This window comes from Actinopolyspora sp. BKK2 (genome assembly GCF_011291845.1).
Classification (GTDB): domain Bacteria; phylum Actinomycetota; class Actinomycetes; order Mycobacteriales; family Pseudonocardiaceae; genus Actinopolyspora; species Actinopolyspora saharensis.
Map to the genome: position 1 here is coordinate 115,343 of NZ_JAANTE010000003.1, position 57,671 is coordinate 173,013.

General features: G+C 69.1%; 46 protein-coding genes and 1 tRNA gene (1 of these 47 cut by a window edge). 13 read left to right on the plus strand and 34 right to left on the minus strand.

The genetic code is table 11. The annotated features are described in order from the left end of the window. The 8 genes from G9Q41_RS07475 to G9Q41_RS07510 all read right to left on the minus strand — a co-directional run. Window positions 1–1,102, minus strand: partial view of an alkaline phosphatase PhoX gene (locus G9Q41_RS07475; RefSeq protein WP_207630724.1) — the 5' portion only. The gene continues 245 nt to the left of window position 1, outside the view; 1,102 of the gene's 1,347 nt are visible here — the first part of the coding sequence; the start codon lies at window positions 1,100–1,102; the stop codon falls past the left edge of the window. A 192-nt stretch (window positions 1,103–1,294) separates the two neighbouring features. After that, window positions 1,295–2,188 (minus strand): methylenetetrahydrofolate reductase, encoded by an 894-nt coding sequence (locus G9Q41_RS07480; protein ID WP_092521906.1) that lies wholly within the window; start codon window positions 2,186–2,188, stop codon window positions 1,295–1,297. Window positions 2,189–2,290: 102 nt separating this feature from the next. Next, window positions 2,291–3,754 carry an adenosylhomocysteinase gene (gene ahcY / locus G9Q41_RS07485; RefSeq protein ID WP_092521907.1) on the minus strand — a complete coding sequence of 488 codons (1,464 nt, stop codon included), beginning with the start codon at window positions 3,752–3,754 and terminating at the stop codon, window positions 2,291–2,293. A 59-nt stretch (window positions 3,755–3,813) separates the two neighbouring features. After that, a complete protein-coding gene (gene metH / locus G9Q41_RS07490; protein WP_165632200.1) occupies window positions 3,814–7,419 on the minus strand; it encodes a methionine synthase in 3,606 nt (1,201 codons plus the stop codon). Between the two features lie 20 nt (window positions 7,420–7,439). Further along, window positions 7,440–8,414: a carbohydrate kinase family protein gene (locus G9Q41_RS07495; protein ID WP_092521909.1), complete on the minus strand. Its 975-nt coding sequence runs from the start codon at window positions 8,412–8,414 to the stop codon at window positions 7,440–7,442. A 148-nt stretch (window positions 8,415–8,562) separates the two neighbouring features. Next, window positions 8,563–9,756 carry a methionine adenosyltransferase gene (metK, locus tag G9Q41_RS07500; RefSeq protein WP_092521910.1) on the minus strand — a complete coding sequence of 398 codons (1,194 nt, stop codon included), beginning with the start codon at window positions 9,754–9,756 and terminating at the stop codon, window positions 8,563–8,565. A gap of 66 nt (window positions 9,757–9,822) precedes the next feature. After that, window positions 9,823–11,520: a class I SAM-dependent methyltransferase gene (locus G9Q41_RS07505; protein WP_092521911.1), complete on the minus strand. Its 1,698-nt coding sequence runs from the start codon at window positions 11,518–11,520 to the stop codon at window positions 9,823–9,825. A gap of 836 nt (window positions 11,521–12,356) precedes the next feature. Further along, a complete protein-coding gene (locus G9Q41_RS07510; RefSeq protein ID WP_207630791.1) occupies window positions 12,357–14,108 on the minus strand; it encodes an AMP-binding protein in 1,752 nt (583 codons plus the stop codon). A 260-nt stretch (window positions 14,109–14,368) separates the two neighbouring features. Here G9Q41_RS07510 and G9Q41_RS07515 point away from each other — a divergent pair, with 260 nt between their 5' ends. After that, window positions 14,369–15,205 carry an alpha/beta hydrolase gene (locus tag G9Q41_RS07515; protein WP_165632201.1) on the plus strand — a complete coding sequence of 279 codons (837 nt, stop codon included), beginning with the start codon at window positions 14,369–14,371 and terminating at the stop codon, window positions 15,203–15,205. A gap of 28 nt (window positions 15,206–15,233) precedes the next feature. Here G9Q41_RS07515 and G9Q41_RS07520 read toward each other — a convergent pair whose 3' ends face one another. The 15 genes from G9Q41_RS07520 to G9Q41_RS07590 all read right to left on the minus strand — a co-directional run bounded on the left by G9Q41_RS07520 (window position 15,234) and on the right by G9Q41_RS07590 (window position 33,937). Further along, window positions 15,234–15,875 carry a response regulator transcription factor gene (locus tag G9Q41_RS07520; RefSeq protein WP_092521913.1) on the minus strand — a complete coding sequence of 214 codons (642 nt, stop codon included), beginning with the start codon at window positions 15,873–15,875 and terminating at the stop codon, window positions 15,234–15,236. Between the two features lie 244 nt (window positions 15,876–16,119). Beyond that, window positions 16,120–17,334: a glycosyltransferase family 4 protein gene (locus tag G9Q41_RS07525; protein ID WP_165632202.1), complete on the minus strand. Its 1,215-nt coding sequence runs from the start codon at window positions 17,332–17,334 to the stop codon at window positions 16,120–16,122. Then, window positions 17,331–18,026 (minus strand): response regulator transcription factor, encoded by a 696-nt coding sequence (locus G9Q41_RS07530; RefSeq protein ID WP_165632203.1) that lies wholly within the window; start codon window positions 18,024–18,026, stop codon window positions 17,331–17,333. The genes G9Q41_RS07525 and G9Q41_RS07530 overlap by 4 nt, the downstream gene beginning before the upstream one ends. Window positions 18,027–18,271: 245 nt before the next feature. Continuing rightward, the gene (locus G9Q41_RS07535) at window positions 18,272–19,672 is read right to left on the minus strand and encodes a glycosyltransferase family 2 protein (protein ID WP_165632204.1); all 1,401 of its coding nucleotides are present in this window, start codon (window positions 19,670–19,672) and stop codon (window positions 18,272–18,274) included. Between the two features lie 164 nt (window positions 19,673–19,836). Further along, window positions 19,837–20,982 (minus strand): glycosyl hydrolase family 18 protein, encoded by a 1,146-nt coding sequence (locus G9Q41_RS07540; protein WP_092521916.1) that lies wholly within the window; start codon window positions 20,980–20,982, stop codon window positions 19,837–19,839. Between the two features lie 21 nt (window positions 20,983–21,003). Further along, on the minus strand, window positions 21,004–22,008 hold the full coding sequence (locus tag G9Q41_RS07545) for an NAD-dependent epimerase/dehydratase family protein (protein ID WP_092521917.1): 1,005 nt from the start codon (window positions 22,006–22,008) through the stop codon (window positions 21,004–21,006). Beyond that, window positions 22,005–23,177 carry a glycosyltransferase gene (locus G9Q41_RS07550; protein WP_347567484.1) on the minus strand — a complete coding sequence of 391 codons (1,173 nt, stop codon included), beginning with the start codon at window positions 23,175–23,177 and terminating at the stop codon, window positions 22,005–22,007. The genes G9Q41_RS07545 and G9Q41_RS07550 overlap by 4 nt, the downstream gene beginning before the upstream one ends. Next, window positions 23,059–24,510 (minus strand): exopolysaccharide biosynthesis polyprenyl glycosylphosphotransferase, encoded by a 1,452-nt coding sequence (locus G9Q41_RS07555; RefSeq protein WP_242687233.1) that lies wholly within the window; start codon window positions 24,508–24,510, stop codon window positions 23,059–23,061. The genes G9Q41_RS07550 and G9Q41_RS07555 overlap by 119 nt, the downstream gene beginning before the upstream one ends. Before the next feature lie 131 nt (window positions 24,511–24,641). Beyond that, window positions 24,642–25,871 carry an FAD-dependent oxidoreductase gene (locus tag G9Q41_RS07560; RefSeq protein ID WP_092521920.1) on the minus strand — a complete coding sequence of 410 codons (1,230 nt, stop codon included), beginning with the start codon at window positions 25,869–25,871 and terminating at the stop codon, window positions 24,642–24,644. Next, window positions 25,868–27,244: a carboxylate--amine ligase gene (locus G9Q41_RS07565; protein ID WP_165632206.1), complete on the minus strand. Its 1,377-nt coding sequence runs from the start codon at window positions 27,242–27,244 to the stop codon at window positions 25,868–25,870. Before G9Q41_RS07565 ends, G9Q41_RS07560 begins: the two co-directional genes overlap by 4 nt. A gap of 10 nt (window positions 27,245–27,254) precedes the next feature. After that, window positions 27,255–28,622 (minus strand): nucleotide sugar dehydrogenase, encoded by a 1,368-nt coding sequence (locus tag G9Q41_RS07570; protein WP_165632207.1) that lies wholly within the window; start codon window positions 28,620–28,622, stop codon window positions 27,255–27,257. Between the two features lie 72 nt (window positions 28,623–28,694). Beyond that, entirely contained in the window at window positions 28,695–29,468 is a 774-nt protein-coding gene (locus G9Q41_RS07575) for a polysaccharide deacetylase family protein (RefSeq protein ID WP_165632208.1), read from the minus strand. Between the two features lie 86 nt (window positions 29,469–29,554). Continuing rightward, window positions 29,555–30,613 (minus strand): 2-oxoacid:ferredoxin oxidoreductase subunit beta, encoded by a 1,059-nt coding sequence (locus tag G9Q41_RS07580; RefSeq protein WP_092521924.1) that lies wholly within the window; start codon window positions 30,611–30,613, stop codon window positions 29,555–29,557. Further along, window positions 30,610–32,436 carry a 2-oxoacid:acceptor oxidoreductase subunit alpha gene (locus G9Q41_RS07585; RefSeq protein WP_347567510.1) on the minus strand — a complete coding sequence of 609 codons (1,827 nt, stop codon included), beginning with the start codon at window positions 32,434–32,436 and terminating at the stop codon, window positions 30,610–30,612. The genes G9Q41_RS07580 and G9Q41_RS07585 overlap by 4 nt, the downstream gene beginning before the upstream one ends. A gap of 868 nt (window positions 32,437–33,304) precedes the next feature. Then, complete coding sequence (locus tag G9Q41_RS07590; protein ID WP_165632210.1) at window positions 33,305–33,937, minus strand: TetR/AcrR family transcriptional regulator; 633 nt, start codon at window positions 33,935–33,937, stop codon at window positions 33,305–33,307. Window positions 33,938–34,318: 381 nt separating this feature from the next. On the opposite strand from G9Q41_RS07590, the gene G9Q41_RS07595 reads away from it, so the two are divergent. Next, window positions 34,319–35,857 carry a glycosyltransferase family 39 protein gene (locus tag G9Q41_RS07595; RefSeq protein WP_347567485.1) on the plus strand — a complete coding sequence of 513 codons (1,539 nt, stop codon included), beginning with the start codon at window positions 34,319–34,321 and terminating at the stop codon, window positions 35,855–35,857. Window positions 35,858–36,006: 149 nt separating this feature from the next. Here G9Q41_RS07595 and G9Q41_RS07600 read toward each other — a convergent pair whose 3' ends face one another. The 3 genes from G9Q41_RS07600 to G9Q41_RS07610 all read right to left on the minus strand — a co-directional run bounded on the left by G9Q41_RS07600 (window position 36,007) and on the right by G9Q41_RS07610 (window position 38,741). Beyond that, window positions 36,007–36,627, minus strand: coding sequence for a methyltransferase domain-containing protein (locus tag G9Q41_RS07600; RefSeq protein ID WP_347567511.1), 621 nt, complete (start codon window positions 36,625–36,627; stop codon window positions 36,007–36,009). 243 nt (window positions 36,628–36,870) lie between these two features. Continuing rightward, on the minus strand, window positions 36,871–38,196 hold the full coding sequence (locus tag G9Q41_RS07605; protein WP_165632211.1) for an aspartate aminotransferase family protein: 1,326 nt from the start codon (window positions 38,194–38,196) through the stop codon (window positions 36,871–36,873). Window positions 38,197–38,354: 158 nt separating this feature from the next. Continuing rightward, a complete protein-coding gene (locus G9Q41_RS07610; protein ID WP_165632212.1) occupies window positions 38,355–38,741 on the minus strand; it encodes a DUF5313 family protein in 387 nt (128 codons plus the stop codon). A gap of 126 nt (window positions 38,742–38,867) precedes the next feature. Between G9Q41_RS07610 and G9Q41_RS07615 the strand changes: the two genes are divergently transcribed. After that, window positions 38,868–38,944, plus strand: a tRNA-Pro gene (locus G9Q41_RS07615). Between the two features lie 139 nt (window positions 38,945–39,083). After that, the gene (locus tag G9Q41_RS07620) at window positions 39,084–40,322 is read left to right on the plus strand and encodes an MFS transporter (RefSeq protein WP_165632213.1); all 1,239 of its coding nucleotides are present in this window, start codon (window positions 39,084–39,086) and stop codon (window positions 40,320–40,322) included. A gap of 187 nt (window positions 40,323–40,509) precedes the next feature. Here G9Q41_RS07620 and G9Q41_RS07625 read toward each other — a convergent pair whose 3' ends face one another. After that, complete coding sequence (locus tag G9Q41_RS07625) at window positions 40,510–40,815, minus strand: hypothetical protein (RefSeq protein ID WP_165632214.1); 306 nt, start codon at window positions 40,813–40,815, stop codon at window positions 40,510–40,512. Between the two features lie 241 nt (window positions 40,816–41,056). Between G9Q41_RS07625 and G9Q41_RS07630 the strand changes: the two genes are divergently transcribed. From G9Q41_RS07630 to G9Q41_RS07650, 5 genes are all read left to right on the plus strand, one after another. Then, a complete protein-coding gene (locus G9Q41_RS07630; RefSeq protein ID WP_347567512.1) occupies window positions 41,057–41,899 on the plus strand; it encodes a helix-turn-helix transcriptional regulator in 843 nt (280 codons plus the stop codon). Next, complete coding sequence (locus tag G9Q41_RS07635) at window positions 41,896–42,174, plus strand: DUF397 domain-containing protein (protein WP_165632216.1); 279 nt, start codon at window positions 41,896–41,898, stop codon at window positions 42,172–42,174. Before G9Q41_RS07630 ends, G9Q41_RS07635 begins: the two co-directional genes overlap by 4 nt. 31 nt (window positions 42,175–42,205) lie before the next feature. Next, window positions 42,206–42,781, plus strand: coding sequence for a YdeI/OmpD-associated family protein (locus G9Q41_RS07640; RefSeq protein WP_165632217.1), 576 nt, complete (start codon window positions 42,206–42,208; stop codon window positions 42,779–42,781). Window positions 42,782–43,135: 354 nt separating this feature from the next. Then, window positions 43,136–43,687 (plus strand): GNAT family N-acetyltransferase, encoded by a 552-nt coding sequence (locus tag G9Q41_RS07645; RefSeq protein ID WP_092521935.1) that lies wholly within the window; start codon window positions 43,136–43,138, stop codon window positions 43,685–43,687. A gap of 279 nt (window positions 43,688–43,966) precedes the next feature. Beyond that, a complete protein-coding gene (locus tag G9Q41_RS07650) occupies window positions 43,967–44,560 on the plus strand; it encodes a class I SAM-dependent methyltransferase (RefSeq protein ID WP_342751268.1) in 594 nt (197 codons plus the stop codon). On the opposite strand, the gene G9Q41_RS07655 is transcribed toward G9Q41_RS07650, so the two are convergent. The 4 genes from G9Q41_RS07655 to G9Q41_RS07670 form a co-directional block, all read right to left on the minus strand. Beyond that, the gene (locus G9Q41_RS07655; RefSeq protein WP_165632218.1) at window positions 44,513–45,613 is read right to left on the minus strand and encodes a prenyltransferase; all 1,101 of its coding nucleotides are present in this window, start codon (window positions 45,611–45,613) and stop codon (window positions 44,513–44,515) included. The genes G9Q41_RS07650 and G9Q41_RS07655 overlap by 48 nt on opposite strands. Continuing rightward, window positions 45,606–46,334 carry a class I SAM-dependent methyltransferase gene (locus G9Q41_RS07660; protein WP_165632219.1) on the minus strand — a complete coding sequence of 243 codons (729 nt, stop codon included), beginning with the start codon at window positions 46,332–46,334 and terminating at the stop codon, window positions 45,606–45,608. The genes G9Q41_RS07655 and G9Q41_RS07660 overlap by 8 nt, the downstream gene beginning before the upstream one ends. Before the next feature lie 4 nt (window positions 46,335–46,338). Further along, on the minus strand, window positions 46,339–47,577 hold the full coding sequence (locus G9Q41_RS07665) for a glycosyltransferase family 4 protein (RefSeq protein ID WP_092521941.1): 1,239 nt from the start codon (window positions 47,575–47,577) through the stop codon (window positions 46,339–46,341). A gap of 245 nt (window positions 47,578–47,822) precedes the next feature. After that, entirely contained in the window at window positions 47,823–49,268 is a 1,446-nt protein-coding gene (locus G9Q41_RS07670; RefSeq protein WP_165632220.1) for a GH25 family lysozyme, read from the minus strand. Between the two features lie 297 nt (window positions 49,269–49,565). Here G9Q41_RS07670 and G9Q41_RS07675 point away from each other — a divergent pair, with 297 nt between their 5' ends. Next, complete coding sequence (locus G9Q41_RS07675; RefSeq protein ID WP_165632221.1) at window positions 49,566–49,958, plus strand: DUF2237 domain-containing protein; 393 nt, start codon at window positions 49,566–49,568, stop codon at window positions 49,956–49,958. Between the two features lie 254 nt (window positions 49,959–50,212). Then, window positions 50,213–50,713, plus strand: a complete 501-nt coding sequence (locus tag G9Q41_RS07680; protein WP_165632222.1) for a histidine phosphatase family protein — start codon at window positions 50,213–50,215, stop codon at window positions 50,711–50,713. A 31-nt stretch (window positions 50,714–50,744) separates the two neighbouring features. Here the strand turns inward: G9Q41_RS07680 and G9Q41_RS07685 are convergent, their stop codons facing one another. The 3 genes from G9Q41_RS07685 to G9Q41_RS07695 form a co-directional block, all read right to left on the minus strand. Continuing rightward, window positions 50,745–51,710: a phosphotriesterase-related protein gene (locus G9Q41_RS07685; RefSeq protein ID WP_347567486.1), complete on the minus strand. Its 966-nt coding sequence runs from the start codon at window positions 51,708–51,710 to the stop codon at window positions 50,745–50,747. 309 nt (window positions 51,711–52,019) lie between these two features. Next, the gene (locus tag G9Q41_RS07690) at window positions 52,020–53,018 is read right to left on the minus strand and encodes a cellulose-binding protein (RefSeq protein WP_092521956.1); all 999 of its coding nucleotides are present in this window, start codon (window positions 53,016–53,018) and stop codon (window positions 52,020–52,022) included. Between the two features lie 266 nt (window positions 53,019–53,284). After that, window positions 53,285–53,896, minus strand: a complete 612-nt coding sequence (locus tag G9Q41_RS07695; protein WP_092521958.1) for a TetR family transcriptional regulator — start codon at window positions 53,894–53,896, stop codon at window positions 53,285–53,287. Window positions 53,897–54,374: 478 nt separating this feature from the next. Between G9Q41_RS07695 and G9Q41_RS07700 the strand changes: the two genes are divergently transcribed. Continuing rightward, window positions 54,375–55,907 carry an aldehyde dehydrogenase family protein gene (locus G9Q41_RS07700; RefSeq protein WP_165632224.1) on the plus strand — a complete coding sequence of 511 codons (1,533 nt, stop codon included), beginning with the start codon at window positions 54,375–54,377 and terminating at the stop codon, window positions 55,905–55,907. Between the two features lie 156 nt (window positions 55,908–56,063). Next, the gene (locus G9Q41_RS07705; RefSeq protein ID WP_165632225.1) at window positions 56,064–57,632 is read left to right on the plus strand and encodes a GMC family oxidoreductase N-terminal domain-containing protein; all 1,569 of its coding nucleotides are present in this window, start codon (window positions 56,064–56,066) and stop codon (window positions 57,630–57,632) included. Window positions 57,633–57,671 lie beyond the last annotated feature (39 nt).

Sequence of the window (57,671 nt, forward strand, 5' to 3'; positions counted from 1 at the left end):
CCGGGCTTTCCAGCAGCTCGGGGTCGGTGGACTCGTAGACCAGGATCAGCTGGCCTCCGGAGGACCCGGTCGGCCGGTACTGCCACACCTGGCCGAGGCCGGCATCGCCTCCGCTGGTGGAGTTGATGAACACCGAGCCCTCGCCGAACCAGGCGCCTTCCAGCCGGGCGAAGACCGCACCGCCCCTTTCCCTGCCCTGGTAGAAGACCGCGAGCGAATCGTCGCTGTCCGGGTCGGGATCGGAGATGTCGACCCACTCGACCGGCAGCGGCTGTCCGGGACGCTGACCGTTGCGCGTGTCGTAGCGGGGTTGGTCGACGATCGCGAGCATCTGCAGGCTGCCGCCCGCGGACAGGTCGGCCGGATCGTTCGGGACGAACCGGTAGAAGCCCGCGCTGCCCCGGTCCTCGGTCTCGTAGACAATACCGGTCTCCGGGTCCACTGCCACGGCCTCGTGGGTGAAACGTCCCATCGCCGGAATCGGGGTGGGCTCGACGGGCCCCTCGGAGTCGACGGGAACCTCGAACACGTAACCGTGCGGGTGCTGCACTCCCAGCCCCGTGAAGGTCTCCTCGCAGGACAGCCAGGACCCGCTCGGAGTGCGACCACCGGCGCAGTTGCGCACCGTGCCCGCCAGCGTCGGGAACGACTCGACCAGACGCATGCGGTCCGGGTCGAACACCAGGGTGGTCGTCCCGCCCGCGCCGGCGGGATCGTAGCTCGGTTGCGCGAACGCGGATCCCTCGGTCTGCTCGTGGTTGCGGACCAGCCGGATCCCGTCGTCGTCCGCGGCGAAGGCGGCCATCCCGTCGTGCCGGGAGGGGGTCGGGGTTCCGTCCCGCATGATGCTGCCGGTCTCGCCGAACGCGACGTAGGAGAACCCCGCGGGCAGCAGGAGCTCACCGTTCGGGGAGGCCGGTTCCAGCGGTCCGTACCCGCCGTTGTCCGCGGCGCGGACACCGCGGTTGTTGCCACGACCGGGCCCTGCGGCCGCGGCGGTGTTGGTCATCAGCGCCTGCAGTGCTCCGGTGGCACCGACCAGGCCGGTGGCGGCGAGGAAGCCGCGGCGGTCGAGGTGGTGGGGACTGGGCTCGTTGCTCAACGAATCCTCCAGTGCAGGTCCTCGTCGGGAACGAACCCACCGAATCGCACGGAGGTGACGAGCACGTGATCGCGAGACCGCCCGCGGTTGACTTCTCGGTCTCGGTCCGAGGGACAGGGTCTCGGCCGCGAGAAGCGCCGCCGCCCCACCGATGCAGGCGGGGCGGCGGCGCTCGCGGGCTCAGCGCGGGCTTCAGGCGGGCTGGAGCACTCCCTCGGCCAGTCCGAGGTTGTCCACCACCTCGCGGGTGGCCTTCGCCCGGTTGAGGCTGTAGAAGTGCAGGCCGGGCACGCCTTCCGCGATCAACCGCTCGCACAGCTTGGTCGTCAGGTCTATCCCCGCTGCGCGGAAGGCCTGCGGATCGTCCTGCAGGGGGTCGAGCACCGCGGAGACCTCCGGAGGCACGGGAACCCCTGCCAGGTGCTGGAACTTGTTCAACACCTTGGGAGTCGTAATCGGCATGACTCCGGGAAGCAGGGGAACGTGGCAGTCGCGGGCGGCCAACCGGTCCCGCAGCCTCAGGAAGTACTCGGGCTGCAGGAAGAGCTGCGCGACCGCGAACTCCGATCCAGCCCGGATCTTGCCGACGAGGTGGTCCGTCTCCGTCTCGAGGTCGGTGGAACGCGGATGCATGTGCGGAAACGCGGCCACCCCCACCGAGAAGTCCCCGCAGGAGCGAATCAGGCTCACCAGCTCGTCCGCGTAGAGGATCCCCTCCGGATGCGGGATCCACTCCCCCATCGGGTCCCCCGGTGGATCCCCGCGGATCGCCAGGATGTTTCGGATGCCCTCGTTGGCCAGCGAGCCGACGACGTGGCGCAGTTCGCTCTTGGAGTGGTCCACCCCGGTCAGGTGGGCCATCGGCGGCATGGTGGTTTCCCGGGCGATGCGCCCGACCGTGCGAATCGTGCGGTCCCTGCTGGATCCGCCCGCGCCGTAGGTCACCGAGACGTAGGCGGGATCCAGCGGTTCCAGCTCGCGCACGGCCTTCCAGAGGATCCGCTCTTCGTCATCGTTGCGCGGCGGGAAGAACTCCACGGAGAACACGGTCCTGCCCGGCTGTAGCCGGTCCACGACCCGAGTCACGTTCAGGCCTCCTCGACTGTGTCGTTGGGGTCCGGTACACGTGGGTGGCCACCACGATCAGCGGTGGCCACCCACGTCACGCTCTTTCGCGCGGGAACCGGATCAGTAGCGGTAGTGCTCCGGCTTGTACGGCCCCTCGACGTCCACACCGATGTACTCGGCCTGAGCCTTGGTCATCTTGGTGAGGTTGACGCCGAGCGCGTCGAGATGCAGCCGGGCGACCTTCTCGTCGAGGTGCTTGGGCAGCATGTAGACGTCGCGGTCGTACTCGTCGGTCTTGTTGAACAGCTCGATCTGGGCGATCGTCTGGTTGGTGAACGAGTTCGACATCACGAAGCTGGGGTGGCCGGTGGCGTTGCCCAGGTTGAGCAGCCTGCCCTCGGACAGCACGATGATCGCGTGCCCGTCGGTGAAGGTGAACTCGTGCACCTGCGGCTTGATCTCGGTCTTCTTGATGCCGGGAGTCTTCTCCAGGCCGGCCATGTCGATCTCGTTGTCGAAGTGGCCGATGTTGCCCACGATGGCGTTGTGCTTCATCCGCTTCATGTGGTCAGCGGTGATCACGTCGAAGTTGCCCGTGGTCGTGATGAAGATGTCGGCGGTCTCGACGACCTCGTCCATCGTCTTGACCTCGTAGCCCTCCATCGCGGCCTGGAGCGCGCAGATCGGGTCGATCTCGGTGACGATGACCCGGGCGCCCTGCCCGCGCAGCGACTCGGCCGAGCCCTTGCCGACGTCACCGAAGCCGCACACGACCGCGACCTTGCCGCCGATGAGCACATCGGTGGCGCGGTTGATGCCGTCGACCAGCGAGTGGCGGCAACCGTACTTGTTGTCGAACTTCGACTTGGTCACCGAGTCGTTGACGTTGATCGCCGGGAACAGCAGGTCACCGGACTTGACCAGCTCGTAGAGCTTGTGCACGCCGGTGGTGGTCTCCTCGGTGACGCCCTTGATCTCCTTGGCCGCCTTGGTGAAGCGCTGCTTGTCGCCCGCGAGGCTCTCGCGCAGCACCGACAGCACGACCTTGAACTCGTCCGGGTCGTCCTCGGTGGGCTGCGGGACGGCACCGGCCGTCTCGAACTCGACGCCCTTCTGGACCAGCATGGTGGCGTCGCCGCCGTCGTCCAGGATCATGTTCGGGCCCTGGTTGTTGGAGAAGCCCTGGAACAGCTGGTTGGTGCACCACCAGTACTCCTCCAGCGTCTCGCCCTTCCAGGCGAACACCGGGACACCGGTGGGGTTCTCCGGGGTGCCGTTCGGACCGACCACCACCGCGGCGGCGGCCTCGTCCTGGGTGGAGAAGATGTTGCAGGAAACCCAGCGCACCTCGGCGCCGAGCTCAACGAGAGTCTCGATCAGCACCGCGGTCTGCACGGTCATGTGCAGCGAGCCCGCGATACGCGCGCCCTTCAGCGGCTTGCTGTCCGCGTACTCCCGGCGAGTCGCCATCAGGCCCGGCATCTCGTGCTCGGCCAGACGGATCTGGTGACGGCCGGACTCGGCCAGCTTGGGATCCGCGATGGCGAACTCGATGCCGCCTGCCTTCTGCAACTTCGGGCTCATGATTTCCCTTCCTAGTTTCCTCTATCGGGCAGCTTTTCGGCCAGTATCGCCTGCGCCGCTCAGGTGTTGAAGTACTTGGCCTCGGGATGGTGGGCCACGATCGCGTCCGTGGACTGCTCCGGATGCAGCTGGAACTCCTCCGAGAGCTCGACCCCGATGTTCTCCGCACCGAGGAGGTCGACGATCTTGGAGCGGTCCTCCAGGTCCGGGCAGGCACCGTAGCCGAGCGAGAAGCGGGCGCCCCGGTAACCGAGCTTGAAGAACTCCTCGACGTTGTCCGGGTCCTCGGAGGCGACCGACTCGCCGGAGGACCACTGCAGCTCGCTGCGGATGCGGCGGTGCCAGTACTCGGCCATCGCCTCGGTGAGCTGCACACCGAGCCCGTGGATCTCCAGGTAGTCCCGGTAGGCGTTGGAGGTGAACAGCTCGTTGGCGTAGTCGGCGATGGGTTGCCCCATCGTGACCAGCTGCAGCGGGAGCACGTCGACCTGCCCGGTTGCTTCCGCCTTCTCCCGCGAGCGGTAGAAGTCGGCCAGGCACAGCCTGCGGTCGCGCTTCTGCCGCGGGAAGTTGAAGCGGTGGCGCTCCGGGGCGTCCGGGGCGTCCTTGTCCAGCACGATCAGATCGTTGCCCTCGGACACGCAGGGGAAGTAGCCGTAGACCAGGGCGGCGTGCTGCAGGATGCCCTTGGTGGCCAGTTCGTCCATCCACGCACGCAGCCGCGGACGTCCGTCGCTTTCCACGAGCTCCTCGTAGCTCGGCCCCTGGCCCTTCTTGGCGCCACGCAGCCCCCACTGTCCGAAGAACGTGGCCCGCTCGTCGAGCAGCGCGAGGTACTCGTTGCTGGACAGCCCCTTGACTACCTTGGGGCCCCAGAACGGTGGGGTCGGAACCGGCACGTCCGGGTCGACGTCGGAACGAACGCTGTCGTCCCGCTCGTCGGGCTCCGGCCCCTGCTCGGCCTTGCGCTTCTCGGCGATCCGGTTGGAACGCTCGCGCCTGGCCTTGCGCTCGGCCTTCTTCGCCTTCTCGGCCTCGTCCTCCTCCGGGGCCTCGCCGCGCTTGGACTGCATGACGCGGTCCATGAGCTTGAGTCCCTCGAAGGCGTCCTTGGCGTAACGCACGTCGCCCTCGTACATCTCGTCGAGGTCGTTCTCGACGAAGGACCTGGTGAGGGCGGCGCCACCGAGCAGCACCGGGTACTTCTCGGCCAGTCCCCTGGAGTTCATCTCCCCCAGGTTCTCCTTCATGATCACCGTGGACTTGACCAGCAGCCCGGACATGCCGATCGCGTCGACGTCGTTCTTCTCGGCCTCTTCGAGAATGGTGTTGATCGGCTGCTTGATGCCGATGTTGACCACGTCGTAGCCGTTGTTGGACACGATGATGTCGACCAGGTTCTTGCCGATGTCGTGCACATCGCCCTTGACCGTGGCCAACAGCAACTTGCCCTTGCCGCCGGAGTCGTCCTTGTCCATGTGCGGCTCGAGGTAGGCCACAGCGGTCTTCATGGCCTCGGCCGCCTGCAGCACGAACGGCAGCTGCATCTGGCCGGCACCGAAGAGATCACCGACGACCTTCATCCCCGCCAGCAGGGTGTCGTTGACGATCTCGAGCGGCTTCTTCTCCTGCATCGCCTCGTCGAGATCGGCGTTGAGACCGTTCATCTCGCCGTCGATGATGCGCTGCTGCAGCCGCTCGAACAGCGGCATCGCGGCGAGCTCCTCGGCCTTGGAGGCACCGCTGGACTCCGCCGACTTGCCCTCGAACAGCGACATGAGCTTCTGCAGCGGATCGTAGGCCGGCTCGGTCTCGGTCGCCTCGGTGCGCCGGTCGTAGACGAGGTCCAGGGCGACCTGGCGGGCCTCCTCGTCGATCCTGTTCATCGGCAGGATCTTGGAGGCGTGCAGGATCGCGCTGTCCAGCCCGGCCTCGCGGCACTCGTTGAGGAAGACCGAGTTGAGCACCTGCCGGGCCGCTGCGTTGAGCCCGAAGGAGACGTTCGACAGCCCCAGCGTGGTCTGCACCTCGGGGTGCCGCCGCTTGAGCTCCCGGATCGCGTTGATCGTCTCGATGGCGTCCTTGCGGACCTCCTCCTGGCCCGTGGTGATCGGGAAGACCAGGGTGTCGATGATGATCGCGGACTTGTCGAGACCCCAGTTGTTGGTGAGGTCGTCGACGAGCCGCTCGGCCACCCGCAGCTTCCACTCGGCGTTGCGGGCCTGGCCGTCCTCGTCGATGCAGGTGCAGACCACGGTGGCGCCGTGCTCGACGGCCATCTTCATGACCTGGTCGTAGCGCCCGCCCTCTTCGGTGCCGTCCTCGTAGTTGATCGAGTTGATCGCGCACCGACCACCGAGGTGCTCCAGGCCGACCTCGATCACCGCGGGCTCGGTGGAGTCGACCATGACCGGCAGTGTGGAGGAGGTGGCCAGTCGCGAGGCCAGCTCCCGCATGTCGTGGGTGCCGTCCCGACCCACGTAGTCCACGCACAGGTCGAGCATGTGCGCGCCCTCGCGGGTCTGCCCCTTGGCGATCTCGATGCAGTCGTCGTAGCGCTGCTCGACCATCGCCTCGCGGAACGCCTTGGAACCGTTGGCGTTGGTGCGCTCGCCGACGTTGAAGATCGAGGCTTCCTGCTCGAAGGGGATCGCCTGGTACATCGACGAGACCGAGGGCACCACCTCCGGCTCGCGCGGAGTCGGGGTGATCCCGCTGACCGCCTCGGCGACCTGGCGCACGTGCTCGCCGGTCACACCGCAGCAACCGCCGACGAGGCGGGCACCGTAGTTGTTGACGAAGTCGACCAGCGCCTCGGACAGCTCGTGGGGCTGCAGCGGGTAGACGGCGCCGTTCGGCCCCAGCTCGGGCAGGCCCGCGTTCGGCATCACCGAGATCGGAACGGTCGCGTGGTCGGCCAGCACCCGCAGGTGCTCGGTCATCTCGGCCGGGCCGGTCGCACAGTTCATCCCGATCATGTCGATGCCGAGCGGCTCCAGCGCCGTCAACGCCGCACCGATCTCGGAGCCGACCAGCATCGTGCCGGTCTGCTCGACCGTGACGTGGGCGATGATCGGGACCCACTTCTGCTGCTGCTCCATCGCCCGCTTGGCGGCGATGATCGAGGCCTTGGTCTGCAGCAGGTCCTGCGAGGTCTCCACCAGGATCACGTCGACGCCGCCGTCGAGCATGCCCAGCACCTGCTCGTGGTAGGCGTCCCGCAGATCGGCGTACGGCGCGTGTCCGAGGGTGGGGAGCTTGGTCCCCGGTCCCATCGACCCCAGTATGAAGCGTGGCTTCTCCGGGGTGGAGTACTCGTCGCAGCACTCCCGCGCCAGCGCCACGCCCTTCTCGGCGAGGTCCCGGATGCGGTCCTCGATCCCGTACTCGCCGAGGTTCGGCAGGTTGCAGCCGAACGTGTTCGACTCGATGGCGTCCGAACCGTTCTCCAGGAAGCCCCGGTAGACAGACCGAACGATGTCGGGGCGCGTTTCGTTGAGGATCTCGTTGCAACCCTCGAGGTTGTTGAAGTCCTCCAGGGTCAGATCGTGCTCCTGCAACGCCGTACCCATGCCGCCGTCCCCGACGAGCACGCGTTCGGCGATGGCCGTGAGGAACCCACTCGGGTCGTTGTCCCGACGGCCCGATTCTTCCTGTGTCGTCATCACGCTGCCTTCCGAACGCTTCAGCGAAGCACGGACTCGATTTCACCCGCGGCCTGGTTGCCGTAAGCCTCGGCGAACCTGGACACGAACGAGCCCTTCTCCACTTCGTATTCCTGGGGACCGTCGGTCTCCAGGGACGTGGTCGCGAGGGTGCAGCCGAGCTGGATGGAGCGCTCCAGCCCCAGCCCGTTCGACAGCCCGGCGAGGAAGCCCGCGCGCAGCGCGTCGCCGACACCCGTCGGGTCACCGACCTGCTTCGGCTTCACCGGGGCGATCTCGATCGTCTTCGCCGAGGCGGACTCGATGCGCACACCGTTCTCGCCCAGCGAAGTGACCCACATGCCGACCTGCTGCAGCACCTCGGCGTGCGAGAGCCCGGTGGTCTGCAGCAGCAGGCTGTGCTCGTACTCGTTGGTGAACAGGTACTTGGCACCCTCCACCAGCTTACGGATCTGCGGGCCGTCCATGCGGGCGAGCTGCTGGCCCGGATCAGCCAGGAACTCGTAGCCGCGGTCGCGGCACTCCTGACTGTGCCGCAGCATCGCCTCGGGGTCGTTCGCCGAGACGACCACGAGATCCAGGCCGCCCACGCGGTCGGAGATCGGCTTGAGCTCGATCTCGCGCGCCTCGGACATGGCGCCCGGGTAGAACGAGGCGATCTGGTTCTGCGTCTCGTCCGTGGTGCACGTGAAGCGGGCCGTGTGGGCCGTCTTCGAGGTGTGCACCGTGCTGGTGTCCACGCCGTGGCGCTCCAACCAGGTGCGGTACTCGGCGAAGTCCTCGCCGACAGCGCCGACCAACAGCGACTTCACGCCGAGTTGGCCGAGACCGAACGTGATGTTGCCCGCGACACCACCACGACGGACTTCCAGCTCGTCCACGAGGAACGACAGCGAGACCTGGTCGAGCCGGTCCGCGATGAGCTGGTCGGCGATCTTGCCGGGAAAGGACATCAAATGGTCGGTGGCGATCGAGCCGGTCACCGCAATTTGCACTGCGAAACTCCTTCACCAAGGCCGATGTCGGTGGCCCGCCACCGGCCGGCGGTCATCTGGGGTGAGCGAACCTGGTACTGCTCGCCACGCCGCGGGGCGCGGGAGGCCCGCGCCCCGCGGCGTCGACGATACGTCGCGTGGTCGGCCGTCAGAGGCCCGCGGCGTTCTTCAGCGCCTCGACGCGGTTGGTGCGTTCCCAGGGCAGGTCCACATCCGTACGCCCGAAGTGCCCGTAGGCCGCCGTCGGCGTGTAAATCGGCCGCAGCAGATCCAGATCACGGATCAACGCCGCCGGACGCAGATCGAACACCTCGTTGATCGCCGCCTGAATCTTGACCGGATCCACGTTCTCCGTACCGAAGGTCTCCACGAACAGACCCACCGGAGCCGCCTTGCCGATCGCGTACGCCGTCTGCACCTCGATCCGGCTCGCCAAGCCCGCGGCCACCGCGTTCTTGGCCACCCACCGAGTCGCGTACGCCGCCGAGCGGTCCACCTTCGACGGGTCCTTGCCCGAGAACGCGCCACCACCGTGCCGCGCCATACCACCGTAAGTGTCCACGATGATCTTGCGACCCGTCAGACCGCAGTCACCCATCGGACCACCCGTGACGAACCGACCCGTCGGATTCACCAGCAGACGCAGGTCCGTGGTGTCCAGGCCGACCCGCTCGATCTCCGGGTTGATGACGTGCTCGCGGACGTCGGGGGCCAACATCGCGTCCAGGTCGATGTCGTTGGCGTGCTGCGTGGAGAGCACGGCGGTGTCCAGCCGGACCGGCTGGTCGCCCGCGTACTCGACCGTCACCTGGGTCTTGCCGTCGGCACGCAGGTAGGGCAGCACGCCCTCGGTGCGCACCCTGGTCAGCCTGCGCGACATGCGGTGCGCCAGGGCGATCGGCAGCGGCATGAGCTCGTCGGTCTCGTTGGTGGCGTAACCGAACATCAGACCCTGGTCACCGGCACCCTGGCTGGCGATCTCGTCGATAGCACCCTCGACGCGGGACTCGTGCGCCGAGTCCACGCCCTGGCCGATGTCCGGCGACTGCGCGTCGATGGAGACGTTGATGCCGCAGGAGTCTCCGTCGAAGCCCTTGGCCGAGTTGTCGTAGCCGATCTCGAGGACCTTCTGCCGCACGATCGCGGGCAGGTCGACGTCGGCCTCGGTGGTGACCTCGCCGGCCAGGTGCACCTGCCCGGTGGTGATCATGGTCTCCATGGCCACGCGGGAGCGGGGGTCCTGAGCCAGCATCGCGTCCAGGATCGCGTCGCTGATCGAGTCGGCCATCTTGTCCGGGTGGCCCTCGGTCACGGACTCACTGGTGAACAACCTGCGGTTCATCTCAGTCACGGCTGATCTTCACCTCACTGCTTACTGCTTCGGATCGTTCTTCGTACGCGACGGCTGTCATGCCCTGGCGTGGATGATGCCCCAGGCCAGGCTCCCGCCATTGCCGGCCTGCACCCAGTTGCGCAGCCCGGTCTTCATATGAGTCCGGTACTCCTCGCCGATGAAGTCGGCGAGCTCGTTCTCCCGGCTCTCCAACACTTCCAGAACCCGGCCGTAGTGGACGGGCAGGTACTCGCTGAGGTCGTCGAACTCGATGTTCTGCAACCCGAGACGAGTCAGCTCCTTCCGGTAGAAACCGGGCGAGCCGAGCGAGTCCAGGTGCAGCCTGTCCAGGATGGGACCGAGCTCGTTCTTCTTCGCCGAGTCGGACGCCATCGGATCGGTGAACAGCACCGAACCCTTCGGTTTGAGGACCCGGGTCACCTCTTCCATGACCCTGCCGCGGTCACCGCTGTGGAGGAAGGAGTCCTGCGACCAGACCACGTCGAACGCGTTGTCCTGGTAGGGGAGATCCTCGAAGGAACCGTCGGTCACCTCGATGAGGTGCTCGAGTCCCTCCGCACGAGTGATCTCGCGGTTGCGCTGGTTCTCCACCTCGCTGAGGTTGAGGCAGGTGACGTGGCACCCGTAGGTCCTGGCCAGGTACCGCGCGGCTCCGCCGTAGCCGGCACCGAGGTCCAGCACCCTCGTTTCGGGGGTGATGTCCACCTTGCCCGCCATCCGCTGAACAGTGCGCTCGCTGGCGGTGGCGATGTCCTCCTGCGGTGTCTGGTACAGCCCGACGTGGATGTCGTTGCCGCCCCAGACGTGGTAGTAGAAGTTGTCCGCGTCCTCGGAGTTGTAGTAGTCCCGCGCGGTGTGCACCGCATTCGAGTACATGTCGACGAACTCGTCCTCGGTGCGGTAGCTCTTCTCCGCGACGTGGATGTAGAAGTCGGGCTCGTCTTCTCCGTAAGTTTCCTGGAAATCACCGTAGGTGTCAATCCTCTGGAAACCGACCTCACGCATGAGCCGCCGCATGTAGTCTTTCCGCAGCGGATACATGTTCAGGAAGAATTCGGACTTGTCCGGGAAGGTGTACTTGAACCTGGCCAGTCCGTCATCGATGTGGTCGGGCTCCGCGGAAACGTCCTCACCGGCGTAGTAATACGTGTGCTTGCTGGAGAAGCCGTTGTCAAGAATGGAGTCGTAGTTCCGCTGGTCGATGATCAGGACACCGTCGTGCTTGAGCATCGCGTAGAACTCCGCCAGCGCCTTGCGACGGTCCCGCTCCGAGAACAGGTGGGTGAAGGAGTTGCCCAGGCAGATGATCGCGTCGTATTCGCCGTGCACGTCACGGTTGAGCCAGCGCCAGTCCGCGTTGACCACACGCAGAATGTGACCGTTGTAGGCCAGTCCGTTACTGAAGGCCTTGGCCAGCATCTGCGGGCTGCCGTCCGCGCTGACGGTCTCAAACCCCTCCTCGAGCAACCGGACCGAGTGAAAGCCGGTCCCGGCCGCCGCGTCCAGCACGGTCTCGACACCGCGTGCGCGCAATTGGTCGATGAAGAAGCTGCCCTCGCTCTCGTAGCGCTTCTTCCAATCGATCAGATCGTCCCACTTGTCGACAAAACCACCGACGTACTCATGCGTGTAGTGATCAGTGTCGCGTACTTCCAACGGATTGTCGCCGAACGTCTGCTGCTCGCGGTGCACCGGGTCCTGGTCGTCCCCTGCCTGGTCACCACGGGCAATGTCGTCCACGCTCTTGGTCATACTCAGCTCCCACTCGCGTTGGTCAAGCGCCACTGCATCGCTCGGAACCGCGGCGAATTCGCCGCCCCGAGCTTTCACGGGCGCGCCGGGTCACCTCACACAAGGGGCACGCCGGACCGATGCGGGCAGCCGACTGAGGGGCCGCGCGCTGGCATCGATCAGCACACTCGGTCGGCACCTTTGCCGTCCGATCCCGACGCAGATTCCGTACGCCGAGAACCCAACTTAGGCGCATTCACGAAAAATGCAACAGCAAATAGCTGTGACCCTAATCATAAAAATGGGACCATCACCTGATTCGAGTAGCTACCCAGGGTGAAAAAATCCGCTCTCACCTGGAATGATTCACTCATTCACTTCCCCGGGTTACGATCCGGCAAAGGCAATCTCCTGATGGTTGTCGTACAATGCGCGTGCGCAGCGCATACCACAGGCGACACGCCGGGTGCAAGCGTACGATTCGATGAATCACGCCCCCGGAGCGGGAGTTCGCGCCCTATTCTTTATTCGCCGCTGTCCGTTCCATCGTCGGCGGGAGCTCGGATGTTACACTCGAACCCCGATGACGGTGAGACACCCCACCCTCGATCGCGAGGTCCGACTTCCGCGCAGGTCACGGCACATCCAATACGGCCGCGGAGCACGACTCCGCCCGCGCGACCCCTGAGGAATTTTTCGGACGCCCCACGGCTTCCCCATTTCTACCTTTTAATTGTCGACAATCCGCACAATTGATTGTGCTGGATTCGTTCGTGAATACTCGCGGGCCACGCGGGAGGCGCCCCGGCACCGTTCCCCGCGTCGCGGCGAGCCGGAGCGGGGAACGGTGGCCGGCCTCACCTCTTCAACTCGGGGAAGTCCTCTTCTCCGAACTCGACCCCCGGAGTGCGTTCCCCCTCCTCGAGACGGTCCAGCTCCCGCGAGCGCAGCTCCACGCGCCGAATCTTGCCCGAGATCGTCTTCGGCAGCTCGTCGAACTGCAGCCTGCGGATCCGCTTGTAGGCGGCCAGCTGCTCACGTGCGTAGCGCAACACGCTCAGGGCCGTGTCCCTGTCGCCCACGCAGCCCGCCGCCAGCACGACGTAGGCCTTCGGAACGGCCAGGCGTATCGGGTCGGGAGCGGGCACCACGGCGGCCTCGGCCACGGCCGGGTGCTGCAGGAGCACGCTTTCCAGCTCGAAGGGCGAGATCCGGTAGTCCGAAGACTTGAACACGTCGTCGGTGCGTCCGACGTAGGTGATGTAGCCGTCCTCGTCCACGCTCCCCACGTCACCCGTGTGGTAGTAGCCGTCGCGCATCACCTCGGCCGTTTGCTCCGCGTCGGAGTAGCCGCTCATCAACCCCACGGGAGGCGGGGCCAGCGCCAGGCAGATCTCCCCCTCCGTGGTGCGCTCCCCGGTCTCCGGATCCACCAGGGCCACGTCGAAACCGGGAAGGGGCCTGCCCATGGACCCCTCCTTCACCGGCATTCCGGGAGTGTTCGCGACCTGCACGCTGCTCTCGGTCTGCCCGAAGCCGTCCCGGATCGTCACCGACCACTTCCGGGCGACCTGCTCGATCACCTCGGGGTTGAGGGGTTCGCCCGCGCTGACGACGCTTCGCGGAGGCCGGCTCAGCCGTCCGAGGTCGGACTGGACCAGCATCCTCCAGACGGTCGGCGGGGCGCAGAAGCTCGTCACTCCGCAGCGGGACATCTCGTCGAGCAACCGCTCGGGGGCGAAGCGCTCGTAACCGTGCACGAACACGGTCGCCTCGGCGTTGAACGGGGCGAACACGCAACTCCAGGCGTGCTTCGCCCACCCCGGGGAGGAGATGTTGAGATGCACGTCCCCCGGCTGCAGCCCCAGCCAGTACATCGTGCTGAGATGCCCGACCGGGTAGGACACGTGGGTGTGCTCGACCAGCTTGGGCAACGCGGTGGTCCCCGAGGTGAAGTACAGCAGCAGCGGGTCGTCCGCGCGGGTGATCCCTTCCGGGGCGAACCGCTCGTCGGCCCCCGCGCTGTCGGCGTAGTTCACCCACCCGCTCGTCTCCTCGCCGACGGCTATCCGCGTGTAGTCGCCCTCGACCTCGGCGAACTTGGCGACGTGCTCGGCACCGGTCACCACGTGGTTCGCCCGACCGCGCTCCACCCGGTCCCGCAGCTCGGCAGGCCCAAGCAGCGGTGTGGCGGGGATGGTCACCACGCCGAGCTTCATGGCGGCCAGCAGGGTCTCCCAGAGCTCCGCCCTGTTGTCGAGCATGAGTATCAACCGGTCCCCGCGCACGGCTCCCAGCTCGCGCAACCAGTTCGCCACCCGGTTGGAACGCTTCGTCAGCTCGGCGTAGGACACCTTCTCCTCCCCGCCGTCCGGGCGTGTGATCCACAGCGCCGGACGATCGGTACGCCGCCCTATGGTGTCGAACCAGTCCAGGGCCCAGTTGAACCGCTCGAACCCGGGCCAGCGGAAGCCGGCGTGCGCCGCCTCGTGATCCGTCCTGTTCCGCAGCAGGAAGTCCCGCGCCCGGCGGAACTGCTCGGTGGCCGTGTCGTCGTGGTTCTCCTCTCCCCCGACGCCTGCGGCCCCGAAAGCGGTGGCCTCGACCATTCCCAAACCACTCTCCACAGTCGAAAACTTTTCCGCACCGGACCGTGCGGCGGACCTCACAAGTTAACCGCGTCGTCCGTCCGGAGCCACACCGCTCCACCCGCGGGGAGCCCCGCGCGAACAGCGCTCCAAGAACCTGCTCCCCGCGGTTCCCGAGCAGGGAATCGTCCGCCCGCGAGCCCCTGCAACGACAACACGATCCGGCTGCCCGTCGAGCGCACTGCTGGATCCGCGGCGGCTCGTCCGCGTAAGGTGAGTGTGTGTCCGATCATGTCACGATCCCCACCGCCGCGGGAAAGTTCGACGCTCTCGAGGCAGGACCCCCGAGCGAACACGGCGTGTTGCTGCTGCACGGCTTCCCCGAGTCGGGGCTGCAGTGGCAGCGGCAGCTCGGTGCCCTGGCGCAAGCCGGCTATCACGCGATCGCTCCGGACCAGCGGGGCTACTCGCCCGGGGTGCGTCCGGAAGCCGTCACCGAGTACCGGATGGAGAAGCTCATCGGTGACGTCCTGGCCGTCGCGGACCAAGTGGGCTGGGACCGCTTCGACCTGGTCGGCCACGACTGGGGATCCGCGGTGGCCTGGTCGGTGGCGGGGGCGGTTCCGGAGCGGGTGAGCACGCTGTCCGCCCTGTCGATCCCCCATCCGGAGGCTTTCGGGCAGGCGCTCGCGCACGATCCGGACCAGCAGCGCAGATCGGCCTACATGCGTCTCTTCCGCTCCGAGGACGCCGAGCGCACGCTGCTGGACGAGGACGCGGCCCGGATCCGCGAGCTGTTCGAGGACAGGGTCCCCGCCGAGCACGTGACGGCGTACCTGGAGAGAATGCGCGCACCCGGTGCGCTCACGGCGGCGCTGAACTGGTACCGGGCCGTGCGGCACAGCGGCGCGGTGGGCAGGATCACCGTGCCCACCCTCTACGTGTGGAGCACCGAGGACAGCGCCGTGGGCGCGCGGGCGGCGGAAGCGACCGCCGACTACGTCGCGGGCGAGTACAGGTTCGAGGTCCTGGACGGTGTCTCGCACTGGATGGCGGAGGAGGCTCCCGAACGGGTCAACGAACTGCTGCTTTCCCACATCGGGGGTCACCGGAGGTGATTCCGAGATCCCATCGATCGCCGAGCTGTCAGGTCCCGTCCACCAGGCTGTGGCGCACGGCGAGGCTGACCGCCTCCAGCCGCGAGTGCACCCCCATCTTGGTCAGCAATCCCTGCACGTGAGTCCGCACCGTCGCGTCGGAGACCCCCAGGTCCCTGGCCATGGTCTTCGTGTGCGCGCCGTTGACCAACAACCGCAGGCACTCCCGTTCCCGAGGCGTGAGCTCCTCGAGCAGTGCCTCGTCACCGAAGGCCACCCCGTCCGCGTTGCGCTCCATCGCCAGCGCGGGCAACCGGGTCACCGGTTCGCCGGCCGAGACCTTGCGAACCGCCTCCACCAGGGCGGTCAGCCCGCACATCTTGTTGACGTAGCCCGCTGCCCCCGTGCGCATCGCGCGGCGGATCGCCGCGGTCTCGCGGTCAGCCGTGAGCAGCACCAAGCGCATCCGCGGGCCGCCCGCCCTCATGACCTCGTCCAACGAGTCCAGCACGTCTCCGTCGACGAAGAACCTGTCCAACAGGCACACATCGGGGCGGTTCCCCCGCACCATCTCCACCGTTCCCTCGATGGTGTCCGCCGTGCCCACCACTTCGATACCGCGCTGCGGCAGCACGGTCGTCAACGCGTCCACGAAAACCGTGTGGTCGTCCCCGAGAACCAGTCGAGCCATCGCTTACCCCCTCAGCGCCGTGGACCACGTTCCACGGGGCGGCCAGACACCGCGCACGGTGGAGCGGATCCTCGCCGAATCCACCAGCGGGCCGCACCGGGTGTGTTCCGGCACGACAGGCGGACCTCCGTCCCCGGAGCGCCGAGCCGATCATCCGCGCGTCGGTGGGTCCGCACCGGCCTCGTTGAATTCGATGCCCCAGTTGTACCTGTTCACGAAGCGCCATGCACTTTACGTTACTTTTTCACTTCGCATCGTGTTCGGCTCTGTCGTCCACATAGGCCTCCTCCAGGGCCCGGACGAGCGTGTCGATGTCGAAGCGCTCGTCGATCCGCTTCCTGCCCGCTGCCCCCATCGTCGCGCGCTCGGCGGGGGAGTCCAACAGCCTCGCCAACGCCGCGGCCAGCAGGTCCGGGCGTTCGGGCGGGACGAGCAACCCCGTGGTCCCCGCCGTCACCAGATCGGGGACGGCGTTCACGTCCGTGGCCACCACGGGGAGACCGCATCGCATCGCTTCGGCCAGGGCCAGCGGGAGCCCTTCGTACCTGCTCGGCAGCACGAACACGTCGAAGGCGGGCAGCAGGTCCGGAACATTCGGACAGTCCCCCAGCAGAGTGAAGTTCCCGGCGAGTTCGCTCTCGACCAGCCTGGACACCGGCGCACGTCGGTCCCCGTCTCCCACCCAGACGCCGCTGACGTCCTCGCGTCCCAGCAGGGCCAGCGCCGTGATCAAGTCCTCAGGGGACTTCTGGTACGTCAGCCTGCCCACCGCCCCGACCAGCAGGCGGTCCTCGGAGACCCCCAGAGCGCGGCGGGCGCCCCGTCTGGACACCGGATCGGCGGGTGCGACGGCCCGGGAAACGGGAACACCGGTGGTGCGCACCCTGTCCCGTCCGACCAGGTCACGTCGGAGGGCCTCCGCGGTCACTCCGGAACCGACGCACAGGGCCACATCGGTGATCCCCCCGAGAGCGCGTTCGATGAGCACGTAACTCCCCCGGCGAAACGCGCTCTGGAAGGAGTGGAACGGGAAACCGTGGTAGGTGTGCACCACGCGCCGCGTGCCCGACCACCACGCGGCCACCCGTCCCACGGCCCCCGCCTTGGCCGTGTGGGTGTGCACGACGTCGAACCCGCACCGCGCGAACAGCGCGCGGAGACGCCACAGCGCCACCAGGTCGTGCCGGGGACGGACTGGCTTGCACAGTGCCGGTTCGATCACCACCGGTACACCCGCCTCGCGCGCCTGTTCCACCAGTTCCCCGCCACCACCGGTGACTATGGTGACCGGACAGCGCCGCTCGACGAGGGCCACCGCCGAGCGCAGCGCCACGATCCCGGCACCGCCCTCCAGGCGGGTGATCACCGCGGCGACGCCGTTCTCCGGTGCGGCGCTCCGCCGTCGAGCGCGTTTCGACCTCCGCCCGGGGGCTCCCCGAACGAGACGTCCACCGCTCATACCGGATCCCCGCCGGCGATCCCCTGAACGGGCTTCGGCTTCGCGGCGGTGTCGGCCACGGAGCGGGCCAACGTCACTGCCTCCAGCTGACTGTGCACGTTCAACTTGCCCAGGATGCTGCGCGTGTGCGTGCGCACGGTCTGCACCGAGATGAACAGCTCCTCCGCGATCCGCCACGCGCGCTTTCCCGCGACCATGCCTGCCAGCACGTCGCGCTCCCTGGAGCTGAGCACGTCCAGCGGCCCGTCGCCGGCGGCCGCGCTGCGGACGTCCTCGCGCAGCGAACGCAGCACCATCCCCAGCACCTCGGGGGGATACCACCCCTCCCCGCGGGACGCGCCGCGGATCACCGTCACCAGCTCGGCGATCCCCCGTTCCTTGGGCACCCAGGCGATCACGCCCGCGCGCGCCGCCTCCACGGCCAGCGCGGGCCGCGACTGCGAAGCCAGTACCACCAGGGAGCTCGCGGGAGAGGTCTCGCTCAGGAAGCGCAGCACCTCGGATGCTCGGGCGCCGAACGGAGCGACGTCGATCATTATCACGTCCGGGCGTGTCGCGGCCGCCTTGTCCGGAAGGTCGACTTGGGCCGGATCGGCGCTACCGGCCACCCACAGGTCCGGCACGGTGGACAGACACTGCCCGAGTGCCTCGACGAACATCCGTTGTTCGTCCAACAGCAACAGGCGCAGCATTCTCTCGCCCCCAGGAAGGCTCAACACCCGCGTTCACGGCGGTCACGCAGTGGATTCTGCCCCAGCTGGTCCACGATCGCAGAACGTCACTGCCGGCAGCGGCCGCACCGCTCGGTCTCCGCCCCGCACTGCCGCGCCGGGCGAGCAGCCACGCTCCGCCACGAACCCGCGCGCCGAGTCCTTCCGGAAACCGCCTCCCGCTTCCGAGTGGGCGGACCGGGCGAGTCGAGGTGCTCCGGCCGTGCTCAACCACCCACCGCGGAGTCCGGTCCGCACGCGGCCGCGCCCCTGCGCACCGGAGCCCGTCGCCCCGGGCTGCGCCAGCGCCCCGTCGACCTGGTCATCCAGGCCACGGGCAGGGTGTACAGCGACAGCGAGCAGTCCAGCACGCGCAGCACCAGGAAGAACACCCCGAAGAGCAGGAAGCGCGGCTTCCGCAGCACCAAGGCCACCAGCAGGCTCAGCGACAGGTCGACCGCGACCACTCCGAGCACCAACCCCAGCGGGGTGACGTGCTCGGTCATCGTCTCGTGGAGCGGGCCGAGCACGGGCACCCCGGCCGTGGCGGGAAACAGCCGCGGCAGGAACAGCACCAGCAGCACAGCGGGGAAAAGCACCATCACCAGGCTGCTGGTGAACAGTTCCACCAGCAGCAGACACACCATGCAGCTGAACAGGTTGAGCCGCGGCCGGTGGCGACGGACCGTCTGCCACAGCCCCAGCGCCCACCTCCTCGTCTGACGCACGTAGTCCCCGAGGTTGTCCGGGTCCTGGGTGATCGCCACCGCCCTCGGTGTGAATCCCACCTTGCCGAGTCCCTTCTGGTAGACCTCGAAGGTCATGTTGAAGTCCTCGATCACCAGCCCCGGGGGGTCCATGTCGATGTACGGCAGGACCGCCGTGCGGTACATGCTGGCGAAGCCGGGCACGATGTGCGTGGCGTTGCACCGCAGCCAGGTCTGGCCGAACTTGAGCAGGTACTGCCCCAGCGCGTAGATGCGCTGCCGGTGGCACACGAGCAACCTGCCGAGCGGGGACAGGCCGGACCGGTCCCAGTCGCTGCGGACGAACCCGGCCACGGCCGCCACCTCGGGATTGTCGAACAGGGGCAGTGCCGCGCGGAAGTAGTTCTCGTCGAGCCTGGTGTCGGCGTCGAGCAGCAGCACCACCGGGTAGTGCTCGACCAGACCGAAACGTTCGACCGCCTCCCGCAGGGCACCCGCCTTGCCCACGTTGGTGTGGGTGCTGATCACGTTCACCCCGGCCCGCTCGGCGAGTTCGACCGTGCGGTCGGTCGATCCGTCGGAGACGACGTGGACGTTGCTCCGCGGGACGAGGGCGATCACCGACTCGAGGCTCTCGGATATCACGAGCTCCTCGTTGTGGGCGGGCATGAGCACGGCCACTCGGTCCACTCCGATCCTCCCGCCCGGCGGCACCTCGTCTCGCCGCTTGCGCCGGGTCTCCGGCAACGCGGACCAGACGCCGCGCAGATCGGCTAGGGCGCGCAGCAACCAGGACCTCCGCAGCGCCCGCCTGCGCAACCAGCCACCGCAGACGGCCGTCGCGCGCAGCAGCCCGACCCCGCCCCAGAGCGCGAAGTTCGCGCCGAACACCAGCACCGCCATGAGCCACCACGGAACCACCGCAGTCACCTCCACCGAGGGTCGAGCCGGTCCTCACAGAGCTCTTCCGGTCGAATCGTCGGTTGCGCGCCAACATCCCCGCCCCGAGACCGGAGGCGGCGCTCGCGACCCCGGGACAGCACCCGCGCGGCAACCACGCACGACGGGGCTCAGCGGGGGCACGATCAGTCATCCCCGTTCCCGGACCCGCCCGCAGCGGGGAAGGTTCGCCGCAACCCGCCCCAGGTCTCCGGATCCGCGGCGCCGTACATCCACAGGTAGACCCCGCCTATCCCGGCACGTTCGGCCGCCCGGAACTTCGCCAGCGAGCTGGCCGCGTTCTCGAACCAGACCTCGTGCCGCTGGCCCTCCGCGTCGGTGTAGCGGAACCACGGCGTCCTGCTCGACTCGTCGAAGCGGACTCGGGCATCGTGCTTCTCGGCCACCCGCGTGGCCTCCGACCAGGTGACCGGCTTCCCCCGCCCCTCGGACCAGTTGTAGCCGTAGAGCGGGACGCCCAGGACGATCTTCTCGGCCGGTATGGTCGCCCGCGCGTAATCCAGCACCTCGCGTATCCAGCCCACCGGGGCCACCGGCCCCGGCGGCGAAGTGGACCAGTGCCTGTCGTAGCCCATCAGCCGGACCTGGTCGGCGGCACGACCGACGGCCGAGTAGTCCTGGGCCGCGTTGCGCTGGTCGTAGCCCTGCTCGGAAGCCTTCGCGAACAACGCCACCGAAAGGGTCCTGTCGTGGGCGTGCAGCGCGTCGGCCAACCGACGGACGAACTCGCTGAACGCGGCCCGGTCCCCCGCGCGCAGCTCCTCGTAGTCGATGTCGACCCCCGCGTAGTCGTTGGCCAGCACCAGGTTCACGATCTCCCGCACGTGTTCCTTCATGCGCCGGGGATCGTGCAGTATCGGAGCCACCGAGTCGTAGGACCACTTCCCGTTGGTCATGTTCGCCACGGTCGGGGTGAAGCGCAGCTCGGTCCGCCTGATGCGGTCCATCGTCGACTCCGCGTTCGCGGCCCGGTCTCGCGGTATCTGGCTGACCACCCCGCCCTGCGGATCCAGGCCGTACATCCACGGCGAGACCTCGCTGAACACCTCGCTGTGCCGCAGCACCGTCTCCTCGCCGCGGCCCAGGTTCCAGAAGGGCAGCGCGGCCACCACCTCGGCGCTCGGGGCGCGTGGACGTGATTCCGGTTCGGAGCGCACCGACAGCATTAGCAGCACCAGGGCCAGCGACAGCACGAGCACCGTGGTGAACACCCCGATGCCCCGACGAGAGAGGGCGCCGAAACGCCCCGGAGCTCGGGAGCCCTCGCCCATCAACGTCCCCCAATCGCCTGGTCAGCCACTGCGCGCGCTTCGCGCAGCAGTGACCGGGGTGTCCCGCGCGGCGCGCGTGTGCTCGTCGACGATCGATCGGATGATGGAATCGAGATCGTGCTCCGGGCGGAAGCCGACCAGTTCCCGCGCCAGAGCGCAGTCGGGGACCCGCCGCAGCATGTCCTCGTAACCGGAGCCGTAAACCGCCTCGTAGGGGCTGTGCTCGATTCCGCTGTGCGACCCGGTCAGCGCGATCACCCGGTGCGCCAGTTCCGTTATGGAGACCTGCTCGGTGCTGCCGAGGTTGACGGCCCGGCCACGTGCCTCCTGCGTCCCGAGCAGCGCCACCATCGCCGGAACCACGTCGGCCACGTGGCAGAAGCAGCGGATCTGCTCCCCCGTGCCGAAGACCGTGAGCGGCTTGCCGCGCAGGGCCTTGGAGACGAAGCGGGGCAGCACCATGCCGTACCTGCCGCTCTGCCCCGGCCCCACCGTGTTGAACAGGCGCACGATGGCGGCCCACGCCCCGCGTTCGGCGACGTAGGCCTGGATCAGGCTCTCGTCGAGGGCCTTGGCCTCCGAGTAGGACCACCGCGATTTCAGCGGGGAACCGACCACGCGGTCGTCCTCCTCGGTGAGCCCGACCTTGTCGTTCTTGCCGTATATCTCGCTGGTGGAGGCGAACAGGACCCGCGCGTTGTTCCGCTGCGCCGCCTCCATCACGTGCTGGGTGCCGTGGATATTGGTGAGCAGGCTGTCCAGGGTGCGGTCGCGGATGACGAACGCGCCCACGGCGGCTGCCAGGTGGAAGACCACGTCGCAGCCTGCAACGGCGTCCTCCACGGTGTCCCGGTCGAGCACGCTGCCGTGGACCCGGCTCAACCCACCGTCGACGTCGGAACCGAGGTTCCGCCAGTCGCCGGTGCTCTCGTCGTCCAGCGCGACCACTGCGTGCCCCTCTCCCAGCAGGTGACGCACCAGGTGCGATCCGACGAATCCCGCCGCTCCCGTGACCACTGCCCTCATCCGTGCACCCCCTGTCCGGTGACGGGACCGCCCGCGGTCCGGGCGGCCTGGGCGGTCTCCGCGTCGCCCTGGCCGAGCGGTTCCCCGCGATTCGCGAGCAGTCGCTCGTACAGGGCGTCGATCCGCTCGGTCACCGCCTCCATGCCGTAGAGCTCGCGCAGTCGGGGGACCTGCGCACGAGGCCTGGCCGCGTCCAGCTCCTTCCGCAAGGCCGCCCGCAGCCCTTCCTGCTCGCCCGGGACCTCGACGGCGCGGTCCGTGTCGACGCCGTCCAGGGCCGGGCACGTGGTGTAAAGCGCGATCAACCCGTTGGCCAGGGCCTCCAGCACCGAAAGCCCGAAGGTCTCCTGCTTCGAGCAGGCGATGAAGAGGTCGAAGGCCGACAGCACCGCGGCCACGTCGCTGCGCTGCCCCGCGAACACCACCCGGTCGGCCACGCCGTGCTCGCGCGCGATTCCCTCCAGTCGCTGCCGCTCGGGCCCCTCCCCCACCAACAGCAGTCTGGTGCTCTCGTCCAGCAGCGGGGCCGCCGCCTCGATGAGCAGATCGAAACGCTTGTTCGGATCGAGCCTGCCCAGCACCCCCACCACGCGGTGGTGCTCGGACAGCCCGAGCTCTTCGCGGGTGCGGGAACGCGCCTGCTGGTCGAAGGCCACCCGGTCGAAGTCGATCCCGTTGGGGATCACCCGCGTCTTCCCGCCGGGCACTCCCCACTTCCGCAGTCGCTGCGCCACCGTCTCCGAAACCGCGATCGTGGTCTGCGCGCACCTGTCGGTCGCCAGGTACAGCAGCCGCACCCCGGTGCTCATGCGTCTGCGCTCGAGGTGGGTCTCCCCTATGGAGTGCTCGGTGCCCACGATGACAGGCACGCCGGCCAACCGCGCGGCGAGCCTGCCGTAGACGCAGGAGCGGTACAGATGGGTGTGCACCGCGTCGAAACGACGAGCGCGCATCAGGGAGCGCAGCCGCCACAGGGCGCTGAGCTCCGTGTTGCTGGACATGCCCAGGTCGTGCACGGTGACCCCGGCATCGGAGATCATCTCGGCGACCTCACCCGCGTTGTACAGCGCCGCCACCTCGCACTCGTGTCTGCTGCGCCGCACCAGCTCGTACAACTGCAGCTCGGCACCGCCGACTTTCAACCCGGTAATCACGTGTAGTACTCGCACTGCTGCCCTCCTCGTAGTTGCTTCCCGCCCGGCGGAATCCGGCCAGCACGGCTCCCGCCGTGCGGACGAGGACCACCAGGTCCATCCACGGTGACCAGTACTCGACGTAGTGGTTGTCGAAGCGGGCCCGTTCGGTGATGGACGTGTCGCCGTGCAGCCCGTGCACCTGGGCCCATCCCGTGATCCCGCCCCGCACGCGGTGACGATCGGCGTAGTGGGGGATCGTCTCGGCGAACCGCACGGCGTAGTAGGGCCGTTCGGGACGCGGGCCGACCAGCGACATGCCGCCACGCAGCACGTCCAACAGCTGCGGCAGCTCGTCGAGGTGCGAACGACGCAGCCAGCCGGCCAACCGGCCGCACTGCTCCGGAGCCGGTTTCCAGGCGAGCTGCTCCCCGCCCCCCGCAGCGACCGTGCGCAATTTCGTCACCCTGACGAGAGCCCCTCCTCTGGTAACTCTCTCCTGACGAAACAGGGCTGTTCCGCCACTGCTCCACCGCACGGCGGCGGCCAGCGCCGCCAGCAGCGGAGCGACCAGCACCAGCAGCACCGAAGCGAGCAGGCAGTCGAAGACGCGCTTGCCCGCCCGGGCCACCGCGGTGTGCGGGCACCTCCTGATCGGCACCAGCGGAATCCCCCACACCTCGTCCAGCGTGGCTCGCGGCACCCCGAGACCGAGTTCCGGAACCCGGGGAACCACGCAGAAGTCCACCGGCAACGCACGGCAGCGGCGCACCACATCGGTGACCTCGGCCGTGCTCTCCCCGGACGGGCACAGCACCACACGGGTGACCCGGTAGCGACGAACGAACGCGGCCAACTCGGCCGGCTCGCCCAGCACCTCGGGATCGGAGCGCCCCTCCTCCGTCCGGTCCAGGAATCCCACGAAACGCAGGCCGAGCTCCGGACGTTCGCCGAGCGCCTCGGCGAGCGCGCCCGCCGGTTCCGAGCGCCCGACGATCAGCACCTGTTCGGACAGTCCTGCCCAGCTGTGCAACGAGCGCAGCACGACAGCGGTCGTCACACGCGCGCAGACGAGCGCGCCGGCCGCGCACGTCCCGACCAGGAGCACACGCCGCGCTGAGGACCACGGCAGGAAAGCCAGCAGCGGCAGACCGGTGGCGACCAGCGCGCTTCCCACGTCATCGGAGGCCCTGCGGCACAGCCGGAGGCGATGAGCCCCTCGCGCGGCCAGGATCGCCAGCACGCCGCAGGAGTAGGACAGCGCAGCCAGCGCCCCCACGCGCAGCAGCACCAGCACCGCGCACAGCGCCACCACGTCGGCGCACGGGAGCAACCGGCCGGGCAGCAGACGGACCCAGTTCCCGGGCAACGAGCTCCCGGGCAACGAGCTCCCGGCGGATCGAACCGCCCGCGACGTCCTCCCGACGTCGCCGAGCTCGGCAGCTCGATCCGCGCGGAGCGGTTCTTCGCCACCTCCCTGCCGCGGAACGAGCTGCCAACTCATCTGCCCGCTCCCGGCATCACGGAGACCCTGCGATCCCGGGCCGGGGATATCCGTGCCGTGACGGACCGGGACGCGTGGTCGGCGCCGTAGACGAACCGCATCACCGGCCCGAAGCTCGGCGCCACGGTGGGGCCGATGAAGAACAGCCCGGCGACGTCGGACTGGTAGTCCGCCCCGACCCGAGGAGTGCGGTCCAGGGTGGTCACCCTGCCCCTGAGCTCGTTGTCGAGGAAGGACAGCCTGGTGATGTCCGGGCGGTATCCGGTGGCGCTGATGACGTGGTCGACCGAGAGCGTGGTGGTCTCGCTGCCGCGGCGCAGGCCGAGCCGCACCCTGTCCCCCGTGGGGTCGGCCCAGTCCACCTCGCGTTGCAGCAGCAGCGGGATCCTGCCGTCCACTCTGTCCCGCAACCACCAGGCTCCCGCCGGCCCCAGCGCGGTGCGTGCCAGCCGGACCCTGGTCGTCGCGGGCAGTCTGCGGAAGAGCTCGGGGTGTTCGGAGTAGAACCAGGTCGCCCAGCCGGTTCCCAGCCCGGCCTCCGGTTCGCGGAGCCGACGGCGCAGACTTCTCTCCTCTGTCGGCGGCAGCCCGTTCCACACGATTCCGCTCCGGCGCGCGACGATCCGGACCGAGGCGCCGGACTCCCGCAGCAGGGCCGCCGTTTCCAGCGCGGACTGCCCAGCCCCCAGCACCGCGACCTCGCGGTCGCGGAACACTCCCAGATCGACGTGGGCGCTGGCGTGCGAGGAGAGGTGCGCGGGCAGCTGGGAGAGCACGTCCGGAACCCGCACGAAGTGCTCCACTCCGGTGGCCACGACCACGTTCCGCGCGGTGGCCAGGCGCCCGTCCGTCAGTTCGAGCTCGTAGCGGTCGCCGCTCCGGCGCAGGTGCTCGACCAGCACCTGTTCCACGTCGGGAGCGTGGTTGCGCTCGAACCAGGTGCCGTACTCGAGGAACGTGTCCAGCGAGACCGGAACACCGATGTCGGCGTAGGCGCGCCCGGTCTCCCGGCAGAACCTCTCCAGGGTGTGCGTGGAGTTCGGATCGGAGAGGCTGCAGGCGAATCCCTGCGACTTCAGGTACATGCCGCGCGGCATCGCGGTGCGCCACAGGTTCAGCGGCACGCCGAACTGGCGGTAGCTGACGCCCGCCGCCCGGAGGTGCGCGGCCAGCGACAACCCGTACGGACCGGCGCCGATGACGGCGACGTCGACTGTCTCGTTCATCCTCGTACCCCCTCGACTCCGTGCTTCGCCCCGCCCGATCTCCTTCCGGGCGACACGCTGTTCGCGATACCGGCGGCCCGGCCGCTGTGAAACCTCGGCGGGCGGGACCGCCTGTTGCCCGCGGCTCGACGCGGGAAACGGCGCGTCAGCGCCCTCCATCCCGTGCGCAGGCACATCAACCCGAAAGGAGCGAGATCGTCCCGCGCGAACCAGGCGGTCTCCTCCGTCCCGCGCACCGAAGCGGCCCACTCGCCGAGAGTGAACCGGCCGCTGCGCCATCCACCGAAGGCGGCCAGCGGGTCGTAGTTCTCCACCACGAAGCGGCGTTCCCGCACCGGGTCCATCGCCGGTACCGGTTGCCCGGTCAGGTCGAGATAGGCGGCCACGGAGAGATCGAGCCCGGACGCGTCGCTGAAGAGCCTGAACTGCGCCCCCAGCCTGGGGTTGCAGTCGAGGAGCTTGTAGTGACCGTCGCGCGGGTCCCAGCGCCAGTCCATGTCCACGATGCCGCGGTAGTCCGTCCTGCGCAGCAGTTCGGTGGCGGTTCGCTCGAGCTCCGGGTTGGCGACCCAGCGCCCGAAGCTGGTCAACCCGGCCGGGCGCGGGTAGGAGCGCTCCTTCAGGCCGGTGCACCCCGCGATCACGTCCGAGCCGACTCCTCGGTAACCGTGGAAGAACCAGTCCTGCCCCCTGCCCGCTTCCTCCGCTCCCCCGGGCAGGAACTCCTGCAGCACCAGGGGCTGGCCCGCCTTCTCGTACAACTCCGCCAGCTGCTCGGGGCCGTGGATCACGCTCGTGCTCGGCGGGCGGGGCCGCCCGGAGGCCAGCCACGGCATCGCCAGCTTCGCCACGAGGGGGTAGCCCAGCGTGGAGGCGAACGCGCGCGCTCTCGGCCAGGTCGTCACCGTCTCCGTCTCGGGGCTCGGGATCCCGTGCCCGCGGCACAGCCGGTGCAGGGTGTCCTTGCCGGCGAACTTGCGGGGCAGCTCACTGGGGGGACTCGGGAACAGCAGCCACGGGTGCAGTCGCTCGGACTGCTCGGCGAGCAGGATGGCCCCCGCGTCGTCGGTCGGCAGCACCACCGCGGGGCGGCCCAACCGCTCCGCGATCCGGGCGAGCCCGTCCACCACGTCGTCCGTCGTGGCACCGCTGATGCGCCACCTCCAGTGGCCGTGCAGGTAACGCGAACGCGCCGCCGGAACGAACGGGTCCTCGCAAACTCCGTACACGGGGACCCCAAGCCTGCCCAGCCCTCGAATCACTCCCAGTCCACCGTGGTGGAACGGATTGTCGTCCAGTTTGAGCACCACGACAGGGGTGGAGGTGTCGATCTCCGCCGTCCGCTGCCGCGGAACGTCTCGTCGAGCGCGCATCGTGGACCCCTCACAGCAACAGCCGGTGCGGAACCCGGTCGAACCGGTAGGTGGCGTCCAGCACGAGCGGGTAATCGATTACCCAGTCGTAGTCGACGCCGGGATGAACCGTGTGGATCAGCACGAGGTCCCACTTCTCCTCGTCCGGGTGCTGTCGGCTGACCAGTTCGGTGCCGTCGGGCAGTTCGAGACGCGGCACCAGCGGATCGTGATAGCCGACCTCGATCCCCGCGTCGACCAGCCCGGACAGAATGGGCAGGGCGGGCGATTCGCGCAAATCGGCCACTCCGGCCTTGTAGCTGGCCCCGATCAGCAGGACCCCGGGGCGCTCCGAGCGCTGTCCGTGCTCCCGCAGCAGCTCGTCGACGCGGCGAACCACCTGCTGCGGCCGCTGCCTGATCTCGTGCATCACCTGCTCGAGCAGCGGAGCCCGACTTCCCCGGTCGCGCAGCTGCCACAGCAGGTAGTACGGATCGCAGGGGATGCAGTGCCCACCGACCCCGGGACCGGGGAAGCCTCCGAGGAAGCCGTACGGTTTGGTTCCCGCGGCCAGGGTCACCTCGATGGGGTCCAGGGACAGCTCCCGGCACACCTCGGCGAACTCGTTGGCAACGGCCAGGGTGACGGCCCGGAACACGTTCTCGTACAACTTGGTCAGTTCCGCCGCCTCGGGAGAACTGACCAGGAAGACCGAGTCGGTCACGCAGTTGATCACGCTCGCCGCCCGCTTGGAACAGCTCTCGGTCACTCCGCCCACCACCCGCGGGGTGTCCTGCTGGCGGTGGTCCGGGTTTCCCGGGTCGATGCGCTCGGCGCTGAACGCGACGTGGATGTCGCGCCCCACCTCGAATCCCCGTTCCCGCAACGGTCCGAGCAGCAGGTCCCTGGTGGTGCCCGCGTAACTGGTGGAAGTCAGGATCACCGTCTGGCCTGCGCGGGCGTGCTCGGCCACGTCCAGGCAAGCGCGGCGCAACGCGCTCAGCTCCGGCGTGTCGTCGGCCCCGACCGGGGTGGGAACGCAGATCACCACGGCCTCGGCCGCTCCGAGCAGCGCGCTGTCCGTGGTGACCCGGATCCCGCCGCTTTCCAGTTCCGAGCTCAGCAGGGCGCGGTCGGACTCGGCCAGCTCGACGTCACCCTCCAGGATGGCGTCCAAACGTGAACTGCTCGCATCGATGCCCGTGACCTCGATGTGCTTCGAGCGGAACTCGACCACGGTGGGCAGCCCCACGTAACCGAGCCCGACCACGGCCACGGCGGCCGGCGCAGCGTCCGGCCGTCCCGTCGCCGCGTCCTGCACGCCGGAGTAACTCACCAACCGGTCGGCGAACTCGTGCTCCCGACCGTTGACCGCCAATGAGAGCGGAAAACCTTCCACGGTCCCTCCCCGGGTCGACGGTGCCACGTCGTCACGTCCATCGACGGTGACACCTGCCCGGCTCGGAACACCTCATACGCCGTGGTGAGAATGTCTACCCACTCGGGAGGACCCCACCCGCTTCCACGCCGCGCGCCACCTCTTGGCCTCGATCCGGGGTCCGTTGTCCCGGTCTCCCACGTAAATCCTGGGCAACGCGAACATTCCTCCCGCCGACTCAGGACGAACGGCACAGGCGTAGGAGTAACCCGCCGCCCGCACCTCCTCCTCCACGTCCTCGTCGAAGTCCCCGTAGGGGTAGCAGAATCCGGTGACCTCGTCCTGCAGGAGCTGTTCGAGCTCGGCACGACTGCGGTGCACCTCGTCGACCATCCCGGGAAACGGCAATGTGGACAGCGGCTGGTGCACCAGCCCGTGCGAGCCCACTTCCATCCCCCGCGCGGCCACGTTCCGGATCTGGTCCGCCGTCATCAGCGGTTTGGTCGGCCCGCCCCCGTCCCAGCCGTTGTGCCCGCCGAGGCGGCCGGGCAGCACGAAGACGGTCGCCGTGAAACCCTGCTCCCGCAGGGCCGGGACCACGGTGGTCTCGAAGTCGACGTAACCGTCGTCGAAGGTCAGCCCTACCAGTCCACGCGCGTTCCCGGCGCGGTGCGCGCGCAGGAGCCGGCTCATCCCGACCCCGGTCCACCCCCGGAGCCGGAGCCAACGCAGCTGACGCGCGAACCGCGCGGGGCGCACGGTCACCCGGTACGGATCGCTGTCGTACTCCGCCACGGAGTGATACATCAACACCGGCGGCAGGCGGAGCTGCGCGCGCTGCTCCACCGCGGTTTCCGGATCGGTCATCGTTCCCCCACTACAGCGACTGCGCGGGGGAACGGTAGACCGCCTCCGCCAACGACGGATCCGGCACGCGAGGTAGCTTCGCTACCTCAGATTGTCCAGGTGTTGTTTCCGGTGAGTAGTTTTTGCAGGTCAGGAGATTTCTGTTCGGCGGCCTCTTCGAGCTGGGCCCTGGCCTGGTCGTCGTAGGTGGGCCGTGAGACCTGGCGGAACACTCCGGTGACCGTGGGGTCGAGGTGCTGACCGCCGAGACGGGACAGGGCGAAGGCGTGACTGGTGTCGGCGCGGTGGGCGTCGTGCACCACGACCTCCGACTCGTCGACCTCGGAGAGCTTGGCCACCTGCAGTTCGCCGTGCTCGTCGCGGACGACGCCGCAGCGCTCGTGCTCAGGGCCGAAGGTGATGGGCTGGTCGTGGCCCAGCTGGATCAGCCTGCGCTGCTTCTCGTCCTTGTCCTTGAGCACGTCGAAGGCGCCGTCGTTGAAGATCGGGCAGTTCTGGTAGATCTCGACCAGCGACGAGCCCCGATGCGCGGCGGCCGCCCGCAGCGTCTCGGTCAGATGCGCCCGGTCGGAGTCCAGCGTGCGGGCCACGAAGCTGGCCTCGGCCCCCAGCGCCAGCGAGACCGGGTTGAACGGGGTGTCCACCGACCCGGCGGGGGTGGACTTGGTGACCATGCCTTGATCGCTGGTCGGCGAGTACTGCCCCTTGGTCAACCCGTAGATGCGGTTGTTGAACAGCAGGATGGTGATGTTGACGTTGCGCCGCAGCGCGTGCATCAGGTGGTTGCCCCCGATGGACAGCCCGTCGCCGTCACCGGTGACCACCCACACGTTCAAATCCGGCCGCGTGGTGGCCAACCCGGTCGCGATCGTCGGCGCCCGCCCGTGGATGGAGTGCATCCCGTAGGTGTTCATGTAGTACGGGAACCGCGCCGAACAACCGATCCCGGACACGAACACGGTGTTCTCCCGGGCGATGCCCAGCTCCGGTAGGAAGCCGCGCACCGCCGCCAGCACCGCGTAGTCCCCGCAGCCGGGGCACCAGCGCACCTCCTGGTCGCTGGTGAAGTCCTTCGCCGACAAGTCCGCACCACTGGCGGGCACCTCGGCCAGCCCACTGGTGGGAAACCCTAGATCCGTCGTCACAGCTCGCTCCCCTGCACCACATCGGACAGCACGCTTTCCAGTTCCTCGGCCTGGAACGGCAACCCCGCGACCTTGGTGTAGGACCGCGCGTCCACCAGGTACCGCGACCGCAACAGCATCGCCAACTGGCCGGTGTTCATCTCCGGAACCAGGACCCTGTCGTAACCGCGCAACACCTCGCCGAGATTGCCGGGCATCGGGTTCAGATACCGCAGGTGGGCTTGCGCGACCTCCATCCCGCGGGCGCGCACCCGGCGGCAGGCCGCCCCGATCGGCCCGTAGGAGGAGCCCCAGCCCAGCACCAGCACCCGGGCGCGCCCGCTCGGGTCGTCGACCTCGACATCGGGCACCTCGACACCGTCGATCTTGCGCTGCCGCAGCCGCACCATCTCGTCGTGGTTGTCCGGGTCGTAGGAAATGCTGCCCTTTCCGTCGACCTTCTCCAGCCCGCCGACGCGGTGCTCCAGCCCGGCGGTGCCCGGCACCGCCCAGTCCCGGGCCAGTGTCTCCGGATCCCGCACGTACGGCCAGAACTCACCCGAACCGTCCGGGGCGTTGGCCTCGGTCGCGAAGGACACCCGCAGATCGGGCAGCTCGTTCACGTCCGGAATCAGCCACGGCTCGGAACCGTTGGCGGTGGCCCCGTCCGACAACAACAGCACCGGGGTTCGGTAGGTCAGCGCGATCCGCGCGGCCTCCAGGGCGATGTCGAAGCAGTCCGCCGGAGAACGCGGCGCCAGCACCGCCACCGGCGACTCGCCGTTGCGCCCGTACAGCGCCTGCAGCAGATCGGCCTGCTCGGTCTTGGTCGGCAACCCCGTGGACGGCCCGCCACGCTGGATGTCGCACACCAGCAGCGGCAGCTCCAACGCCACGGCCAGACCGATCGTTTCCGACTTCAACGCCAACCCCGGTCCCGAGGTGGTCGTCACACCCAGCGAACCACCGAACGCCGCCCCCAGGGCAGCGCCCACACCGGCGATCTCGTCCTCGGCCTGGAAGGTGGTCACGCCGAAGTTCTTGTGCTTGGCCATCTCGTGCAGCACGTCCGAGGCGGGAGTGATCGGGTAGCTGCCCAGAAACACCGGCAGCTCACTGCACCGCCCCGCGCTGACCAGACCGTAGGCCAGGGCCAGATTGCCCGTGACCTGCCGGTACGTTCCCTCCGGAAGGCTCGCCGGGGCGACTTCGTAGGTCACCGCGAACGACTCGGTGGTCTCGCCGTAGTTCCAGCCAGCGCGGAACGCCAGCACGTTCGCCTCGGCCACCTGCGGCTTGCCCGCGAACTTCTCCCGCAGGAACTGCTCGGTGTCCTCCGTGGGCCGCGAGTACATCCACGACAGCAGCCCCAGCGCGAACATGTTCTTGCACCGCTCGGCCTCCTTGCGGGTCAACCCCGTCTCGGCCACCGCGCCCTTGGTGAGCTCGCTCATTGCCACCCGGTGCACCGTGAAGCGCTCCAGCTCCTCCGTGTCCAGCGGAGACGTCTCGTAGCCCACCTTCTTCAGGTTGCGCTTGGTGAACTCGTCGGTGTTGACCACCACCGTCGCCCCGTCGGACAGGTCGCCGATGTTGGCCTTCAACGCGGCCGGGTTCATCGCCACCAGCACGTCCGGCCGGTCCCCCGGGGTCAGGATGTCGTAGTCGGCGAAGTGCAGCTGGAAGCTCGACACCCCCGGCAGCGTTCCCGCGGGAGCGCGGATCTCGGCCGGGTAGTTCGGCAGCGTGGCCAGGTCGTTGCCGAACGCCGCCGCCTCCGAGGTGAAACGATCACCGGTCAGCTGCATGCCGTCACCCGAATCACCGGCGAACCTGATGACCACACGATTCGCCTTGCGCGGCGTGTCCGCCTGTTCCTCGGGACCGGACTCCGCCTGTCCCGCGGGTCGTTGCCCGTTCGTCGCCACCACTTGACCAGTTCCCCTTCACCGTGCAGGGAAGCATCCACTCTGTGCGTGGACCCTCGTCCGCTGCCGCTGTTCGTACCGTGGGCCGCGTCCGGCGATCAAGTCACAGCCCGTCCGCAGCATACTCGCGGTACACCGATTCCGGCAGTTGGCACATTCGCGCCCTCTTCCGTACCGACGCGGAAAATCATACCCGGAAAGCATCCGGGTGAAAAACGGCGGCAACTCCACCACCGATCCTTTTCGAACGCGGAAATCGAAGAAACACCCCTGGGACTCAATTCCTTCCCGACCGCGAACGCGATCGTCGAAGGCGGCGATCCCACCCCGCGGAGTCCGCGCGCCGACCCGCCCGCGGCCTCCCGCGCATCTCGGCGGCGCGCTCGCGGCGCCAGGACGGACGCAGCACCCCGCTTCCGGAGGACCGAACCGCGAAACCGCTCCACAACACCCCTGCACCCTGGAGAAAGCAGCCGGAGGAACCGAGCGCGCCCGCCCTCGGGTGCGCCGCCGCCGAGCGCTCGCCGCGGACAACCGGGAAAGCGCTCCGCCGAGGCCGAACTCCTCCGGGGAGAAATCGCTGAATTCCTCGCGCGCCGAGCCCTTTCGACGAGACGCCCGAGGCCGGAAGACTCGAGGAAATCCCAAAAAAGCACCGAGTGTGACTTCGAACATACCCGGCTGCGACCTCTCCCTCCGTCGCACCAGGGCACCGGAGCACCCCCGAACGGGCACAAGCTTCCCAGAATGCGGGAACCCCGCTCCGGGGAGGAAAGAGCGCGGATCAGGCCGAGCCGGTTGTCACCACACCGTCGCAGAAGATCCGGATGTACTGTTCGGCGATCGTCTGCGCGCTCATGCGCCCCCGAGGGTTGTACCAGCGCACAACCGAGGAGATCGAGTCGCGGATGAACCGGTGCGTCAACCTCGGGTTGAGCTCGGCCCGGAAGGCCCCGCGACTGCGCCCCTCGCGCAGCACCCGGACCCAGATCCGCTCGAACTCCTTGTTCACCTGCTCGAGGTAGGCGAACCGCTCGAGACTCGCGAGGTAACCGCTCTCGTTGTGCAGGATCGCCACCGCCCAGCGGTGGCGTCGCAGCACGGTGAAGGACGCGCGGATCAGCCCCTCGAGCCGGGAACGCGGGTCACCGCCCTGCCCCACCGCCTTCCGGAAGGCGGCGAGCTGCTCGTCGAGGTAGGCGCGCAGTATCTCGTCGACCACGGCCTCCTTCGACTCGAAGTGGTGGTACAGGCTACCGGACAGGATGCCCGCGCTCTCGGCTATCTCGCGCACCGTCGTCGCCGCGAAACCACGCCTGGCGAACAGCTCGGCCGCGATGGACAACAACTGCGCCCTGCGTCCGGAACCGCTCTCCGGGGACGCCCCGGGGGGCTCCGCTGCGTCTCGGCCGACCATCACCCGCATTATCCGTCACCACGACCGGATCGCAGCGGCGAAGCGCACCCGTGACCGCCTGCACGCGGCACCAACCGGGACGGATCCTGTCCGGGATACGCTCCGGTTGCTCGCAACGGAACCCTGCTCAGCCGCCTCGGTTGGCCGTCGCGTGACTCGGCGCCTCGCCGGCGTTGGGGCCCCTCGAGCAACCGGCGGCCTGCTCGGGTGCTCGAGATGGGCGGTGCCGGGCGCGCAGGCGGGTGCAAACGGCTTCCCCGCTCCTCCCGCGACCGGACCGACCGAGCGGGTGCTCGCCCGGTCCGCGCGGGCCCTAAGCTGATCGGGACCGAGTGCCGGGGTGAAGCTCCGCGGTGAGCGGCGAGCGCTGAAGGAGGAATCGTGTCCACCTTCCTGGCGGGCAGGACGGACGGACTTGATCGCGCGGAGTCCGAACGAGCGGAGACACCCGCCTTCGCCCGCGGTCCCGTGCTGGCGCTGGGGTGCGCCACCGGGGCGCTGTTGCTGCTGCTCAGCGGACGTTACGGCTATCTCTCCGACGAGCTGTACTTCCTCGCCGCGGGCAAGTACTACCCGGACTGGGGCTACATGGACCAGCAGCCGCTGGTCCCGCTGCTCGCCCGCTGGGTCGACGCCGCGTTCCCCGGTTCGCTGGTGGCCCTGCGCGTCCTGCCTGCGCTGCTCACCGTGCTCGGCGTGCTCGTCACCGCGCTGATCGCCAGGGAGTTCGGCGGGGACCGCCGCGCGCAGACCCTGGCCGCTGCCGCCTACGTGCTCTCCCCCTGGCTGCTGCTCAGCGGTCACTGGCTGGCCGCGGCCACGTTGGCGCCTCCGGAGTGGGGGCTCGTGCTGTGGCTGGTCCTGCGCTGGACTCGGCTGCACCGTCTCGGGATCAGGCGCGACCGGCTGCTGTTCGCCGCCGCCGCGCTCGTGGCGGTCGGTGTGCAGACGAAATTCCAGATGCTCGTCCTCTGCGCGGTGCTGTTGCTCGCCGTGCTCGGTCGCGGACCGCGGGAGCTGCTGCGCAGACCGGCGCTGTGGGCCGGTGGCGCGCTGGTGGCGGTGACCGCTGCGCCCACGCTGGTCTGGCAGCACCGCAACGGCTGGCCCGCGCTGGACATGGGAACCGTGGTCGCCTCCGAGACGAACCGGTTGCTGTTCGTGCCGAACGCGCTGCTGTTCTCCGGTGTCGTGGTCGGCGCGGTGCTGTGCTGCTACGGGTTCTGGAGGTTGCTGCGCGGTCCCGAGTTCGGCGAGTACCGCTATCTCGGCTGGACGGTGCTGGGGGTGGTCGGCTTCTACCTGGTCGCCAGCGGCAGGCCGAACTACCCGGCCGGTGTCTTCGGGCTGCTGTTCGCCGCGGCCGCCGTGGGATTGCAGCACCGCAGGGCGGCACGACGCGCGGCCCGTTTTCGCTGGGTGGCCTGGGTGGCCTACCCGGCTTCGGCGCTGCTTCCGCTGGCGCTGCTTCCCGTGTACCCGCTCTCGCTGCTCGCCGAACGCCCCGGAGTGGTCAACTACAGCCGCATGTACGAGACGGGCTGGCCCGAGCTCGCCCGCACCGCGGCCGCCGCCTACGACCGGTTGCCCGCCGAGCTGCGCGCGGACACCGTGGTGGTCGGCTCGACGTATCCGATAGCCGCGGCGCTGGACGTGCACGGCAGGGAGCTGGGGCTGCCCCGCGCCTACAGCCCGCACCGGGGGTACTGGTTCTTCGGAGCTCCCCCGGACTCGGCACGGGCCATGATCTACGTGGGCGGTCGGGACCCGCTGACCCGCCACTTCCACGAAAGGCGGCGCATGGCCACGGTGCCCAGCGACCACGGCGTGGTCAACATCGCGCGCGGCGTTCCGGTCACGTTGTACGCGGAACCGGACGCCCCCTGGTCGGAGCTGTGGCCCCGGGTCAGACGGCTCTGACCGGTCCACGCACCGTCCTGCGCGGCGGCGCGTGGGCCCCGGGTGGAGCCGGTCGCGCGGGGATCCGGCTCACCCGCTCGAGTCCCGCGTGCTCCGGCTCGGCCACTGCAGGCCCTGCCGAGCCTGTCACCCGCCGTTCCCGGAGGACCTCACTGCCCGGAGGGAACGGGCCTGCGGCAGACGTAGACCCGCGCCGGCGGCACGTTGCGCCAGACGGTGCGCGAGGTGATCACCTCGTCGAAGATCGCTCCCAGCCTGCGGCGGAACAGGCGCGCACCGGACAGACCGAGCGCGTGGGCGTAGGCGATGGTGGTGAACCCCCCGCCCGGGGCGAGCACGCTGCCGACCTCGCGCAGGATCCGCCGCTGCGACTCCCCGGAGAACAGGGACCAGGGCAGGCCGCTGACCACCGCGTCGACCGAGCGGATGCCCGAGTCGGCCAGCAGCTGTCCCAAGCGCTTCGCGTCGCCCTCGATGACCTCGAGCCCGGGACAGGTGTTGCGCAGGTGCTCGCACATGCCCGGGTCCACCTCGACGGCTATGTGCCGCCCTCCCTCCGGGACGCGCTGTGCGATCGCGCCGCTGAGCGCACCGGTGCCCGGTCCCAGTTCGACGACCACCGGCCGGTCGGTGCTCGGCACGACGGCGGCCATCTCCCGGGCCAGCACCGGCGAGCTCGGCAGCACCGCCCCGATGGTGGAGGGCTCGCGCACCGCTCTGGTGACGAACGTGCGGTACTCGGCCAGCAGGGAGCTCGCGCGTCGGGTCACGGCTTCGCTGCCGGAACGTTCGGGCGACGACTGCTGTGGAGGCTGGGATCGTGTCACGGCTGGCCTTCTGGTCGGGTGCTGTTCCCCCGTGCCCGTGACCGCCCCTCCGGGGGCACGGCTCGGGGGCCGGTTCTGCGGCGGTCGCCGCGCGCTCCGCGGACTCGGTGCGCGTTCGACGACTTCGCCCGGCGCCAGCCTATCCGGAGCGGCGGGCCGCCGGGGCCGGGTGGTCCGTGCTCCCGGTCACTCCTCCGCCCCGGAGGCGCGCAGCGCCTCGAGCAGGATGCGCGCCCCGTCCACGGCCTCCTGGGACGTCAGGCTCAGCGGCGGGGCTATCCGCAGCACGTTGCCCTCGAGTCCTCCCTTGCCGATCAGCAGTCCGCGGGAGCGGGCCTGCTCGGTCGTCTCGGCGGCGAGTTCCGGTGCGGGCGAGCCGTCCGGGCGGAGGAGCTCGACGCCGAGCATCAGCCCCTTGCCGCGCAGCTCGCCCACCCCGGGCATCGACTCGGCGGCGGACAGCTCGTCGCGCAGCACCGCCCCGACCCGATAAGCGTTGCCCCACAGGTCGTTGCGCCGGTGGTACTCGAGGTTGGCCAGGGCGCCTGCCGCGGTCAGCGGGCTGCCGCCGAAGGTGGAGATGGAGTTCGCGGAGACGCTGTCCATCACCTCCCCGCGGGCGACCACTCCCGCGATGGGCAGCCCGTTGCCGATTCCCTTGGCGAAGGTGACGATGTCCGGAGAGCCGTTCGCGTCGTGCGCCTGCCAGCCCCAGAAGTGCTCCCCGGTGCGTCCCCAGCCGGTCTGCACCTCGTCGCTGATCCAGAGGATGCCGTGCCGGTCGAGCACCTCCTTGAAGCGCGCGAACAAGCCGTCCGGCGGCGCGGCGAAACCGCCCACGCCCTGGATCGGCTCCGCGATCAGGCAGGCGACGTTGCCGTGCAGCTGGTCGAGCACGTCCTCGAGGTCGCGCACGCAGGCCGCGGTGAACTCGGCGTCGTCGAGCCCCTCGAGCACGGTGCCGCGCCTGCGGCTGCCGTGCACGTAGTTCGTCTGCACCGGTGAGAGGCTGCTCGGCGACCAGGCCCTGTTGCCGGTCACCGACAGCGAGGCGAACGAGCGCCCGTGGTAGCTGTTGCGCAGGGCCAGGATCTGGTTCGAGGAGCGGTAGCCCGTGGCCAGCAGCAGGGCGGTGTCGTTGGCCTCGGTGCCGCTGGTGGTGAAGAAGACCCGCGGATCCTCGATCTCGGACAGTTCCGCGACCCGCTCGGCCAGCTCGATCATCGGTTCGTTCAGGTACAGCGTCGACGAGTGCAGGATCCTGCCCGCCTGCTCGCTGACGGCCTCGGTCACCTCCGGCACGGCGTGGCCGGTCATGGTCGTCAGGATCCCGCCGAAGAAGTCCAGGTAGCGGTTCCCCTCGGCATCGTGGACGTGCCTTCCCGAACCGCTCTCGATGTCGATCGGCTCGGAGTACAGCGTGCCGAGCCAGGAAGGCAGCACCGCAGCGCGCCGCCGCGCCAGCCGTGCGTGTTCACCCTCCGCCGCCCCGGAATCGGCGTTGGCACCCATGCTTTCCGTCCTTCCACCGCGCCGTCGTAGTCCCGCTCCGCGGAGTCGTCGAGTTCGTGTCGGTTCCGAACCTAGGCCGCCGAGCGCTGCGGGTACAACACCGGCTCCGGCGCGAAGCGAGCGGTGAGTTTCGATCAAGCCCCGGTCAGTGGCCCCGGTCAGTGGCCCTGCCTGCGTCTGCGGGTCTCCTCGCGGGTGGTTCTGCGGAGGTCCCGGTGAATGGCCCTGGTCTCCCGTCCGATTCCCGGCGCGTGTCCGTGCTTGATCAACCGGTGCTCGTTCGTCTCGACCATGGCGCTCATCGAGTAGAACAGTCCGACGAGCAGTCCGAGCACCATCGAGCTCGCTCTGATGTACAGCGGCCCCGGCAGCAGCAGGACCGCGACGCAGAGCGGGGTGAGCTGGGTCAGCGCGCGCAGGAGGTGGCGCAGCACCCAGGTCCGGCAGGTGACGTCGTGCAGCACCCACTCGGACAGGTGTGCCGGTAGTTTTCCGCCGAACGTGTACCAGACCCATTGCAGCGCGTTGGGCCTGTGTTTTCCCATCGTCCCGAGGGTAGCTCGCGAAGGCGGGGAGGAACGCGCCCCGGGACGGGCCGCGGAGAACGCGGGGGACCCCCTGTGCGGAGGCCACTCCGGGGTGGTGTAAGCTGATCACAGTTCAGCAGGAAACGGGACGTGGCGCAGTTTGGTAGCGCACCTGACTGGGGGTCAGGGGGTCGTGGGTTCGAATCCCGCCGTCCCGACCAGCGGTCGAGTCCGCTGGCCCGCCGGAAGCGGTGGGCCGGCGGGCTTTTTCGCGTGCACGACACCGCCGAGCAGATCGATCCGCGGACCCTCCGAAAAAAGGCTTTGCGCTCGCCCGTCCGCGCGGTCGAGGCTGGCGCGATGGCCGCGCGGAACCGAACCGAGCCGAGGCGCACCACGTACGGCGACGTCTTCGTCGAACCCGAGTTCCGGACCGTCGTGGTGGGCAACCTGCTCATGCTGCTGGCCGAGACGCTGCGACCTCTCGCGCTGTCCGTGCTGGTCTTCGACGCGACCGACTCGCCCCTGCTGAGCGCCGTGACCTTCGGCGCGGGGTTCGTCCCGCAGGCGATCGGTGGCAGCACGCTGACCGCCCTGGCCGACCGGCTGCGACCGCGCAGGCTGCTCGTGGCCTACGACCTGCTGCAGACCGCGGTCACCGGGGTCCTGGCCGCGCTCCGGCTTCCCGTCTGGGCGGTGCTGGTGCTGGTGGCCACGGCCGGGATCTTCGCCCCGCTCCGGTCGGCCACGACCGGAGCCCTGCTGCCGGAGGTCCTGGCCGGAGATCGCTACGTGCTCGGGCGGTCGATCGTTCAGACGGTCTCCTCGACCGTGCAGATCGGTGGCTACGCGGTTGGCGGTGCGCTGGTGGCTGTCCTGTCCCCGCAGGTCGCCCTGCTGCTTGCCGCCTGCAGTTATCTGGTGGCCGCGGCGATCTGGCGGTCGGGCCTGCGGGAGCGCGCCGCCCGCACGCCCGGGCTCGCACTGGGCGCGACGGTCCGCGAGACGTGGCGCACCAATGTCGGGCTGCTGCGCGGCGACCGGCGGCTACGCGGGTTGCTGCCTGCGATGTGGCTGCCGGTAGCCGCCGTGGCCGGGGCCGAGGCCACGCTCGTCGCCTACGCCGCACGATCCGGCCTCCCGGAGGGCAGCGCAGGCTATCTCCTCGCGGCGCTGCCGGTCGGCATGGTGCTCGACGACGTGGCCGTCGCGCGGGTGTTTCGCCCTGCCACGCGAGCACGCCTCGCCCCCCCGCTCGGTCTGATCAAGGGCGTACCGCTGCTCGCCTTCGCCGCACGCCCCGGCCTGGTCCCCGCCATGGCCCTGCTCTGCGTCGTGGGAATCTGCGTCGCCTACTCGCTGCCGCTGCAGGCGGCCTTCGCCGAACTCGTTCCCGAGAACCTGCGCGGACGAGGCTTCGGCCTGTTCAGCAGCGGCCTCATGACGGCCCAGGGGCTCGGCACCGCGGCGATCGGCGCTCTCGCCTCCGCCTTCGGGCCGACAGCAGCGATCACGGCAGCGGGAGGCCTGGCAGCAACGGCCGTCGTCCTGCTGCGTCGATCGTTCACCACCGCACGGCTGCTTCAGCCGGACCCCTGAGCCGTGCATCACGCCCGTCCGCAGCGGGATCCGGACCGCTGGGATCAAGGCTCGTGGGGTCGAATCCCGCCACCGCGGACCAGCTGTCGAGCCCGCTGATCCGCCGGAAGGATTGAGCCGGCGGGCTCCCCGCACACGCGGCCGAGATCCCAGGGCGTGACCTGCTTCCCTCCCCTGCCCGAACGGTTCACGCCTCGGGCAGCCACACCAGGCGCAGTTCGCGGGTCAGCCCGAACAGCTCGCGGGCGCTCTCCGCCGAGGAGAAGCTGCCCCGCATCCCACCGCCCACGGCGACCAGCTCGGCGCGGTCGCGCAGCGCCATCCCCCAGGCGACGATCCCGGCGTCGGCCCGCTCACCGACCTCCTCGACCAGCGCGAACACCCGTGGCGCCTCGTCCAGGACGAGCCGCTCCACCAGCGCCGCGAACTCCTCCTCGTTTCCGAGCGGTTCCAACTGCTCGGCCTCGACCTCGAGGATCTCGTTGTCGCTCATGACTACCTCCTGACACGCGAGAGCTGCTGATCCGAGCCGGAGCGCACCCCGAAGGAGCAGGCATGATCTCCGACATGACTTAGACACTAAACTTAGCGACTAAGTTTTTCTATCGCCTGATCGAATGGCGTGCTACGCCTCTCCGAGCACAGGAGACACTGTTGGCGAGCACACGCACGTAGTGGAAGATCTGGTCAGACAGGCACAAGAGCGGAGGTCCGGCGTGGTCTCGAGTCCGACCGTGTGGCGCAGGTGGCTGGCTCACGAGCTGACGCGCTTGCGCAAGGAGGCCGCACTCGAACGCGGAGAAGTGGCCGAGAAGTTGCGTTGCAGCACTCAGAAAGTCGGCCACATCGAAACCGCCTTCGTACCTCCCAAGGTCCGCGATCTCGAGGAGATCCTGCTCCCGCTCTACGGCGTGACCGAGGATCGTCGGCCCTACTACGTCCAGGCCGCCAAGGATGCTCGCCGGAAGGGCTGGTGGGAGAGCTACGAATCCGAAGCTCTCCCCGAGTGGTTCTCCCTGTTCGTCGGCCTCGAACAAGGTGCTTCCCAAATCCGAACCTACGAGGCCCAGCTCATCCCCGGTCTGCTCCAAACACGGGAGTACGCGAAAGCAGTAGCACGACGTGGAACGGCGGAGCGAGGACAGGAGCAGATCGAGCAGCACGTCGAGGTGCGGATGAGCAGACAAGAAGCACTGTTCCGTAAGGATGCACCACTGCGTCTGTGGGCCGTGCTCGACGAAGCCGCTCTACTACGTGTCATGGGTGACCGAGAAGTGATGCGTGAGCAACTCGTCCATTTGCTCACGGTGACCGAAACACCGAAAGTCACCATCCAAGTGATTCCATTCGAGCACGGTGCACACGCAGGGCTGATGGGGAGATTCCAGCTCCTGGACTTTCCGTGGACAGGTGATCCCGGGATCGCCTACATCGAGCACCGGGCCGGTGCCCTCTACTTGGAGGAACCCGGCGAAATCGAGGCGCACACCGTGGCCTTCGAGCACCTCTGCGCTCTTGCCCTGTCCCCGGACGACTCGGCCACAATGATCGAGTCGATCACGAAGGAGTACTCATGATCCCGTCCTTACAGCCACACCCGTGCTGGAGGAAGAGCAGCTACAGCGCCGACCAGGGATCTTGCGTGGAGGTGGCAGCTGTCCATCCGGAGGTCACCTGGCTCAAGAGCAGCTACAGCGGGGATCAAGGATCCTGCATCGAGGTGGCCTGTCCGGAAGGCGGTGTGGCGGTGCGGGACTCGAAGGATCCCGACGGAGCCGTGCTGGTGTTCGACCGCCCGCCCTGGAACAGCTTCCTGGACGTCGTGCGGCGGGGAGCCCTGGAGCACGGCTGAGAGCGGGAACCGGTTCTGGTTGGATCGGGGCATGACGACGGAGAACGAGCCGGTGCTCGAATTCGCCTCCGGCGAGGAGTGGCGGGAGTGGTTGGCGACCAACCACGACGGCTCCTCGGAGGTGTGGCTGCGCATCGCGAAGAAGAACGCGGCGAAGACCTCCGTCTCCTACGCACAAGCCCTGGACGAGGCACTGTGCTTCGGCTGGATCGACGCCGTCAAACGCTCCTACGACGACAGCTCCTGGTTGCAGCGCTTCACCCCGCGCAAGTCCCGGAGCAAGTGGTCGCGGATCAACCGGGACAACGCCGAGCGCCTCGTCGAGGAGGGGCGGATGCGCGAGCCCGGCCACCGCGAGGTCGACAGGGCCAAGCAGGACGGCAGGTGGCAGGCCGCCTACGAGTCGCAGCGCACGGCCACGGTTCCCGAGGACCTGCGGCGCGGGCTGGACGCCAACCCGACGGCCAAGGAGTTCTTCGACGGCCTCGACAGCCAGAACCGCTACGCGATCCTGCACCGGGTGGCCGACGCCAAGCGCGCCGAAACCCGCGCTCGCCGGATCTCGCGGTTCGTCGCCATGCTGGCCGAGCACCGCAAGTTGCGCTGAGAACCGGCTCGTCCCACCTCCTACCGCGTTCCGCCGATCAGGCCGTCAACGAGCTCTCGGCCGCGTCGCCGGTGTTGACCACCTCGGTCGGTTCGACGCGCACCGCGTGCACCTCGCCCCCGGCGACGTCGACCGGTTGATTGACCACGAGCGCATCCTCACACGACCTTCCCGGATCTTACGATTTCCGGATCTCGCCGATCCCCCGGTGCGTTCCTCGGACGACCACACCGGGCGCGACCCGCGCCACCTTCGACCGGGGCTGAGCAGCCGGCCGGATCCTGAAGCTCCGCCCGGGCGACGAGCTCCCGCAACCGGCCAGCCGCACGAGCCCAACGGGGGTAGCGTGGCCGTATGGCGTCGTTGTCGCTGGAAACCGAACGACTGCTGATCCGTGACTGGTCCCCCGAGGACGCCGAGGCGGCCTTCCGCATCTACGGCGACCCCGATATCGCCATGTGGCTCACCCCGGTCATGCAGCGGGTCACCGATCTGAACGCGATGCGTGCGGTGCTGGACGCCTGGGTCGAGGCCGCTCCCAACCTGGCCCCGCCCACCGGCAGGTGGGCCATGGTGCGCCGCTCCGACAACGCCCTGGTGGGCGGTCTGGGGCTCCGGCTGCTTCCGCCCTACGAGGAGGACCTCGAGATCCGCTGGCAGGTGCGCCAGGACGAGTGGGGCAGGGGCTACGCCACCGAAGGGGCCCGCGCGCTGCTCGGCTGGGCCTTCGCCCAAGGGGTCGACGAGGTCTTCGCCGTCGCCCGGGCCGCGAACTCGCGGGCCATAGCCACCGCGCGCAACATCGGCATGGAGTGGGTGGGCGAGACCACCAAGTACTACGGGCTGCTGCTGCAGGTGTTCCGGCTCAGGCGCGCCGACTTCGAGGGTCCCCTCGTCTCGTCCTGAACAGACCGGCACGTCCACCACCCCGCCGTCGGTCGTGGACTAGACTTCCGGGCACTCCTGTTCGACGAAGCGGCTTCGCGTCCCCCGCTCGCCCGAACGCGGTGAGTCGCTCCGCGCCCCGGACCAGCGGGACCGCTCACGAACCAGCCCGAACACGACGAAGGGGACCGGTTGAACCACGCCGCGACACAACGGCCCGCCGGGATCGGCTCATCGGAGTCACCGACCGACGTCGTCCCTCCGGACCTGCTCGACGTAGCCCGCCGCGCCACGGGGTTCATGCCGGATCACGAGGGAAGGGCCCTGTTCGACGCCGCAGTGGAGTACCTCGCCGACGGCGTGGGGGTGGAGATCGGCACCTACTGCGGGAAGTCCACCGTCTACCTGGGGGCGGCGGCACGGCGGACGGGCGGAATCGTCGTGACGGTCGACCACCACCGCGGTTCCGAGGAGCACCAGCGCGGCTGGGAGTACCACGACCCCGAGCTGGTGGACCCGCACAGCGAACGGCTGGACACCCTGGGACGCTTCCGCCGGACCATGACCGAGGCGGGGCTGGAGGACCACGTCGTGGCAGTCGTGGGCGACTCGGTCACCGCGGCCTCGATCTGGCGCACCCCGATAACCCTGCTGTTCATCGACGGCAGCCACACCGAGGCCGCGGCCCAGGCGGACTTCGCGAACTGGGCCCCCCGGATACGGCAGGGCGGTGCCCTGCTGATCCACGACGTCTTCCCCGACCCCGCCGACGGAGGCCGCCCGCCGTTCCACGTGTACCGGAGGGCCCTCGACAGCGGGGAGTTCCGCGAAGTCTCGGCCACCGATTCACTGCGGGTGCTGCAGCGCGTCGGTGGCGGTCCCGACGTCCTCTAGGCACCCGCACGCCGCACCGTCCCCGGCCAGTCCCGGGGGCAGCGCCTCCGCGCGGAAGACACCGCACCCGGGGGTGCTTCCGGACAGCGCGTCGGCGGCGAGCACCACCGCGGCGGCCGTCCAGGTGGTGTGCTCCACCGGCCAGTTCTTCCCGTCGGTGTAGACGTAACCCGTCCAGTACGAACCGTCCGCCTCGCGCAGGTGCTGGACGGCGGCGAACAGCTCCCGCGCCGCCGCGCCGAAGCCGACCGCGTCCAGGCTCAGCACGAGCTCGCACGTCTCGGCACCGGTCACCCAGGGACGGTCGACCACGCACCGCGCGCCCAACCCGTCCACGACGAACTCGTCCCAGCGCCGCCGCAACCGCTCACGCGCGGGCTCCCCGCGCAGTGCACCGCCGAGGACCGGGTAGTACCAGTCCATCGAGTAACGCTCCTTGGCGGTGAAGACCTCCGGGTGCTCGCGCAGCACGTGGCCGAGACGCCCCAGGGCCATCTCCCAGCTCGGCTGGGGCCGCCCCAGCCTGTCGGCCAGCGCGAGCGCGCAGCGCAGGCTGTGGTGGATGCTGGAGCAGCCGGTCAGCAGCGCTTCCGGCATCGCCCGACCGTCCGCGCCCAGCGCCCAGGCGATCTCGCCCCGGGGACGCTGCGCGGAGAGCACGAAGTCGATCGCGTCCCGCACGCTCGGCCACAGCCTGCGCGCGAACGCGAGATCCCCGGTGACCTGCAGGTGGTGCCACACGCCCACGGCCAGGTAGGCGCAGAAATTGGTGTCCGCGCCGGGGTCCTCGACCTCTCCCCCGCGGATCCGGATCGGCCACGACCCGTCCGGGCGCTGCGTGCGCGCGGACCACTCGTAGGCGCGTTCCGCCGCGGTGAACATGCCGCCCGCGGACAGCGCCATGGCCGACTCCACGTGGTCCCAGGGGTCCACGTGCCCGCCGGGGTACCAGGGGATCGCCCCGGAGTCCTCCTGGACCGCCGAGATGGATGCGACGGTGACCTCCACCTCGGTCGCCGACAGCACTCCGTCGACGGCCGGGAGCTCAGGCAACTGCCACCCCCGCGGGCTTGTACAGGTAGGTGACCACGCTCTTGCCCAGCACCGGGTCCAGCAACCGCTCCAGCGTCCGGGTCAACCACGGCGCGCTCAGCATGTCCCACACCAGCATGCGGTGGTAGAGCCCGGTCAGCGGATGATCGGTGCGCTCCACCCCGACCGCGCACTTCAACCACCAGTACGGGGAGTGCAGCGCGTGCGCGTGGTGGTGGTGGACCGGGCGCAGCCCGGCGGCCCGCAGCCGGTCGAACAGCTGGTTCCTGCGGTAGATCCGCACGTGCCCGCCCTCGACGTCGTGGTACCGCTCGGACAGCGCCCAGCACACCCGCTCCGGGAAGCGACTGGGCACGGTCACCGAGACGCGCCCGCCCGGTTTGAGCACGCGCACCAGCTCGCGCATGGCCTGCTCGTCGGCCGGGATATGTTCGAGGATCTCCGAGGCGATCACGTGGTCGAAGGACTCGTCCGGGAACGGCAGGTCGAGGGCGTCGCCCTGCACGGTGGTGGCCTCCGCCCCGTCCGGGACCTCGCCCTCCTGCTCCATGGCGGCGAACATCGCCGACACCTCGGCGAGGTCCTGCTCCGCGTGGTCGAAGGCGACCACGCGCAGTCCCCGGCGGTAGAGCTCGAAGGCGTGGCGGCCCGCGCCGCACCCCAGGTCCAACACCCGTTGGCCCGGTCGCACCCCGAGCGTGTCGAAATCCACCGTCAGCAAAGCCTCACTGCCCCTTCCTGCTCGATTCGATGGCTTCGGCGTAGCAGTCGACCGTGGCCGCGGCCACCGAAGCCCAGCTGTAACGCGCGAGAACCCGGGACCGTCCCGCTCGTCCCAGCGCCGCCCTCCTGTCCGGGTCGTCGAGCAGGGCACCGAGCCTTCCGGCCAGCGCCCCCACGTCGGCGGGCGGCACCAGCTCGGCCGTGCTCCCGTCGGTTCCGACCACCTCGGGGATCGCGCCGGCGCGACTGGCCACCAGCGGAGTGCCGCAGGCCATGGCCTCGACGGTCGGCAGCGAGAACCCCTCGTACAGCGAGGGGACGCAGGCGATCTCGGCCGAACCGAACAACTCGGCCAGCCGGGTGTCGCTCAGCCCGCTGACCGTCTGGACGATGTCACCGATCCCCAGCTCCTCGATCAGCCTCTCGGTGGGGCCGCCCCGGACCGGGTTGGCGACCAGCACCAGCTCGACCGGGCGCTCGGTGCGCAGCTTGGCCACCGCCTCGAGAAGGGTGTCGATCCCCTTCATCGGGGTGTCGGCGCTGGCCATGGCGACGATCCTTCCGGGGGTGCGTGGCCGCTCCGGTGGCCGGAAGACCTCGGAATCGACCCCGAGCGGAACGACCCGCAGGTTGTCCTCGGGAACCCCGAAGTCGTTGACGATGTCCTCGGCCGAGGACCGCGAAACGGTCAGCACCCGCGGGATCCGCCGGGCCACGCGCCGCTGCATGCGCAGGAAGCCGTACCAGCGCCGCAGGGTCAGCTTGCGCCACCCGCGGGCCGCCGCCAGCTCCACGCGCCGGTCGTGCGTGATCGGGTGGTGCACGGTGGCGACCAGCGGGATCCCCGCGCGGCGCAGGCCCAGCAGCCCGTACCCCAGGGACTGGTTGTCGTGCACCACGTCGAACTCGTGAGCCCTGTCGCGCAGGATCCGCGCCGCGCGCAGGCTGAAGGTGAGCGGTTCGGGGAACCCGGCCGTCCACATGATGCCCAGCTCCGCGAGGTCGAGCGGGCCGCGCAGCTCACGCGGGTGCGGAGTGCGGAAGGGGTCCGGCTCGCGGTAGAGGTCGAGGCTGGGGACCCTGGTCAGGCGCACCCCCTGGTCCAGTTCCGGATACGGCTGTCCGGAAAAGACCTCCACCTCGTGCCCCAGCTCGGCCAGCCCCCTGCTGAGGTGGCGAACATAGATCCCCTGCCCGCCGCTGTGCGGCTTGCTTCGGTAGGACAGCAGAGCGATTCGCACGATTCACCTCACGTACCCGGAACATCACGGGACCGGAGAACCGAAACGTGTTTCGGTCCCGGAACCGGGCTAAGCTTACCCGGTGGTAACTCGAACCGGTCACCCTCCTGGGAACAGGGCCGGAACGCCGCCGGATCGGCCCGTGCGCACCTTCCGGACACGGGCGCTCCTCGGCGGACGCCACCGGTGAAAAAGTGGGGCGCCCACCATCAGGTGAGCGCCCCACGAGGTTTCCCGGTTCGGGATCACTTGGTGAGTTGGAGCAGATCTTTCCCACTGCCCTGGAACCGGTTGATGTCCACGGGCCCGCTGATGCCCGGGACGGTCCCCTTGTTGGTGTACTGCCAGAAGGAGTAGTTGCTCCAGCCACCGGGCACGCTCGGCTGGGAGACCCCGTAGGAGGCCAACCACAGCGGGTACTCCGAGAAGGCCTGCGAGCCGGCCATGCAGTTGCTCCAGAACGAGGGGCTGGCGTAGATGATGCCCTGCTGGCCGGTCCTCGACTGCACGCGGTCGAGGAAGGCCTGGGTCCAGGCGTGCATCTGCCCCGTCGTCTTGCCGTAGCACCCGCCGGTGCTCGGCGACACCTCCAGGTCGAGCACCGGGGGCAGGGTCCGGCCGTCGTTCACCGAACCCATGTTGTCCATCAGCCGGTCGGCCTGCGCCACGGCCGAGCCGTTCGGCCTGCCGAAGTGGTAGGCGCCCGCGAGCATGCCCGCGTCCTTGGCCCCCTGGAACTGCTGCTGGAACATCGGGTTCGTGAAGTTCCCGCCGTCAGTGGCCAGCACGAAGGCGTACTTCTGCCCGGAAGCCGCCACCCGGTTCCAGTCGATGCTCCCGTTGTGGTTGGACACGTCGATGCCGCTGGCGTTCGGGCCGATCGCCGCGGCCGCCTCCGGGGAGATCCTGCTGCCCGAGCGGGACTGCTTCTCGCCACCCTCCGAGCTCTTGGACTTGCCGGAGCTCTTGTCCGAGCCGTCGTCCTTGCCGGGAGCCGGGGCGCTCAGCACGCCGGGGTCGTCCGCCTGGGTCCGCTCCTGGGAGGGGATGTCGACGGTGTGCGCGGCCGGAGTGGTCGTCTGCCCGCCGGTTCCCTGGCCTGCCGTGCCCACGATGATGGCCAGCACGCCCACGGCCGCGGCCGCGGCGGTCAGCTGGACCGAACGCGCGCGGGGCGCGACCCTGTGCCTGCCTCCGGTGTCGGGGAGCTTCGCGCGCAGCCGGGAGAGGTGCGGCTCGATCCTGGTCCGGACGCGCTCCAGCACCGGAGCGAGTCGCCGCCGGACCTCGCGAACGGCAGGCGCGCACCACGCCGCGACTCGTTCGACCGCGGGCGCGATCCGGTCGCGGACGCGCTCGACGAGCGGCACCAGCCGCTCGTGGGCGCGGCGCATGCGGGGGGAGAGCCACTGCACGGCTCGTTCGGTCAGTGCGGCCAGCAGCGCCAGGAACCGCCGAACCCAGCGCACGATCCGGTCACCGGTGCGCTGAGCGGCGGGACGTGCCCACTCGGCGGTTTCGTGCGCGAACCGCTCGGTGCGTCGCGTCGCGCGCTGCAGGAAGGTCTCGTCGCCCGAAGCGTTCGGGGGGCGCTCCGGGGACGTCCGACGCTCGGTGGCGTCCGCCGGCTCCGAAGAGCCGACCGGTTCTCGGGGTTCTTCTTCGGGAGTATTTTGGCCGGGGGGATTCACAGGTCCCCAGACTCCCAGCACTTACCGTGCACGTAACCGCCGGAAAACACGTAGTCGACTACCTAGATTAGCCCCCTCGGGCCACGAGAAGCAGTCACTCGAAAACAGTGCGTGTTGACGATCTTCTCGACTTCCCCGGCACCGGACGCCACGGCTCCCCTGCCCCGCGTCACCCGGGCACGGCCGCCCCGCCTTCCGCTGCGCGAAGTTCCCGCGGCACGGGACGCGCGAGCACTCGAGCGGAACGCGCTGCACTCATCCGGTGATCCGTGTCGGCAAAACTGCCATCCTGGGAACATGACCGATGAACGCAATGTACTCGGCGAACCGCTCGAGCAGTGCGGTACCGATCCGGTGACCGGCTTCTACCGCGACGGGTGCTGCACCTCCGGGCCGGAGGACACCGGCAACCACTCGGTGTGCGCCGTGGTGACCAGGGAATTCCTCGAACAGCAACGGGAGGCGGGCAACGACCTCACCACCGCCCGGCCGCAGTACGGCTTCGCGGGCCTGCAGGCGGGGGATCGCTGGTGCGTGTGCGCCGCGCGCTGGCTGGAGGCCTACCGGGCCGGAGCGGCACCTCCCGTGGTCCTGGCGGCCACCCACGAACGGGCGGTCGAGGTCGTGCCGCTGGAATCGCTGCGCGAGCACGCCGTAGACGTTCCCGCCGACCCGAGCGCACTGACCTGATCCCCCGAACCCGTGACGAAGAACTGCGCAGGAGTCGAGGCCGGCACCTGAGACGGCGCCTCGGGAGCGCCGGGGCCACCTCGAGCAGGTAGCACCACCACCTGCCCTGCCTGCGTGCGACCCATCCGACTCACGCCCCCGAGCCACGCGCTTTCCAGGCTCAAAGCACCCGGACCGGACCACCTCTTCGGCAGAAGTTCGCGGAGCACGGCACCGGTCCGCGGTGTCCGGATCCCGTGAACGGAGTACACGGCATGAACCCAGAGGACCGACTGCTGATTCTGCTGCGACACGCGAAAGCGGACCGGCACTCCTCGGCAGGAGACCACGAACGCCCGCTGGCCGAACGCGGCCGAACCGAGGCTCCGCTGGCGGGGTCCTGGTTGCGGGAGCACGGTTACACCGTCGATCGCGTGATGTGTTCCACGGCCGCCAGAGCACGTCGAACCAGTGAACTGGCACTTTCCGAGATCGACGACTCGCCCGGGGTGTTCTTCGACCGCCGGATGTACGGCGCGGACGTGGGCGGGCTGCTGGAAGTCGTCCACGACCTTCCGGAGGAGGCCCGCACGGCCGTGCTGATCGCCCACAACCCCGGTCTTCAGGAGATGGTCGGGCTGTTGACCGGTGAGGAAACCGAGCTCAGGACCTCGGCGATCGCCGTGCTCCGCTTCCGGGGCACTTGGAAGGACGCGGACGCGGGGCGAGCCACCCTCGAGACCGTGGCGACCCCGCGGGCGCAGAACGGGGCGTGACCGGCGGACACCGCCTGCGGCCGGGAACGGGTCACGGAGCTTCGGCGAAGTACTTTCGCGGGTTGTCCACCAGCATGGTGTGGATCTGCTCCTCCGTGACTCCCCTGGCGCGCAGCGCGGGCAGCACTTCCCGGCTGATGTGCAGGTAGTGCCAGTTCGGGGCGGCTCGTTGCAGTTCTCCCTCGTCGAACCAGTCGATGAAGCAGGAAGTGTCGTGGGAGAGCACCACGCTGGTGGCGTATCCCCGCTGAACGAGCCGGACCACGGTGTCCACCCGCTGCTCGAAGCCCAGCACGGCGTCCAGCCCGAAGCGGTCCATGCCCAGCAGGCATCCCGCATCGGCCAGCTCCGTCAGGTAGTCGAGGTCCGTGGTGTCCCCGCTGTGCCCGAGAACGACCTTCGTCAGGTCCACGTCCTCGGAACGCAGCAGCCGCACGGCCGTGCGCCCCGAACCGTTGTGCGGATGGGTGTGCACCGTGATCGGGGCACCCGTGCGGCGGTGCGCCGCCGCCACCGCACGCATGACCCGCTCCACGCCCGGAGTCAGTCCGGGGCTGTCGATCGCGCACTTGAGGAACGCGGCCTTGACCCCGGTGTCGGCGATCCCCTCGGTGAGCTCGGTGACGAAGAGTTCGGTCATCGGCTCGGCGACGTCGAACATGAGCCCGGGCCCGCGGAACCGGAACTGCAGCGGGACGTCGTCGTAGGTGTAAACCCCGGTGGCGGGAATGATGTTGAGATCGACCCGCTCGTTGACCTCCCGCAGCCGGGGCAGGTAACGCCCGAGCCCGATCACGGTCGGATCGACTATCGTCTCGATCCCTGCCGCACGCAGCGCGCTCAGCTTGGTCACCGCGTCCTCGACGCGATGTCGCTCGTCCCACGGGGTGAGTGAGTTGCGGCGCAGTTCCTCCCCGACCACGAAGACGTGCTCGTGCATCAGAACCCGTCCCAGGTTCTCGGGACTCACCGGGCCACGCAGGGTCGAGACCACCACGGCCACCTTTCGTTCGAGGAGTCGACGGGCTTTCGCACCGGGCCGCTGCGGCCCGCGCGGTTCTCCGCTCGAGGTCGGATCGGCTCGTCGCGGACGCGCCCGCTCGCAGGGCCCGCCCGAGCCCAACCGCGAGGGGCCTGCCACGAACAGCGACGTCCCGCGGGGAAACACGGCCACTCCGCTCGTGCCCGGTGCCCGCTCGCGACGAGTCCGAACGGGCACCGCGCGCCAGGAGTTCTCGGCGTGTTCTCGATTCTTCCACCGCACGAGCCGGAAATCACCGCGGAATCCGGTTGCCGGGCGAGTGCCTCAGCCGGATTCTCCACTCGCACCGGAGGTCCCGGAAAGCACACCGTCCGCGGTGTCGCCGACCGGATCCGGAGCATTCTCGAGAGCACGCTGCCTCGGAACGTCCACCTGCTCCACTTCTTCCGGGTCCTCCCGTTCCGCGCTCGGTTCCGACCACACGTAGGCGTCGGCGTGCTGGGATTCCGTCCCGGTCACCGAGGCCGCCAGGAAGGGCTCGGCCTCCTCGAGCAGACGCTGCCCGGTCCGAACCTGTTCGGCGAGTCCGCGCCGCAGCCTGCGCATCGCCTCGACCTGTTCGTTCGCCCTCCGAGTGCGGCGTTCGGCCTCCGCCGCGGCCTCGTTGATACGCCGTTCCGCCTCCGCCCTGCTCGCGCGGTCGCGCTCGGCCATCTCCCGCATCGCCTCCTCCCGGCGCGCGGCCATCGCGACCTCGAAGTCGTGCTCGATCTCGTTGCGACGCTGCTCGGCCTCGCGGTCCTGCTTGCGCCGGTGCTGCTCGGCCTCGGCCGCCATCCGCTCGATCTCGCGACTGGTCTGCTCGAGCGCTTCCTGACGCTGCTCCTGCGCCTGCCTCCTCCAGTCGTCGGCCTCGGCGACGAGCCGCTCGTACCGGTTCCTGAGCTCGGAAGCGGCCTGCTCCGAACGGGACCACTCGTGCTCGGCGGTCGCCCGCGCGGAAGCGATGATCTCGGCGGCCTCGTCGTTGGCGAGCTGCACCATCCGACGTAACCGGTCGGACAGCGCGGACTCGTCGATCGGTGTGCGGCAGACGTCGTCCAGTTGCCTGCGCAGCGACTCGATTTCCTCACGAGCCTGTTCGAGCTGTGCGTTGAGTTCGGACACCTGACTGAGCGCGGAATCCCGGTCCTCGGTGAGCATCCGGACTTCGCTCTCGGTCTGCTGGATGTAGAACTGCACCTGTGATCGCCGAAAACCACGCCACACGACGTCGAAATCGGACTTGAGCGGCACGAGTTCACGGTTCTCGTTGTGGCCCACGGTCTCACCCCATCCCTGGCGAACAGCGATTGCATTCGGTTGGAGCGAGCCACGCCCCCGACGCGGCATTTTCCGTTGTACACCCGAAAAGCACCCAACGATGTGCTCCACCCGGCTGAACTACGGGCGGTCACGTCACTCTGAGCACACGGAGACAGCGGATCGCTTCCGCTATTGTCCACACAGGCGACCAACAGAATCAACGGCAGGGGTCAAAAAACGGGTAACCGTCCGATGTCGTCGGAGTCAACGCGTTGCCGGGCGGATCAGGACGCCGCGGAGGTCCCCAGCGCCCGCCTGAAGATCATCTCGATCTCGTCGCGATCCGGAACAGGTTCGCGAACGATTCCCTGCCACAGCAGGCCGCAGAACACCGCCGCGAGCATCTTGCCCGTGACCTCGTCGGTGTAGGCGGTGAACAGGTCGCGCAGCGCCGCGTCCCATTCCGTGCTCGCCGACCGCAGCGCGGGACGGTGCAGCGCCGCCACGTACAGCTCGTGCTCGACCACGGTACGCTTGCGCTCCGGCCCGAGGTAGCGCAGCACCAGATCGGTCAGCACGGCCGCGAGGTCGCCCCCGGAGTCCATGCGGTCCGCGTACTCCCGCAACTCGGCGACGTTGTCCTGGGCCGCCTGACGCAGCGCCACGGCGAGCAGGTCGTCCAGGGTGGCGAAGTGGTAGGTGGTCGACCCCAGCGGAACCTCGGCCGCCGCGGCGACGGCGCGGTGAGTCAGCCGCTCTATGCCGCGCTCGGCGACGACGGTGATGGCGGCACGGGCGATTCGCTCGCGGCGCCCCGGATCCTTGCGCGAACCACCGCTCTGGCCACGGCGACCGTTCCCCGCCGCACCGAGCTGCTCGGAATCCGTAGTCGTCATCGCCTGCCGTGCTCCTCCCGCCGTCGCGTGCGCCTCACCCGCCCCGGGACGAGCTCCCTCCCCCGGGCGGACACACACTGCCATGAACCGAGCCTCCAGCGATGCGACCCACCTCACTCGCAAACATAATTGCTGGTCAAAGCTTCGACAAAGATCGAGCACCACTCCGCGGCGGCAGTTTTATGTACAGATGTACATGAAACCTGCTAGAGTCAGCGCACAGCAGCCGCCGCTCACGTGCCGGCCCGGAAGGACCTTCCGAGCACGGGACGGTGCGGTGGAGACCCACCGGTGTTCGGGGCCCCGAAGGCCGGTCGGACTCCACCCGGCTGAACACGGAACGGGACGACACGGGAGCCGACCGTGCGCGCTGCCGCACCGGGGCGAAACCTCCGCCCCCGGCACGCGCCCCGGGTCGACCTCCGCCTACCGGTGATACCGCTCCAGCAGTCAAGCAGCACCGACAGGAAGCCTTACTATGTCGCAGACCCACGGTCCGCCGAACGCCACGGTCTCCTCCACCGAGGCCGCCGCGACGGCGGAGACCCTGTACATCGACGGCGCGTGGCAGGCAGCCGCGGCGGGAGGAACCCGCGAGATCCGCTGCCCCGCCGACAGCTCCCCGGTAGCCACGGTCGCCGAGGGGGACCGTTCCGACGGTGAGCGGGCCATCGCAGCGGCGCGCGCGGCCTTCGACGAGGGAACGTGGCCGAGCACCTCCCCGTGGGAGCGCGGTGACCTGCTGCTGCGCGTGAGCGACATCCTCGTGCGCGACCGCGAGGAGTTCGCCCGGGCCGAATCGCTGGACACCGGCAAGCGGCTGGTGGAGAGCGGCTACGACATGGACGACATCGCAGCCTGCTTCCGGTACTACGGCAAGATCGCGGGCACCGACCCCGGCCACGTCGTCGACACCGGCTCGAACGACGCCATCAGCAGGGTCAGCTACGAGCCGGTCGGCGTCTGCGGCCTGATCACGCCGTGGAACTTCCCGCTGCTGCAGGTGGCCTGGAAGGTCGCTCCGGCCATCGCCGCGGGCAACACCTTCGTCCTCAAGCCCAGTGAACTCACCCCCAGCACGGCGATGCTGCTCATGCGCGCGCTGCACGAAGCCGGGCTGCCCGCCGGAGTCGGCAACCTGGTGCTGGGCAAGGGCTCCGAGGTCGGCGCGCTGCTGTCCGAGCACCCCGACGTCGACCTCGTCTCGTTCACCGGCGGCCTGCACACCGGTCGTGCCATCGCCGCCTCGGCGGCGGCCAACGTCAAGCGGGTGGCCCTCGAGCTCGGGGGCAAGAACCCGAACGTCGTCTTCGCCGATGCCGACTTCGAAACGGCGGTCGACTACGCGATGACGGCGATCTTCCTGCACTCCGGGCAGGTGTGCTCGGCCGGTGCGCGCCTGATCGTGCAGGACGAGATCCACGACGCGCTGGTCGACGAGATCGTGCGCCGGGCGCAGTCCATCAAGCTGGGCGGTCCCTTCGACGAGGAGGCCGAGACGGGACCGCTGATCTCCGCCGAGCACCGCGCCAAGGTCGAGGACTACGTGCGGCGTTCGATCGAGGAGGGCGCCGTGCTGCGCACCGGTGGACGTCGCCCGGAGGGCGAGCGGTTCGAGTCGGGCTACTTCTACCTGCCCACCGTGCTCGACGAGGTCCAGCAGGGTTCCCAGGCCGTGGTCGAGGAGTCCTTCGGGCCGGTGCTGACCGTCGAGCGCTTCCGGGACGAGGACGACGCCGTGCGCATCGCCAACGAGACGCACTACGGGCTGGCGGGCGCCGTTTTCACCTCCGACGCGAGCAAGGCGCAACGTGTCGCGGGCAGGCTGCGCCACGGCACTGTGTGGATCAACGACTTCCACCCGTACCTGCCCCAGGCCGAGTGGGGCGGCTTCAAGCAGTCCGGCATCGGGCGCGAGCTCGGTGGCGGCGGACTCCGCGAGTACCAGGAAGCCAAGCACGTCTACCAGAACCTGCGGCCCGAACCACAGCACTTGTTCGCCGCCGAGTGAGCCAACGACCGGGAACGAAGCCCGTCGTGCCGGGGTGATCGCCGCACTGGTCGGCCCGGCACGACATCCGGTTGTCCCACGGCGACGGTCCTCCGCGGTCCCGACTCCCCGCTCCCGGGGGATTCGTGCCGTCGTGAACAGAACAGGAGAACGACGATGAGCGACGAGGCGACGACTTTCGACTACGTCGTGGTCGGTGGCGGCAGCGCCGGAGCCGCCCTGGCCGCGCGACTCTCGGAAGACCCCGACACCACCGTGTGCCTGCTGGAGGCGGGCCCGACCGACCAGGACAAGCGCGAGGTCCTCGAACTCAAGCAGTGGATGTCGCTGCTGGAGTCCGGCTTCGACTGGGACTACCTGATCGAGCCGCAGGAGCAGGGCAACTCCTTCATGCGCCACGCCCGCGCCAAGGTGCTCGGCGGTTGTTCCTCGCACAACTCCTGCATCGCCTTCTGGGCCCCGGCCGAGGACCTCGACGAGTGGGAGTCGCTGGGTGCCACGGGCTGGGGCTCGGACGACATCTTCCCGCTGTACCAGCGGCTGGAGAACAACGACGCCCCCGGTGAGCACCACGGCCGGAGCGGCCCCGTCCGGCTGCGCAGCGTGCCGCCGAACGATCCCTGCGGTGCCGCGCTGCTGCGGGCCTGCGAGGAGCAGGGCATCCCGATCACGGAGTTCAACTCGGGCAAGACCGTCACGCACGGTGCCAACTGGTTCCAGATCAACGCCTTCGAGGACGGGACCAGGGCCTCCTCCTCGGTGTCCTACCTGCACCCCGTCCTGGGCACTCGCCCGAACCTGGAGGTGCGCACCGACACCCGGGCCAAGCAGGTGCTGTTCGAGGGCAACCGAGCCACGGGCGTGGAGTACCTCGCCCCGGACGGGCTGCGGAGCAAGCAGGTCAACGCCAGGCGGGAAGTCGTGCTCAGCTCCGGCGCGATCGACACGCCGAAGCTGTTGATGCTGTCCGGCATCGGCCCGGCCGAGCACCTGCGCTCGGTGGGTGTGGACGTTCGCGTCGACTCCCCCGGTGTGGGCTCCAACCTGCAGGACCACCCCGAGGGGGTCATCGGCTGGGACGCGGCCAAGCCGATGGTCGAGGACTCCACCCAGTGGTGGGAGATCGGCATCTTCACCACCACCGAGCCCGGGCTGGACCGTCCCGACCTGATGTTCCACTTCGGATCGGTCCCGTTCGACATGCACACCGTGCGGCAGGGGTACCCGAGCACCGAGAACGGCTTCTGCCTGACCCCGAACGTCACCCGCAGCCGCTCCGTGGGCACGGTTCGGTTGCGCAGCCGCGACTTCCGGGACAAACCCGCCGTCGATCCGCGCTACTTCACCGATCCGCACGACATCAGGGTGATGTCCCACGGCATCAAGCTCGCCCGTGAGATCGTGAGCAGGCCCGCCATGCGCGAGTGGGCCGGCGCCGAGCTCCACCCCGGTCCGGACGTGCAGTCCGACGACGAGATCGCGGACTACCTGCAGAAGACGCACAACACCGTGTACCACCCGGCCGCCTCCGTCCCGATGGGCGCGGCGGACGACCCGAACGCCCCGCTGGACTCCCGGCTGCGCGTCAAGGGTGTGCACGGACTGCGAGTGGCGGACGGCTCGGCGATGCCCTTCCTCGTCGCGGTGAACCCGAACATCACCACCATGGCCATCGGCGAGAAGTGCTCCGACATGCTCAAGGAGGACGCCGCGCAGAAATCCTGACAGCGACATTCCTCATTCCGGATCGACAAAAATGGGGGC

Bases quoted from the DNA above. Each gene is read 5' to 3' on its own strand.
- G9Q41_RS07525 (WP_165632202.1), bottom strand. From the start codon at position 17,334: ATGAGCGGTGGACGTCTCGTTCGGGGAGCCCCCGGGCGGAGGTCGAAA.
- G9Q41_RS07650 (WP_342751268.1), top strand. From the start codon at position 43,967: ATGCCGGATCACGAGGGAAGGGCCCTGTTCGACGCCGCAGTGGAGTAC.
- G9Q41_RS07680 (WP_165632222.1), top strand. From the start codon at position 50,213: ATGAACCCAGAGGACCGACTGCTGATTCTGCTGCGACACGCGAAAGCG.
- metH (WP_165632200.1), bottom strand. From the start codon at position 7,419: ATGACGACACAGGAAGAATCGGGCCGTCGGGACAACGACCCGAGTGGG.
- G9Q41_RS07635 (WP_165632216.1), top strand. From the start codon at position 41,896: ATGATCCCGTCCTTACAGCCACACCCGTGCTGGAGGAAGAGCAGCTAC.
- G9Q41_RS07695 (WP_092521958.1), bottom strand. From the start codon at position 53,896: ATGACGACTACGGATTCCGAGCAGCTCGGTGCGGCGGGGAACGGTCGC.
- G9Q41_RS07510 (WP_207630791.1), bottom strand. From the start codon at position 14,108: ATGGTCGAGGCCACCGCTTTCGGGGCCGCAGGCGTCGGGGGAGAGGAG.
- G9Q41_RS07645 (WP_092521935.1), top strand. From the start codon at position 43,136: ATGGCGTCGTTGTCGCTGGAAACCGAACGACTGCTGATCCGTGACTGG.
- G9Q41_RS07705 (WP_165632225.1), top strand. From the start codon at position 56,064: ATGAGCGACGAGGCGACGACTTTCGACTACGTCGTGGTCGGTGGCGGC.
- G9Q41_RS07675 (WP_165632221.1), top strand. From the start codon at position 49,566: ATGACCGATGAACGCAATGTACTCGGCGAACCGCTCGAGCAGTGCGGT.
- ahcY (WP_092521907.1), bottom strand. From the start codon at position 3,754: ATGAGCCCGAAGTTGCAGAAGGCAGGCGGCATCGAGTTCGCCATCGCG.
- metK (WP_092521910.1), bottom strand. From the start codon at position 9,756: ATGAACCGCAGGTTGTTCACCAGTGAGTCCGTGACCGAGGGCCACCCG.
- G9Q41_RS07540 (WP_092521916.1), bottom strand. From the start codon at position 20,982: ATGGGCGAGGGCTCCCGAGCTCCGGGGCGTTTCGGCGCCCTCTCTCGT.
- G9Q41_RS07545 (WP_092521917.1), bottom strand. From the start codon at position 22,008: ATGAGGGCAGTGGTCACGGGAGCGGCGGGATTCGTCGGATCGCACCTG.
- G9Q41_RS07530 (WP_165632203.1), bottom strand. From the start codon at position 18,026: ATGCTGCGCCTGTTGCTGTTGGACGAACAACGGATGTTCGTCGAGGCA.
- G9Q41_RS07640 (WP_165632217.1), top strand. From the start codon at position 42,206: ATGACGACGGAGAACGAGCCGGTGCTCGAATTCGCCTCCGGCGAGGAG.
- G9Q41_RS07700 (WP_165632224.1), top strand. From the start codon at position 54,375: ATGTCGCAGACCCACGGTCCGCCGAACGCCACGGTCTCCTCCACCGAG.
- G9Q41_RS07620 (WP_165632213.1), top strand. From the start codon at position 39,084: ATGGCCGCGCGGAACCGAACCGAGCCGAGGCGCACCACGTACGGCGAC.
- G9Q41_RS07565 (WP_165632206.1), bottom strand. From the start codon at position 27,244: ATGCGCGCTCGACGAGACGTTCCGCGGCAGCGGACGGCGGAGATCGAC.
- G9Q41_RS07605 (WP_165632211.1), bottom strand. From the start codon at position 38,196: ATGGGTGCCAACGCCGATTCCGGGGCGGCGGAGGGTGAACACGCACGG.
- G9Q41_RS07520 (WP_092521913.1), bottom strand. From the start codon at position 15,875: ATGGCTCGACTGGTTCTCGGGGACGACCACACGGTTTTCGTGGACGCG.
- G9Q41_RS07590 (WP_165632210.1), bottom strand. From the start codon at position 33,937: ATGGTCGGCCGAGACGCAGCGGAGCCCCCCGGGGCGTCCCCGGAGAGC.
- G9Q41_RS07505 (WP_092521911.1), bottom strand. From the start codon at position 11,520: ATGACCAAGAGCGTGGACGACATTGCCCGTGGTGACCAGGCAGGGGAC.
- G9Q41_RS07610 (WP_165632212.1), bottom strand. From the start codon at position 38,741: ATGGGAAAACACAGGCCCAACGCGCTGCAATGGGTCTGGTACACGTTC.
- G9Q41_RS07560 (WP_092521920.1), bottom strand. From the start codon at position 25,871: ATGAACGAGACAGTCGACGTCGCCGTCATCGGCGCCGGTCCGTACGGG.
- G9Q41_RS07575 (WP_165632208.1), bottom strand. From the start codon at position 29,468: ATGACCGATCCGGAAACCGCGGTGGAGCAGCGCGCGCAGCTCCGCCTG.
- G9Q41_RS07625 (WP_165632214.1), bottom strand. From the start codon at position 40,815: ATGAGCGACAACGAGATCCTCGAGGTCGAGGCCGAGCAGTTGGAACCG.